The sequence below is a fragment of the Acinetobacter sp. CY79 genome, assembly GCF_059515845.1.
The window spans coordinates 1-57,671 of sequence record NZ_JCAKMY010000010.1; the positions used below are offsets into that span (position 1 = coordinate 1).

At 39.5% G+C, this 57,671-nt stretch carries 46 protein-coding genes, 1 tRNA gene, 1 pseudogene and 1 riboswitch (1 of these 49 running past the window's edge); of the genes and pseudogenes, 19 read left to right on the plus strand and 29 right to left on the minus strand.

Annotation, left to right across the window (positions count from 1 at the left end; all coding sequences use genetic code 11):
- Positions 1-206: 206 nt before the first annotated feature.
- From AC5YCE_RS05230 to AC5YCE_RS05240, 3 genes and pseudogenes are all read left to right on the plus strand, one after another.
- Positions 207-967: pseudogene (locus AC5YCE_RS05230) on the plus strand (IS5 family transposase); the annotation flags it as partial.
- Between the two features lie 374 nt (positions 968-1,341).
- Positions 1,342-1,515 (plus strand): hypothetical protein, encoded by a 174-nt coding sequence (locus AC5YCE_RS05235; protein ID WP_496171311.1) that lies wholly within the window; start codon positions 1,342-1,344, stop codon positions 1,513-1,515.
- A gap of 248 nt (positions 1,516-1,763) precedes the next feature.
- Positions 1,764-1,839 (plus strand) — tRNA-Thr (locus tag AC5YCE_RS05240).
- 177 nt (positions 1,840-2,016) lie between these two features.
- Here the strand turns inward: AC5YCE_RS05240 and AC5YCE_RS05245 are convergent.
- From AC5YCE_RS05245 to AC5YCE_RS05255, 3 genes are all read right to left on the minus strand, one after another.
- Positions 2,017-2,874, minus strand: coding sequence for an SAM-dependent methyltransferase (locus AC5YCE_RS05245; protein WP_496171312.1), 858 nt, complete (start codon positions 2,872-2,874; stop codon positions 2,017-2,019).
- Positions 2,875-2,921: 47 nt separating this feature from the next.
- Entirely contained in the window at positions 2,922-4,220 is a 1,299-nt protein-coding gene (locus AC5YCE_RS05250; protein ID WP_496171313.1) for an FAD-dependent oxidoreductase, read from the minus strand.
- A 701-nt stretch (positions 4,221-4,921) separates the two neighbouring features.
- Positions 4,922-5,791, minus strand: coding sequence for a pirin family protein (locus AC5YCE_RS05255; protein WP_496171314.1), 870 nt, complete (start codon positions 5,789-5,791; stop codon positions 4,922-4,924).
- Positions 5,792-6,108: 317 nt separating this feature from the next.
- On the opposite strand from AC5YCE_RS05255, the gene ycaC reads away from it, so the two are divergent.
- Together ycaC and AC5YCE_RS05265 are read left to right on the plus strand one after the other, a co-directional pair.
- Positions 6,109-6,735, plus strand: a complete 627-nt coding sequence (gene ycaC, locus AC5YCE_RS05260) for an isochorismate family cysteine hydrolase YcaC (protein WP_496171315.1) — start codon at positions 6,109-6,111, stop codon at positions 6,733-6,735.
- Between the two features lie 96 nt (positions 6,736-6,831).
- Positions 6,832-7,755: a LysR substrate-binding domain-containing protein gene (locus tag AC5YCE_RS05265; protein WP_496171316.1), complete on the plus strand. Its 924-nt coding sequence runs from the start codon at positions 6,832-6,834 to the stop codon at positions 7,753-7,755.
- A 127-nt stretch (positions 7,756-7,882) separates the two neighbouring features.
- On the opposite strand, the gene ahpC is transcribed toward AC5YCE_RS05265, so the two are convergent.
- From ahpC to AC5YCE_RS05285, 4 genes are all read right to left on the minus strand, one after another.
- Complete coding sequence (gene ahpC, locus AC5YCE_RS05270; RefSeq protein ID WP_496171317.1) at positions 7,883-8,446, minus strand: alkyl hydroperoxide reductase subunit C; 564 nt, start codon at positions 8,444-8,446, stop codon at positions 7,883-7,885.
- 275 nt (positions 8,447-8,721) lie between these two features.
- Entirely contained in the window at positions 8,722-9,312 is a 591-nt protein-coding gene (gene ssb / locus AC5YCE_RS05275) for a single-stranded DNA-binding protein (protein ID WP_496171318.1), read from the minus strand.
- 52 nt (positions 9,313-9,364) lie between these two features.
- Complete coding sequence (locus tag AC5YCE_RS05280; RefSeq protein ID WP_496171319.1) at positions 9,365-10,729, minus strand: MFS transporter; 1,365 nt, start codon at positions 10,727-10,729, stop codon at positions 9,365-9,367.
- Between the two features lie 187 nt (positions 10,730-10,916).
- Positions 10,917-12,002: a DUF475 domain-containing protein gene (locus tag AC5YCE_RS05285; protein ID WP_496127086.1), complete on the minus strand. Its 1,086-nt coding sequence runs from the start codon at positions 12,000-12,002 to the stop codon at positions 10,917-10,919.
- A gap of 217 nt (positions 12,003-12,219) precedes the next feature.
- Here AC5YCE_RS05285 and tenA point away from each other — a divergent pair, with 217 nt between their 5' ends.
- The 4 genes from tenA to AC5YCE_RS05305 all read left to right on the plus strand — a co-directional run bounded on the left by tenA (position 12,220) and on the right by AC5YCE_RS05305 (position 17,350).
- Positions 12,220-12,888: a thiaminase II gene (gene tenA / locus AC5YCE_RS05290; RefSeq protein ID WP_496171320.1), complete on the plus strand. Its 669-nt coding sequence runs from the start codon at positions 12,220-12,222 to the stop codon at positions 12,886-12,888.
- Between the two features lie 327 nt (positions 12,889-13,215).
- Positions 13,216-13,590, plus strand: coding sequence for a hypothetical protein (locus tag AC5YCE_RS05295; protein WP_496127088.1), 375 nt, complete (start codon positions 13,216-13,218; stop codon positions 13,588-13,590).
- A gap of 289 nt (positions 13,591-13,879) precedes the next feature.
- The gene (uvrA, locus tag AC5YCE_RS05300; RefSeq protein ID WP_496171321.1) at positions 13,880-16,711 is read left to right on the plus strand and encodes an excinuclease ABC subunit UvrA; all 2,832 of its coding nucleotides are present in this window, start codon (positions 13,880-13,882) and stop codon (positions 16,709-16,711) included.
- Between the two features lie 126 nt (positions 16,712-16,837).
- Positions 16,838-17,350, plus strand: a complete 513-nt coding sequence (locus AC5YCE_RS05305) for a hypothetical protein (RefSeq protein WP_496171322.1) — start codon at positions 16,838-16,840, stop codon at positions 17,348-17,350.
- A gap of 230 nt (positions 17,351-17,580) precedes the next feature.
- On the opposite strand, the gene AC5YCE_RS05310 is transcribed toward AC5YCE_RS05305, so the two are convergent.
- Both AC5YCE_RS05310 and blaOXA read right to left on the minus strand, forming a co-directional pair.
- On the minus strand, positions 17,581-19,293 hold the full coding sequence (locus AC5YCE_RS05310) for a GGDEF domain-containing protein (RefSeq protein ID WP_496125410.1): 1,713 nt from the start codon (positions 19,291-19,293) through the stop codon (positions 17,581-17,583).
- A 549-nt stretch (positions 19,294-19,842) separates the two neighbouring features.
- On the minus strand, positions 19,843-20,694 hold the full coding sequence (blaOXA, locus tag AC5YCE_RS05315) for a class D beta-lactamase (RefSeq protein WP_496125411.1): 852 nt from the start codon (positions 20,692-20,694) through the stop codon (positions 19,843-19,845).
- A 920-nt stretch (positions 20,695-21,614) separates the two neighbouring features.
- Here blaOXA and omp33-36 point away from each other — a divergent pair.
- On the plus strand, positions 21,615-22,487 hold the full coding sequence (gene omp33-36 / locus AC5YCE_RS05320; protein ID WP_496125412.1) for a porin Omp33-36: 873 nt from the start codon (positions 21,615-21,617) through the stop codon (positions 22,485-22,487).
- Positions 22,488-22,560: 73 nt separating this feature from the next.
- Here the strand turns inward: omp33-36 and AC5YCE_RS05325 are convergent, their stop codons facing one another.
- The 3 genes from AC5YCE_RS05325 to AC5YCE_RS05335 form a co-directional block, all read right to left on the minus strand.
- The gene (locus AC5YCE_RS05325) at positions 22,561-23,250 is read right to left on the minus strand and encodes an ion channel (RefSeq protein WP_496125413.1); all 690 of its coding nucleotides are present in this window, start codon (positions 23,248-23,250) and stop codon (positions 22,561-22,563) included.
- Between the two features lie 213 nt (positions 23,251-23,463).
- On the minus strand, positions 23,464-25,179 hold the full coding sequence (locus AC5YCE_RS05330; protein WP_496125487.1) for a cation acetate symporter: 1,716 nt from the start codon (positions 25,177-25,179) through the stop codon (positions 23,464-23,466).
- 2 nt (positions 25,180-25,181) lie between these two features.
- The gene (locus AC5YCE_RS05335) at positions 25,182-25,514 is read right to left on the minus strand and encodes a DUF485 domain-containing protein (RefSeq protein ID WP_496171323.1); all 333 of its coding nucleotides are present in this window, start codon (positions 25,512-25,514) and stop codon (positions 25,182-25,184) included.
- 180 nt (positions 25,515-25,694) lie between these two features.
- Between AC5YCE_RS05335 and AC5YCE_RS05340 the strand changes: the two genes are divergently transcribed.
- Positions 25,695-29,186: a hybrid sensor histidine kinase/response regulator gene (locus AC5YCE_RS05340; RefSeq protein ID WP_496125415.1), complete on the plus strand. Its 3,492-nt coding sequence runs from the start codon at positions 25,695-25,697 to the stop codon at positions 29,184-29,186.
- A 529-nt stretch (positions 29,187-29,715) separates the two neighbouring features.
- Positions 29,716-30,483, plus strand: coding sequence for a hypothetical protein (locus AC5YCE_RS05345; RefSeq protein ID WP_496125416.1), 768 nt, complete (start codon positions 29,716-29,718; stop codon positions 30,481-30,483).
- A gap of 111 nt (positions 30,484-30,594) precedes the next feature.
- On the opposite strand, the gene AC5YCE_RS05350 is transcribed toward AC5YCE_RS05345, so the two are convergent.
- Positions 30,595-31,245, minus strand: coding sequence for a response regulator (locus AC5YCE_RS05350; protein WP_496125417.1), 651 nt, complete (start codon positions 31,243-31,245; stop codon positions 30,595-30,597).
- 378 nt (positions 31,246-31,623) lie between these two features.
- Here AC5YCE_RS05350 and msuE point away from each other — a divergent pair, with 378 nt between their 5' ends.
- The 4 genes from msuE (at position 31,624) to AC5YCE_RS05370 (ending at position 35,721) form a co-directional block, all read left to right on the plus strand.
- Positions 31,624-32,352 (plus strand): FMN reductase, encoded by a 729-nt coding sequence (gene msuE / locus AC5YCE_RS05355; RefSeq protein WP_496171324.1) that lies wholly within the window; start codon positions 31,624-31,626, stop codon positions 32,350-32,352.
- 37 nt (positions 32,353-32,389) lie between these two features.
- Complete coding sequence (gene sfnG / locus AC5YCE_RS05360) at positions 32,390-33,499, plus strand: dimethylsulfone monooxygenase SfnG (RefSeq protein WP_496125419.1); 1,110 nt, start codon at positions 32,390-32,392, stop codon at positions 33,497-33,499.
- 223 nt (positions 33,500-33,722) lie between these two features.
- Positions 33,723-34,952, plus strand: coding sequence for an MFS transporter (locus AC5YCE_RS05365; protein WP_496171325.1), 1,230 nt, complete (start codon positions 33,723-33,725; stop codon positions 34,950-34,952).
- A 148-nt stretch (positions 34,953-35,100) separates the two neighbouring features.
- Complete coding sequence (locus AC5YCE_RS05370) at positions 35,101-35,721, plus strand: riboflavin synthase subunit alpha (protein WP_496171326.1); 621 nt, start codon at positions 35,101-35,103, stop codon at positions 35,719-35,721.
- A gap of 71 nt (positions 35,722-35,792) precedes the next feature.
- On the opposite strand, the gene AC5YCE_RS05375 is transcribed toward AC5YCE_RS05370, so the two are convergent.
- Positions 35,793-36,974, minus strand: a complete 1,182-nt coding sequence (locus AC5YCE_RS05375) for an acyl-CoA dehydrogenase family protein (RefSeq protein ID WP_496171327.1) — start codon at positions 36,972-36,974, stop codon at positions 35,793-35,795.
- A 144-nt stretch (positions 36,975-37,118) separates the two neighbouring features.
- Entirely contained in the window at positions 37,119-39,062 is a 1,944-nt protein-coding gene (gene acs, locus AC5YCE_RS05380) for an acetate--CoA ligase (protein WP_496171328.1), read from the minus strand.
- A gap of 549 nt (positions 39,063-39,611) precedes the next feature.
- Here acs and AC5YCE_RS05385 point away from each other — a divergent pair.
- On the plus strand, positions 39,612-40,604 hold the full coding sequence (locus AC5YCE_RS05385) for a mechanosensitive ion channel family protein (protein WP_496171329.1): 993 nt from the start codon (positions 39,612-39,614) through the stop codon (positions 40,602-40,604).
- Here the strand turns inward: AC5YCE_RS05385 and AC5YCE_RS05390 are convergent.
- The 5 genes from AC5YCE_RS05390 to prfB all read right to left on the minus strand — a co-directional run bounded on the left by AC5YCE_RS05390 (position 40,601) and on the right by prfB (position 45,486).
- Positions 40,601-41,308, minus strand: coding sequence for a 16S rRNA (uracil(1498)-N(3))-methyltransferase (locus tag AC5YCE_RS05390; protein WP_496125426.1), 708 nt, complete (start codon positions 41,306-41,308; stop codon positions 40,601-40,603). The two genes, AC5YCE_RS05385 and AC5YCE_RS05390, sit on opposite strands and share 4 nt — an antisense overlap.
- A gap of 8 nt (positions 41,309-41,316) precedes the next feature.
- A complete protein-coding gene (locus tag AC5YCE_RS05395; RefSeq protein ID WP_496171330.1) occupies positions 41,317-42,597 on the minus strand; it encodes a 3-deoxy-D-manno-octulosonic acid transferase in 1,281 nt (426 codons plus the stop codon).
- 113 nt (positions 42,598-42,710) lie between these two features.
- Positions 42,711-43,772 carry an alkene reductase gene (locus tag AC5YCE_RS05400; protein WP_496171331.1) on the minus strand — a complete coding sequence of 354 codons (1,062 nt, stop codon included), beginning with the start codon at positions 43,770-43,772 and terminating at the stop codon, positions 42,711-42,713.
- A 42-nt stretch (positions 43,773-43,814) separates the two neighbouring features.
- Positions 43,815-44,117 carry an ArsR/SmtB family transcription factor gene (locus tag AC5YCE_RS05405; RefSeq protein WP_496125429.1) on the minus strand — a complete coding sequence of 101 codons (303 nt, stop codon included), beginning with the start codon at positions 44,115-44,117 and terminating at the stop codon, positions 43,815-43,817.
- Between the two features lie 273 nt (positions 44,118-44,390).
- A protein-coding gene (gene prfB / locus AC5YCE_RS05410) for a peptide chain release factor 2 (RefSeq protein WP_496171332.1) occupies positions 44,391-45,486 on the minus strand; the annotation gives its coding sequence in 2 pieces (ribosomal slippage) (positions 44,391-45,413 and positions 45,415-45,486; 1,095 coding nt in all).
- Between the two features lie 453 nt (positions 45,487-45,939).
- Here prfB and AC5YCE_RS05415 point away from each other — a divergent pair.
- The gene (locus AC5YCE_RS05415) at positions 45,940-46,728 is read left to right on the plus strand and encodes a putative porin (RefSeq protein WP_496125431.1); all 789 of its coding nucleotides are present in this window, start codon (positions 45,940-45,942) and stop codon (positions 46,726-46,728) included.
- Between the two features lie 170 nt (positions 46,729-46,898).
- Entirely contained in the window at positions 46,899-47,648 is a 750-nt protein-coding gene (locus AC5YCE_RS05420; RefSeq protein ID WP_496125432.1) for a putative porin, read from the plus strand.
- Between the two features lie 45 nt (positions 47,649-47,693).
- Here AC5YCE_RS05420 and recJ read toward each other — a convergent pair whose 3' ends face one another.
- The 9 genes from recJ to AC5YCE_RS05465 all read right to left on the minus strand — a co-directional run.
- Complete coding sequence (recJ, locus tag AC5YCE_RS05425; RefSeq protein ID WP_496171333.1) at positions 47,694-49,397, minus strand: single-stranded-DNA-specific exonuclease RecJ; 1,704 nt, start codon at positions 49,395-49,397, stop codon at positions 47,694-47,696.
- Positions 49,398-50,054 carry a pyridoxamine 5'-phosphate oxidase gene (gene pdxH, locus AC5YCE_RS05430; protein ID WP_496171334.1) on the minus strand — a complete coding sequence of 219 codons (657 nt, stop codon included), beginning with the start codon at positions 50,052-50,054 and terminating at the stop codon, positions 49,398-49,400.
- 13 nt (positions 50,055-50,067) lie between these two features.
- Complete coding sequence (gene glmM / locus AC5YCE_RS05435; protein WP_496171335.1) at positions 50,068-51,399, minus strand: phosphoglucosamine mutase; 1,332 nt, start codon at positions 51,397-51,399, stop codon at positions 50,068-50,070.
- Between the two features lie 161 nt (positions 51,400-51,560).
- Complete coding sequence (gene guaB / locus AC5YCE_RS05440) at positions 51,561-53,027, minus strand: IMP dehydrogenase (RefSeq protein WP_496171336.1); 1,467 nt, start codon at positions 53,025-53,027, stop codon at positions 51,561-51,563.
- Between the two features lie 136 nt (positions 53,028-53,163).
- Complete coding sequence (locus AC5YCE_RS05445) at positions 53,164-53,442, minus strand: hypothetical protein (protein ID WP_496171337.1); 279 nt, start codon at positions 53,440-53,442, stop codon at positions 53,164-53,166.
- Positions 53,426-53,791: a YkgJ family cysteine cluster protein gene (locus AC5YCE_RS05450; protein WP_496171338.1), complete on the minus strand. Its 366-nt coding sequence runs from the start codon at positions 53,789-53,791 to the stop codon at positions 53,426-53,428. The genes AC5YCE_RS05445 and AC5YCE_RS05450 overlap by 17 nt, the downstream gene beginning before the upstream one ends.
- 134 nt (positions 53,792-53,925) lie before the next feature.
- Positions 53,926-54,723, minus strand: a complete 798-nt coding sequence (locus tag AC5YCE_RS05455; protein ID WP_496125438.1) for an oxygen-binding di-iron domain-containing protein — start codon at positions 54,721-54,723, stop codon at positions 53,926-53,928.
- 172 nt (positions 54,724-54,895) lie between these two features.
- Positions 54,896-55,471 (minus strand): TMEM165/GDT1 family protein, encoded by a 576-nt coding sequence (locus AC5YCE_RS05460; protein ID WP_496125439.1) that lies wholly within the window; start codon positions 55,469-55,471, stop codon positions 54,896-54,898.
- A 75-nt stretch (positions 55,472-55,546) separates the two neighbouring features.
- Positions 55,547-55,690, minus strand: a riboswitch (yybP-ykoY riboswitch).
- 85 nt (positions 55,691-55,775) lie between these two features.
- Positions 55,776-57,671, minus strand: the 3' portion of a protein-coding gene (locus tag AC5YCE_RS05465) for a 2-oxo acid dehydrogenase subunit E2 (RefSeq protein ID WP_496171339.1). 75 nt of this gene lie beyond the right edge of the window; only the last 1,896 of its 1,971 coding nucleotides appear in the window; the start codon falls outside the window, past its right edge; it ends in the stop codon at positions 55,776-55,778.

The window sequence follows — 57,671 nt, forward strand, 5'->3', positions numbered from 1 at the left end:
TAATATAAATTGAATTATCTTTCCTTATCTTGAACATAAAATTAACGGTAGTGCATGAATATGACGTGATAAAAATAATAAGTTATTGATATTAAAATATATAAATGAATTATTACACGTTGGTTTTTAGCACTACTATATGTTTTTGGCATGATCCTAAATCTTAGTGTTTTTTCTATTGTAGCTCATATTGGATTTTTAGCTATAGAAGGCAAAAGCATATTGATATTGCGATTAGCTATCAAAAAAGTCGTGATGGACTTCCTTGCGCAGTACACTGCGTATCACGGACTCTACTGGTTTGAAGTTTCTAGGTGAAGGCGAATGGAAGTGTAAGAAACATGGGCCTGAATATCGTCGCCAGTGGCGTAAACTTCATATTGCTATAGATGCTGAAACCCTTCAAGTATGTGCTGTACAACTCACCACAAATAATGTCAGTGATTCACAAGTACTCGAAGATTTACTTGCTCAAATTCCACTGGATGAGCAGAGTCATTCAGTCTATACAGATGGTGCTTATGACACAAAGCACTGCCGACAAGTCATTTTAAATCGAGATGCACATGCGACCATTCCACCAAGAAAGAATCCAAAACCATGGAAAGATCAGCAAGCGAGGTCTATAGCCAGATGTGAGTTGTACACTACATTTCAAAAATAAATATTTTTATATTTATCAATGAAATATTATTTACAACATTGTAGTGTAAGGAGTAGCTTTGGCTATATAGAGCGGAATGAGTTATTGAAAACAGTCAAACGGTTAGGAAGATCCCTTTGGAAAAAGTGGTCTGGTTATCATCGTCGAAGTTGGGTGGAAACCAAGATGCATTGCATCAAATTATTGGGCGATACATTAATATCAAAGAGTTTCCCTAGTCAGGTGAACGAGATTCATGCAGGCGTAGCAGTACTCAACAGATTTACAGAATTAGGTCGCCCTCATACCCAAGTTGTCACTTAAATTTGGCTCACTTAGGTTAGCTCTGCCTTTCAAGCCCTTGTGCAACACAGCCATTGAATCTTATTTAAAATCGAAAGCATCGAGTAAACTCTCCATACCATCAGCCCAGATACATTTAAACCACAATTGGCACTCTAATGCTTAAGATTGCATTAATTTAGGCTAAACAATGATCCATTTTTTTAAGATTTCATACATAATATGGTGATTTTTATTAATATAAATGAACAGTATAAATTTTAATAAAATTAATAATTATCAATATCTTAAAAAGTAAATGTAATTTTATCTCTCTATTTGTTTATTTTTTGTTTACAACACAAATCAACTTCTGCAATAATAATGCATACCAAGTCACATTAAGAGTATTTAGCGTGAATAAATTACCTTTATTAGCATCTGTAATTATGATGACATTGACCTCTGCTACATTTGCAGGAACTCAAGTGAAATACGAAACACATTATACGATTGAGAAATCAACACAAGTTGAGCATTTAAAAATTTCTCAACCCAATATGGATCGTGTCGAATTTGAAAATGCTTAATAGATTGAAAGTCATTTTATTTTAAGTACAACCAAGAACAATAAATATCGATGATTCAACCAAATACAAGAGTCGATATAAAACAATTAAATAGAATAAAAAAGTTTTTTTGAGTAATCGCTAACCAAAAAGATGCAACAAAGTACAATTGAGCGAATGAATAATAACAATAAATAAGAAAGTGAATTAAGTGATCGTTTTTTGGCTTGCGTTTTGTCAGAAATTCGCTATTATTCACACACAACGTTGCCGGCATAGCTCAGTTGGTAGAGCAACTGACTTGTAATCAGTAGGTCCACAGTTCGAATCCGTGTGCCGGCACCATTTTAAACTTAGCCTCGCTTTTTAGTGAGGCTTTGTTGTTTCTACAGCTCTAATTTTTAAAGTACTGCAAAAAATATTTAATAACAATAATCCCTGAATCCACTTCAATAGTTCATAAGCTCATTCATAAAATAGATTTTGTACTTCTATCTTTTTCTACACTTCTATCCTTTAAAATTAATCGCATTTTGTTGCACTAATCTGAACGTAGTCCACCCATCCATCTTTATAAAGTTTTTGACACAGTTTGGCAGTCATTTCAATTTTAAAACGATCTAAATGCCCTTTTTGTATGTTGAATGATTCAGATAATTGACGTTGTTGAATGTAATCTGCAAACCCTTTCAATACCCATTGACTCATATTTTCGATTTGAATGTTTTCAAAGCCCTGCTCTGTTAAAGCTTTTTCAATACCTTGATGATCCATCAGGTCTGATAAATTGACATCCGCACATTTAAGTAAAGCTTTCAGTTTTAATTTTTGAAATACCGAAATGCTCTGAAATTTTTCAGACAGCATTAAGCTATGAAAGCCTATTCGTGCTTTTGAATTTAAAACGCCACTTACCGACTTTAAGAATGAATTTAAATTACAGTGATATGCTGCATCTATACATAAAACCACATCAAATTTAAATTCAAAATGATTGGCTTTTAAATTTAAAAACGAACCCTGTTGGATACGTTGAAGTTGAATACCTTGAATTTGTTTTAATTTTTGTTGAATGTTATCCACACATACAGCTTGTAGTTCGACTGCTTCGATGTGTTGAACGCTGAAATGCGCATGCCACAGTATAAAACTCGCACCTTTTCCACAGCCTAAATCTAGGATTTTATCGTTTGAATTTAAATGAACGGCTGTCGCCAAGTGTAATGCCAGCTGGCGACAGGCTTGTGGATAAGAATCATCAGGATGATTCCAATACCCTAAATTACTCCAAGCAAATTCATGATGATCCCCCAACATCGCTGCATTAATTGCATACTTATGTTGAGTTTGTTTAGATCGATTTACTCGAAGCCATTTCATATTCATTACCCCAGTGAATTAACCATTGAGTCACAACAATGAATTGTTTAATAACCCAGCTCTGGTGCAACCTCAACTGTAGGTTTTAATCCAACAAACGGCAATGGTGCATTGAAAATTTCACCAATATGCATTGCTGAAGTCACGGCAGATTCTAAAATAGGCAAGCCATCGCAAGACCAAGAACCACAGTAAAATACTTTACGATCTTTATCTTTATGACGCTGTTGTAATTCACGATTAAGATTTAAGGTATTGGTATCGACCACTGCACGTGTCAAAGTCACCTTGGAAATCACTTTCTTAGGATCAATATCGATCACAGGATTCCATGTTTGGAATACAGGTGATTTACCTACTAAGCTTGGTTCAATCGAGTTCAACCACACAGAGAAATGCTGTTTGGTAAATTTACGGTCCATCATATAACTGAGGACTGACCAATCTTTACGGCGTACAGGCATCACGATTGGATCAGTATGAATCACTAATTCACCAGTAACGAATTTGAACTGTTTCAGAAGTTCAATATCTTGTGCAAATTGCGCTTTATTTAAAAACTCTTCAATCTTAGGTGTTGGTGTTGCAACGACGACGCGATCGAAACTTGCTGAGTCTCCATGCGCTGTTTCCACATAAACCTCATCACCACGTTCTTCAACTAAGGTAATCGGTGTATTACAACGAAGTTCAATCCCTTCAATCAGTTTTTCAACCAAGGCAGGCGTACCCCCTTGGATACGTAATAATGCATCACCGTCAGTCAATTGTCCCAAAAAAACCAATAATGGTTTTGCAGGCCACTCACCAATCGTTTTTGCATCACAGGTACAGATGGTATAAAGCACCGGCATCACAGCGCCATTCCAAAATACTTCTTCAATGTGATTTTGTGCCACAAACTCAGCAAGCGTGATATTTTGATTGTCTGATTTAAAAAATTGCTTAATGGCTGTTTTTAACTGCAACATGCCCTTCACCAAACGCCAACCGTACTGCTTTAGGCCTTTCTGGTTGTTGATAATCGGGAAATTACCAATACGTGTTCTTGATGTCGTCAGCCACGTTTCTATTTTGTCTTCAAACAACCAGCTACATGACATATAAGTACGAACAGGGAAAGTTTTAATCCCTAAATGGGCAGCTAAGCTTAAGGTGTTTTCCCAAAGCTTTGGATTCATGACACGTAAAGGTGAATCAATATTGCCACCTTCATAGTTTAAGCTATAGCTATCCATTCCACGGCCTGGGAGGGCTTCGAAAATAGTAATTTGATGTCCTGCATCTTTTAGAATTCTTGCAGTAGCGAGTCCCGCCATGCCACTTCCGATCACTGCGATCTTCAAAATGATTATCCGAGAGTTGAAAATTTTAAATATTATGCGTGAAGCCAATTCAAAATACGGTATTAAAAACTTCCAGATTTTCACTTTTAATTGATTAAAAATTAATCAAATTTACCTTTGTTAAAATTATTGTTGCTTTTTTAAACAAAACTAACTCTATAAAATATATAATTTTTTTATTAAAGATAAAAACTCTTTAAAAACAAAATAGATATTTTCACCAAAAACTAAAAAATGCAGTTTACAAGCCGAATCTAATCCATTATCATAAGCCCATAAAATGAGAACCATGTCACATTACTATAAAAATAACAGCGTGATAGAGGAAAAAATAAATAGAAATTACAGCGTAAGGACCTCCGTTATGTGGGATGGAGGTCCTTTATTTTTTTCTCATTTTTTGTCATGCCGCCAATCTATCTCTTGAATTGAGCTTATGATCAACATTAAAAATTTTTAGCAGCCACTCATATTTTAATATTGGCTGTAAATACCAAATCTTTTTTGAAGCATATCCATACAGCAAGGTTTTTTACTATTTTGTATTGAACGCTTTAGAATATTTATCCTGACATATAGTGACTTGACTAAATTATTTGATTGGCTTATCCCATTAAATATGAAATAGAAAGGCGGATCGAAATCCACCTTTTATCAATTTAGACATTAAATATAGACATATCCAACTCACCAATCCTAATTTATGCAGGGATTTGGCCAAATTTTCCTGCATTGAAATCATGGAAAGCTTGCACGATTTCATCTTTGGTATTCATCACAAATGGACCATGTCCTTGAATTGGCTCATTCAATGGCAAACCTGTTAATACTAAGAATTTAGCATCTTGAGTCGCTTCAAGTTGAATGGTTGGCTCATTGTCGCGGGCAAACATAACAATAGAACTATCCATCACCTTCTGTGTACCATTGAGTAGCATTTCACCCTCAAGCACAACCACCAATGTGTTGTGATCTACAGGAACATGGATATGCTCAACAAAACCTGCTTTGAGTGCGCCATCCCAAACATTTATTGGACTGTATGTACTTGCTGGACCTGTTTGATCAGCATGGCTACCTGCGATCACTCGAATGTGACCTGCATCATCCGCAAATTTCACAACAGGAATATCTTTCGATTCAATCCCCTGATAACTAGGTGCCGACATTTTATCTTTAGCGGGTAAATTCACCCAAAGCTGGACCATTTCAAATAGACCACCACGCTCCGCAAATTCAGGTGAATGAAACTCCTCATGCACGATACCAGATGCTGCAGTCATCCATTGCACATCACCTGTTTTAATCGTTCCACCGCCACCCGACGAGTCTTTATGCGTGACTTCACCTTGATAAGCAATGGTGACCGTTTCGAAACCACGATGTGGATGTGAACCCACACCATGCTGAGCAGTGGTCGGATTAAAGTGATAAGGGGCAGCATAATCTAACAATAAAAAAGGACTAATTGCCTGACCTAAACGGTCATAAGAAAATAGATTTTTCACTGGAAAGCCATCGCCAACCCAATGCATGTGTTGATTGCGGTATACACCAATAATTCTTTTCATCTCAAACTCCTATCTCTAGGACTAAACATGCAATGATTTTAGAATTTAAGTTCAGCATAAAAAAGGCTTATCTCAACATACAGCTTCTCAACAGTAAGACAATCTTCATTTTAGATAGATTGACTCGATGATTTCCCTATCAAGTTTATCAGCTTAACTAGATTGTCATATTTATAAGATTATTCTTCTCAGAATGTGTACTATTTTGAATCATGCTTAGCCATTAACATGAATCTCACATCGACATTGAAGCATGTTTTTTAACACTTAAATTCGCTTGATGACGTTCAAATTTACTTTGAGAGAGGAATAACAAAATGGGTAAACCTTACGTTCGTTTAGATAAAGACAATGCAGCAGTACTTTTGGTAGATCACCAAACAGGTCTACTTTCTTTGGTTCGTGATATTGATCCAGATAAATTTAAAAACAACGTTCTAGCACTTGCAGCGGCAGCTAAATATTTCAACTTACCAACAATCTTAACGACAAGCTTTGAAGACGGTCCAAATGGTCCATTGGTTCCTGAGCTTAAGGACATGTTCCCAAATGCACCCTACATTGCACGTCCAGGTCAAATCAATGCTTGGGATAACGAAGACTTCGTTAAAGCCGTTAAAGCAACAGGCAAAAAACAATTGATCATTGCGGGTGTAGTCACTGAGGTTTGTGTTGCATTCCCGACACTGTCTGCACTAGCAGAAGATTTCGACGTATTCGTAATTACTGATGCTTCTGGTACATTCAATGCATTAACACGTGATTCAGCTTGGGATCGTATGTCACAAGCTGGCGCTCAGTTGATGACTTGGTTCGGTGCATCTTGTGAATTACACCGCGATTGGCGTAATGATATCGAAGGTTTAGGTGCTTTATTTGGTCAGCATATTCCTGACTATAGCAACCTGATCCAAAGCTATCTCAAAAACACTGAAAAAAAATAATCTCATCTGTTTTTAAAAGGCGGCCTTGTAGGTCGCTTTTTTATTTTCCTATAAATGATATGATCAACTACAAATTAAGCCCTTTAGAGGTCATATATGCATTCTTTTGATGATTATTACTACTTCTATTTGGTGGTTAAATATGGTGGTTTTAGCGCTGCCAGTGATATTAGCAACATCACCAAATCTAAACTGAGTCGCCGTATTCTTGATCTTGAAGCGAAGTTTAATGTCACACTCATTCAACGTTCAACTCGACATTTTAAAGTGACTCCATTAGGTCAAGAGTTCTATGCAGAATGTAGCAAAATCATCGAACAGGCAGATCAAGCTCAAAATATACTACTTAAACAAAAAAATGAGCCTAAAGGTCTGATTAAACTCAGTTGTCCACCTGTCATGATGGAACATCAGATTCGCCCACTGTTGAATCAATTTCTAAAGGATCATCCACAGGTCGATGTCGAAATGGAGCTGACCAGTCGCCGTGTCGATGTTTTACATGATGATATTGATTTGGCGATTCGCACCAATTTTGGCGTCAATGAAGACTCAAGTATCATTGTGCGGGACGTGATTAAAACCACGCATTGTCTTGTGATCAGTCCAGAATTATTACAAGGTCGAACCATTGAACATGTGACTCAAATCAATGATTTTCCAACCATTGTTTTAGGTACACAAAAAACCCAGTATCACTGGCATTTGCATAATTTAGAACATCAAGATGAAATTAAAATTCTGCTCGAGCCTCGAATCAAAAGTAATGATCTAGCAGGTGTTTATTATGCGGTATTGGATGGCTTAGGCATTGCCGATCTGCCGTATTTAACCGTGAAGGCAGATATTGAAGCTGGTCGACTCATTCACTTACTGCCTGAATGGTGCTCTAATTTAGGCACAGTTCAATTGGTCTATGCTTCACGCAAAGGGCAACGTTTAGTGATGGAAAAACTGATTGAGCATTTAATTGAAGGTGTCCGTAGTTATGCACCAACGCATGAAGGCTATTTAATTTAGACAAGTCATGATTTAAATCTTATCAAAGATATAGCGATTAAAAAAACCCAGAACATTGTTCTGGGTTTTTCATTTCATTCAAAAATGATGCGATTAAATCAGATTGTTTAGCTTAAGGGTTAATCGCTTAGATTTTACCCACCAAATCAATTGAAGGAGCTAAAGTTGCTTCGCCTTCTTTCCATTTTGCAGGACATACTTCACCTGGGTGTGCATACACGTATTGGGCTGCTTTCACTTTACGAAGTAATTCAGAAGCATCACGACCAATACCACCAGCATTAATTTCAACGATTTGGATTTTACCTTCTGGATCAATCACAAATGTACCACGATCTGCCATACCGTCCGCTTCGATTAGAACTTCGAAGTTTTTAGCTAAAGTCCACGTTGGATCACCAATCATTGGGTATTGGATTTTACCAATCACGTCTGACGTATCGTGCCAAGCTTTATGGGTAAAGTGAGTATCTGTAGATACGCCATAGATCTCTACACCTAATTTTTGAAATTCAGCATAGTTATCCGCTAAATCACCTAACTCAGTCGGACATACAAATGTAAAATCTGCTGGATAGAAGAATACAACTGACCATTTACCTTTAAACTGTTGCTCTGAAACTTCAACGAAATCACCATTGTGGTAAGCAGTTGCATTAAAAGGTTTGATTTCAGTATTGATTAAACTCATGTGCTATTCCTCTGTTTCGTTCTAGGGAGTGCTTATCTGTGAAGCTAGAATACGAAAATAAATAACATCGGTAAAACAGGAGTTTTTTATAAAAGTGATCGCTTTTTTAGATTTAGTAATTCTATTAAATTTAATGTTGTCATCGAATTCTTAAATAAAATCTTTGCTTCAATATTGATAAAATGCAAAAAGCCTCTGTATTTACAGAGGCTTTAGATGATGATTTACCCGTTTAAAGGCGACTCACCACAGTAAAACTATGTCTTTAGAATGTGTCAGAATGGTAAGTCATCATCTAGATCTGCTGGCGCAGTTGCCATTGGCTTCGCAGGTTGTTGCTGAGATTTAGGTGATTGGAAACCTTGGTTCACATTGTTGCCATAGCCACCTTGAGGTACTGGGGTGTTGTTATAACCACCGCCCTGTTGACCACCGTAACCACCTTGATTCGATTGGTTATTATTGCTGGCATTATTGTTAAAGCGTGGTTGTTGATAACCACCTTCACCTTGGTTGTCGCTTTGTTGACGATTATTCGAATCAAGCATTTGCATTTGTTCGCCACGAATTTCTGTGGTGTAACGCTCTTGACCGCTTTGATCTGTCCATTGACGTGTACGCAATGAACCTTCGATATAAACTTTCGAACCTTTACGTAAATATTGCTGAGCAATTTCACCTAAACGGTTATGCAATACAATACGGTGCCATTCAGTTTGTTCTTTACGTTCACCGCTGGTTTTATCCGTCCAAGATTCACTTGTTGCGATTGAAAACTGAGTCAATGATCCACCATTTTGAAACGTTTTAGTTTCTGGATCTTTACCTAATGTACCAACTAAGATTACTTTATTTACGCCGCGCATTTGCTGTTATCTTCCTATGTCGATTCTATGTTTTACTTTATAAGAGTTGTCATTAAATGGCTACCTCTTTACCCAACAAGAGCGTTAAATCGTGTCGCGCTGCATCATCTATAAGCAATTTATCGACTTTAATATATGCAACTTGCTGCTCGGACATCACCACGACCTCTTCAATACCACGAATTGCCAATAATTGAGAAGTCCATTCATCCGTTTGTTTATGGTCTGGCAAACTAAAAATAACAGAAGATAAATAGCGTGGTTGAGACAAGCCAAAACTAATCAATAACCAGATAATCGCAATCCCCGTCAGAATGCTCCAACCGAGCGACGTATTGTTTAAAACCAGGAGTTGACCACCCAAAATACCACCACAGAATGCCCCTAAAAATTGTCCACTGGCATTGACTCCCATCGCTGTCGCTTTGGATTGAATCGGCGCTGCTTTGGATAACCAAGAAGGGAGTAACGCTTCCATCACGTTAAAGGCAATAAAGAATAACCCCAAGCCCAACAACAAGATATATTTGGATTCAAATCCAAAAATCATCACCAATAAGCCAGCGATAATGCCTGCAATGGCGGTCAAGAATATGCCCCGCATTTTGCGATATTTTTCAGCCAAAATAATGCTTGGAAAAGCAAAGAATAGACTGATCACCAGCAATGGTAAATACACCCAACCATGACTGGATAATGGAATATCTGCAAAGTTAATCAGCTGTGAAGGCACATAAATAAACATTGCAGTAAGCAGTAAATGCAGGGTAAATACCGAGACATGGAGTCGATTCAAATCCTTCATTTTCAAGACTTGTTTCAACTGTGTGAGATAGCCTTGTTGGAAGTTCTTATGGTGTCGTGTGGTTTTCGGCACCATAAACACCATACCAATCGCCAACAATCCCATCAGCGTGGTCACCCAAAACAATCCTGAAATGCCCATCACACCCGTTAACCAAGGCCCTAAACTAAACGCAATCACAAAGGATACGCCAATACTCATGCCCATGGTTGCCATGGCTTTCATGCGGTTTTCTTCGCGGGTGACATCAGCAAGTAGTGCCATCACTACCGCAGAAACTGCTCCACCCCCTGCGATGGCACGTCCAATAATCACGCCATAAATGGTTTCAGACATCGCTGCAATTGCACCACCCAAAGCGAATAACAATAATCCTAAAATGATTAAGGGCTTTCGACTAAAACGGTCGGCAATAAGGCTAAATGGAATCTGTAACAGCGCTTGGGTTAGACCATAGACCCCGACGGCCAAACCAATCAAAGCCGGGGTTGCATATTGATATGACTGCCCTGCAACTGAAAATACAGGTACGATCATGAACAGGCCCAACATTCGCAGTGCAAATATACTGCTCAATGCAAAAGTGGAACGGCGTTCTAAGGCATTCATCATATCTATAGCTTTCTAATCAAGGGCGAAGTTTGATGGTCTCATCATGGCATAAAGTGACTATATAAAGTCATGATCTAAAGAACACATCTGAAAATAAATAAGGGTGCAATTGCTTGCACCCTTATTTTAATCTAAATCTGCTGGAATTATTAACTCCATACAAATTTAATATTGAACCTAGCCTTGTCTAGCTAAGCTTAGCTTGTCTTTTCTTGTATTGGATCGAAGCAATAATCGCCCAAACAATGAAGGCAACACCGATCAAACCTGTCACCACTTCTGGCACATGTAGACCTGTACCACTTGCAATCATGATGAATGCAAGCGCACCAATCGCATAGTGAGCACCATGTTCAAGGTAGATATACGCATCCAATGTGCCTTTTTCCACCAAGTAGATCGTGATTGAACGTACAAAGATCGCACCAATCGCAAGACCCAACATGATCACAACCACATCAGAAGTAATCGCAAATGCACCAATTACACCATCAAAACTGAATGATGCATCAAGGACTTCAAGGTATAAGAAACCACCGATACCTGCTTTTACGACCCCTGCTGGCACACCATTGCTATCATGAGTGACAGCATTTCCATGCTCATCAATTTCAGGCTCGCCACCCAGTAAATGACTGAGAACTTGAACACCGATGTAAATCACGATACCCCAAATACCCGCCATCGTTACCACAAGGCGTTTTGCTTCATCCACATTTGCAGCCATGATAAGTAGCGCAACTAATGCGATGAATACTGAAAGTGCTGGAACACTCGCAAGATTTGCTAAACGACGTTCAATGAACTTGAACCAATGCGTATCTTTACCCTCATCCAAGAAGAAGTTTAAGAACACCATCAATAAGAATGCACCACCAAAAGCAGCAATTTCAGGATGATGATTCATTAAACGTGCTGAATATTCTTTTGGATCATTCAATGCCAGTTGGATGACTTCAACAAAGCCCATATCTGCGGTAACAGCAACGATGACAATAGGGAAAATCAAACGCATACCAAATACAGCAACCACGATACCCACGGTCAAAAAGAGCATTTTCCAAAAATGATCCCAATGACGCAGAACAGATGCATTCACAACAGCATTGTCAAATGATAACGAAATTTCCATTACAGCAAGAATGGCGGTAATCGTCAGTACCGTAAACATGGTCTTTAAACCTGCTTCTGGCCCATGGGTATAGCCCCAATAAGCAGACAAGGCAAGACACACGATCGTGAATACGATAGAGAAACCAAAATGTTTCCACATGAGAATTTGACCTTTAAGAATTGAAATTGACTAAAATTAAAACGCAATAAATCTATGTATTGTTTTATGGCGCAATTATGACCCTTTTTTGATTTCAAAACCAAAAAATCTTCGTATTGTTTTTGAATAGAAAAAATCTCTAAATTGAATTTATTTCTCTTCGTCGAGGACTGTTGCTATAGTTTTTCTCTTCAATGCACTTTATCTAGGATCAAGGATGAGTTTTTCTCAAGACGTTTGGCAACGTAATCTTTCTCTCTACCAAAAAACCTTAGCTCTTCCTTTTAACCAAGAGCTTGCCCAAGGCACTTTAAACACAGCTGCGTTTTGCCACTACGTCATTCAAGATGCACATTATTTACTGGCGTATGGTCGTGCACTTGCAGTCTGTTCTGCAAAAGCTTTCGATGCTGATGCAGTGATTCAATTTAGCCAAGGCGCTAAAGAAGCAATTATCGTTGAGCGTGAATTACATAATGGCTTTATGCATGAATTTGGCATTACCAAAGCTGATTTTGAAAATACGCCTTTAACTGCAGCTTGCCATCATTACACTTCTTTTTTAACCGCTACAGCTTGGTCTGAAAGTTATCCTGTGGTTTTGGCTTCACTGCTCCCGTGTTATTGGATTTATGCCGAAGTCGGCAAAGATATCGTTTCAAAATCAGTTCCCAACAATCCATTTCAAGCATGGATCGATACTTATTCTGGCGAACATTTTAATGAAGAAGTGCGTAAAGTCTTAGCCATCATTGATGCAGTTGCCGAAACTGCCGATGCTGAGACGATTGAAAAAATGCATCAGGCTTATACCAAAGGTGCTGAACTCGAATATTTATTTTGGGATAGCGCTTACCATCAACGACAATGGCTCAGCTTGGACTAACAGGATTGGATTAACAAAATAAAGAGATGCACTAAAATAAAGTGATTAATAAAACCTTGAGCTGAGATGCTTAAACAACACATGTGGCTAAGTAGAGCAGTCCTGCTTAGCCTTTTTTAAGTCTCATCAATCGACTGAGCCTAATTCGATATATAAATCTTTTAGAACGATTTCCTATACTTCCATCATTTGCCCTTCATCATTTTTTCATCCACTTCAATCCTTAAAAAAATAAGGCTAGACAGATAAAGAAAAATCCAACACAATTAATGATAACGATTATCATTATCGAATAATTAGATTTTTAATCATTAGTGAGGGCTTCTCATGCAACAACATACTTTAGGAACAGAGGCGATTCGTGCTTATTTTACGTTGCAATGCTGTTGGTTGAATAATGAAGAAATTTATTTAGAGAAAGGATGTTCGCATTGTGGCTCGGCTGCCACCTATTTACTTTATTTTACCCACCGACATATCCAAAAATTGATGTTGGATTTCATTGCCAAATTTCCATGCCTAACCTCACCCAAGGTCGAGTTTTATACCATCCCGCATTTTGAAAAAGAATATAACGACTTCTTACAAATCCTCGAAAAAGAAGTGAATTTCTATGCGCGTCAACATCATGACATTCCACGGCATTATGCATTTGAACAGATTGATTCTATTTTTGAGCGTAGCCATTTACATGCGTGCTAAGCAGTGAATCGAATGAGTCATGAATCACACACTTAAACGACAATCATTTTTCTACTTTTATAATTCTTATATATTTCCATTTACAGCCTAAAATTCTATTCAACACCCTTACGAACGCATCTGAGCAGAATACAAAATTGATTCTGCTTGATGCATTTATCAGCTTGAAAGATGACTTTTTGAAATGTGCCGACATCATTTGTCGTTTTATTTTATTAAAAACCTACTTGAACAAAATTAAATCGTTATCATATATAACCTTCAATTTGCATAACATCGAGATGTTTTTATGAGCCAAAGTCATATCCGTATTCGAGGCGCACGTACCCATAACTTAAAAAATGTGTCACTCGATATTCCACGCGATAAGTTCGTGGTGATTACGGGACTTTCAGGTTCAGGTAAATCATCTCTAGCTTTTGATACCTTATATGCTGAAGGTCAACGTCGCTATGTGGAATCTTTATCTGCTTATGCACGTCAATTCTTATCACAAATGGAAAAACCTGAAGTCGATTCAATTGAAGGTCTAAGCCCTGCGATTGCGATTGAACAAAAATCAACGAGTCATAACCCACGCTCTACTGTGGGTACAATTACCGAAATTTACGATTATCTTCGTCTGCTATATGCACGTGTCGGTACACCCTACTGTCCTGAACATGACCTGCCGATGGTCGCTCAAACTGTTTCGGAAATGGTCGATGCAGTCAAAGCCTTAGATGAAGGCACAGCATTAATGCTTCTTGCACCTGTGGTTCGTGATCGTAAAGGTGAATACACCAATCTATTTGAACAGCTGCAAGGTCAAGGTTTTGTTCGCGCACGTGTTGATGGTGAAATCATTGAAATTGATTCACCACCTGAACTGGATAAAAAGAAAAAACACACCATCGAAGTCGTTGTAGATCGTTTTAAAGTCCGCGATGATTTGGGTAACCGTATTGCTGAATCCTTTGAAACGGCACTTCGTTTAGGTGGTGACATCGCAATTTTGGCATGGATGAATGACGAACAGCCTGAACGTACATTCTCAGCAAAACATTCTTGCCCGCAATGTGACCGTGCTGTGGCTGAACTTGAACCTCGTTTATTCTCATTTAACAATCCATTCGGCGCATGCCCTGTCTGTGATGGTTTAGGTACACGCAGTCACTTTAGTGCGGATAAACTGATACCTTCTCAAGATGTTTCTTTAAGCCAAGGTGCAATTCGTGGTTGGGATCGTCAGCGTCCTTACTATTACACCATGATTCAAAAAGTCGCGGGTCATTATGGTTTTTCGCTGGATACGCCTTGGAATGAACTTGATGCGGATACCAAAAAGAAATTCCTTTATGGTACAGGTAAAGAAAAAATTGACCTGAGTTATATCGATGAACGTGGTCGTAAACATTCTCGAGTTCAAGCTTTTGAAGGAGTCTTGCCTCATTTAGAGCGACGCTACCGTGAAACAGAGTCGAACTATGTCCGTGAAGACTTAGCACAGTATTTATCTAATGCCGCATGTGATGCTTGTGATGGTTCACGTCTGAATGAAATTTCGCGTAATGTGAAAATCTTAGATAAAACTATCGCTCAGATTACCAAAATGTCGATTGGTGATGCTGAAGCCTATTATCAAGATTTGCAACTTGAAGGTGCTAAGGGCGAAATTGGCGACAAGATTTTTAAAGAAATTCGTGAACGTTTACATTTCTTAGTTTCTGTCGGTTTGAATTATTTAAGTCTATCTCGTTCGGCTGAAACGCTGTCAGGTGGTGAAGCTCAGCGTATTCGTTTGGCTTCGCAAATTGGCGCAGGTCTTATGGGCGTGATGTACGTACTCGATGAACCATCAATTGGTTTGCATCAACGTGATAATGACCGCCTGCTTGAAACTTTGGTTCGTTTACGTGACCTAGGCAATACGGTCCTTGTGGTTGAGCATGATGAAGATGCTATTCGTGCTGCCGACCATATTATTGATATTGGTCCTGGTGCAGGTGTACATGGTGGACATGTCATCGCGGAAGGCACTTATGAAGAAATTTTGGCCAATAAAGAATCCCTCACAGGACAGTATTTATCAGGAAAACTCAAAATCGAAGTGCCGAAAGTCCGTACACCATCACCTAAACCTGATGAAAAAATCAAGCTCATGGGTGCTGCGGGTCATAACTTAAAGAATGTCGATTTAACCATTCCTTTAGGTGTAATGACTTGTGTAACAGGTGTATCAGGTTCGGGTAAATCAACCTTGATTAACCGTACTCTATTACCTTTAGCTGCGACTCAGTTGAATGGTGCAACCACTTTAACCGCGGAAAAATTTGATTCGATTGATGGCTTACAATTCCTCGATAAAGTCGTCGATATTGACCAAAGTCCAATTGGTCGTACACCGCGCTCAAACCCTGCAACCTATACAGGCTTATTCACCCCGATTCGTGAACTCTTTGCTCAAACGCCTGAAGCGAAAGCACGTGGTTATGCGGCAGGTCGTTTCTCGTTTAACGTGAAAGGTGGTCGCTGTGAAGCCTGTGAAGGTGACGGTATGATCAAGGTTGCGATGCATTTCTTACCTGATATGTATGTGCCTTGTGATTCGTGTCATGGCAAGCGTTATAACCGTGAAACTTTGGAAGTAGGCTTTAAGGGTAAAAACATTTCTGATGTATTGGAAATGACCGTTGAAGATGCGATGCATTTCTTTGATGCCATTCCTGTGATTCACCGCCGTTTAGAAACTTTAACTCAAGTGGGTCTAGGCTATATCCGTTTAGGTCAGTCAGCGACGACGCTTTCAGGTGGTGAAGCGCAACGTGTGAAATTGGCTCGTGAACTTGCGAAGCGTGATACAGGTAAGACTTTATATGTGTTGGATGAACCAACGACAGGTCTGCATTTCCATGATATTGCGAAGTTACTCGACATCTTGCATGAGCTTCGTAATAAAGGGAATACCATCGTGGTGATTGAGCATAATTTGGATGTGATCAAAACCGCCGATTGGGTGATTGATCTGGGTCCTGAAGGGGGGTCAGGTGGTGGGATGATTATTGCTGAAGGCACGCCTGAAGAAGTAGTAAAAGTCAAAGCATCACATACAGGTAAGTTCTTAAAGGCGATGTTGAAATAAAAATCTCCCCTAGCTCCTCTTTAAAAAGAGAGGAATTCCCTCCTTTGAAAAGGAGGGTTAGGGAGGATTTAAAATACTGAATTTATATGATAAAACGGTGATCCATTCACCGTTTTTTTTATTGTTATGACTTTATTAGAGATAATTGATACAGCCGTAAAAATTGGTTTAGGCGCGCTAATTACAGGGGCTATTACCTACCTTATTCAAAAAGTGAATATTTCAGCTGCAACAGCTAAAGAAAATCTACAATTTAACAGAACCTTATTAACCAATATTTCGGTTGATATTGAAGAAATCACTCATACCGTTTTAAAAATGTGGGCTATTTTTGAATTTGAAACTAAAAAAGTTCAAATGGATAAAGATAAAATATCCGAACGCCTAGAACCAATTAGAAATACGCTCTTCAGAGATTTTCATTTACTTAGTAAAAGTGAAGGTTTGCTTCTTCTAAATGGCTATAACGAACAGCAAGAAAAACTAAGAAGTTATGGTGAAATTTTAGGAAGATTTAATTCTTATACAGTATTCAGAAATGGTGTAGTCAACTCCATCAATACAACTGAATTCAAATCCCAAATACTACAAGCCAGAAAGGATCTATATGAAAGTTTAAATAAAGTAATCCCTAAATAACCCGAATCCTGCTTAAGGAAATGAGATCATTCATCTTGAGGCTTATCCATCATTTTGAGCATAAAAAAGTCTATGCTTTGGTCTGATAACACTAAAAACTAATCATAAAATTACATTTAGCTTATGATTTTAAAGAAAAATCCTTATCCGCGATTCGGGTAAAATAGTTTTTATCTACTACATCAAATTTATTGTAACTGGAGACCGTAAAAAGTGATTTAAAATTTTAATCAACCCTCTACTACATTCTTCCCTCTCGCCTTCGCCTTAAACAAGGAACGATCTGCTTGAGCCAACAACTCCATCCAACTCTCTGCGCCTACAGCCACGCCAATACTCACCGAAACTGAAATTTTCAAATCTGAATCAGGTACAGTTAAATCCAACTTCGATACCGCATCACGAATTTTTTCAGCGCTTCTTAAAGTTTGCTCCATATTCATTTCATGAAGCACGATTAAGAACTCATCCCCACCAAAACGAATAATCAAATCAGAACCACGAACATTGTTCTTTAAACATTGAGCGACGGAAACAATCACTTGATCCCCAAAGATATGTCCATGTTGATCATTCACTTGTTTAAAATTATCAATATCGACAATGATCAGACACAACTGTTGAAAATGTTGCGGTTGGTGATCCGCTATTTTTAAATAATCATCCAAAGCCAAACGATTCAAAACACCCGTCAAATTATCTGTATTGGCAATACTTTTTAGCTCAAACTCAAAGGCATCACGTTGCTTCAACATATACTGCAACTTATGCAAAGCATCATATAAAGAATAAGCTTGGTGATGCTCATGCTCGACCTGACCTCCATTCTCTGGCGTATGAGAAAAAGACAACTCTACAATCATATTACGTGCTTCGATCAACGGTGCAAAAACCTTACGCTGAGCATAAATCATCGTAAATATGGCAAAAAATAAAGAAATAAGTGAAACACTGGTGGTAATTAAAAATACATTCTTTGCAGCATTCAGTTCTGCTTGAGCCACTTCAACACTGTGATCGAGCAAATATTTTTGAAAATCGATCACTGTCAAGAACTTACCTGAGATCGCAGTCGTCAATTCAGTGCCTTCTAGAGAATAAGGACGACCAGATTCACTCTCTTGAATCAATCTCAAAACAATCGGAATACCCAAATCGATAAATTCAGATTTTACATTTTGATGAAGTTGGGTGAATTCTTCAGTTTTATGCTTTTCAGGTTGAATGGTTTGAACCAAGTCCCAAAGATATTTGACCTGTTTTTCAGTCTGAAGTGCTCTAGCAATATTTTCACTTGGAATCGGTTGCTTAAACGTGACATGCGCCATGACATTTGAAGCAAGACGCCCTGCCTGATCACGCAAATCAGCCAAAATCAGAATTAAACTATAATAATCTGCGATGCCCGTATCCTTACTTTCAGCTTGTTTAACCATATTTTTTAATACGATATAACTGCTGTCCCAAGCATTAAACATGTACACAACTGCATCATCAAGTTTGGTTGCCGAACGTTGATCTATCGGTGTATGAATATACGCATCGACATACTCACGCCCCGCTTCTAAATGATATATGAGGTCATCATGCAATTTACCTGTAAGTGAATCAAATCCGGAGCGATGTAAAATATTAAACGTCTCTTTAATTTGTTGATCTACACCCTCACGGTAGGTTTGCAAGTTAGCTACATTCTGGCTGAGCTGTTCGGGCGTGCTCGACATGGCCATATTGGCAGGACCACGCTCACGTGAAATTCGATTAACTAGATCTGCAACCGCTTTTAAGCTTTCAATTTCAATGAGTGCTTGGCGAGCTTTATTGTAATGTTGATATTGACTGACAATGAGTGGGATAGAGATAGATAATAAAGACATGACAATAATCAGAACGGATATAAACAGACGTTTACTGATCTGTTCAGAATGTAGTTTCGCACTCATTCTCGCCCCATCAATGTTGTTAAAATATTAAATTATCTAAATTGCATATTTATTATGCATGGCTTTTACTTTAAGCCAAATGAAGTATGAAATCTATGTGTTTAAAATAATTAAAATCAGATAGCATTGTTAAACATGAAATAAATCTCAAAATAATGTGACAAACATCACAATATAATAAATAGTTAGTATTATTATTTCAATCTAGCGAGAACTTTTAAAACCCCTTATGTTTATAATTTATCCGAATCTTTAAATTAAAATCAATTATTTATTTATAATTCGAGTCAATAATCGAAAATTTAGATTATTTAGATCCTTTTTAACCATTTCCTTTTTTGCATGATTTTTCCCATAATAAACCCATAGAGAGAACAAAGACACATTCTTGTTTAAGCAATCAGTTTATTCCTCGGATGTTTCTCCCACATTTACGAACATCCTTTCAGCCCAACCATACCCCAATCGGTTGGGTTTTTTTTATTTGTAATTTCTTAACACTTTGTCGTGTTCAGCACGATCTCTAAAATAATATTCTTAAAAAGATCATTATCTTAGATAGTGAAATAATCCCAATTTATCCAAAACATCTAGAGTCAGCGCTTTGCGTTGTCCTACATCAGCATTTTGCTGCATTTCCATATTCAATGAAAAGGCTGTTACGTTTCCATCTGCTTGCTCAACCCATCCAGTAAACCAACCGACCTGAGGTTCAACATCCATTCCCCAACCACTTTTCGCATAAAGCGTGTTTAGACCTCTTTTCTCAATCAAAAGCATACTTTTAACATCGTGTTGAACTTTTTGTTGAAAAGCCAACCGTTCAGTGGCTAATTGATAGATAAATTTTGCTTCTTGTTCTGGCGTAATTTTCAACGGTCCAACTAACCAAAAATTATCGACCTGATGACCGATCTGCTTGTTTCCAAACCCAATTCTTTTGATTTCCTGTTGCATCAAGCTCAAGCCTATTCGTCTTGCAACGGTTTGATAGACAGGTACAGCCGAAGCTTGCATTGCATCTGCCAAAGTTAAATCCTTTTCCCAAGCTTTAAAGCTTCTTGGTTCTCCATCCCACTTAAATATTTCATTCACAGAGGTTTTACGGTGTTCCAAAGCAATCAACGCGTTTAACACTTTGAAAGTAGAAGCTGGGATATATGGTGTCTGGCCCCGTTCTAACGCATTACCATAATGTTCTAAATGAGTTCCATCAAAAGTGACAAAAGTACCTTTTACCTCTGCTTCATTGAATAATTTTTGAATGTTGGTTTTTTTAATTTGGTCTGTTTGTAATTTTGAGCTTTTTATACTCAAGTCAACTAATTGCTTTTGCTCAGAATTAAACGTACAAGCAGACAGTGCTAAGCTGAAACATAGGACACATATCGTCGTTTTCATGGCTTATTTGACTAGGTCGGTTATCTAAATGACCTTCAGTATGCCATATCTCTATTTAACATCCATTCCATACAAAAAATTTGGAAAAATAATATTTACCCATGCAATATCTTAGTGCATAATGCACCCCATTAGGGCGGGTTTAGTTTTATTCCTCAGCAGATTGATTGAATTCCCCTCGAGTTTTGGCGAAAAAACCTAATTTTGAATAAAAATTAGGTTTTTTTTTGCTTATAATTTTTAAAAATCAGTTTTTTTGCACCAAAATGAATCAATAAATCGTTTAAAAGTTTTAAGTTATTCAGCCTATGCACCTCTAGCATTAGGGTATATAGAAAATCGGATAAAAAAAAGCCCAACCTTGGGGAAAGTTGGGCATATAAAACTGTATAGCTGGTCCAAAACATAAATGAATCTTTCGATTTCATCACTGCTTTGTGAATAAATTTATTATGTGAAAAATCGTCTAATTTGTAAAGCCGATTAATTTAGTATGATTTGATAAGAATAACACTTATTGAATATTATGATACATAGTTTACATTTTAAAAATTTAAATGTTCGCATTTTAATCACAATACCTTCTTAGATTATCAAAAGATGCTCTAAATCTGAACACAAAGGAAGAAACAGCTTAATCATTAAACAAAAATAATAATGTCTTATAGAAAATAAGTTTGATTGTTATTTTATTTTATTATTAATCAACTGTATTAAAGTGGGAATATAAAAAATAAACTATTGTTATATAAAACATATTTACGATCTAATCTAATCATAAAGATTTTCCATTGATTTAAAATCAAACTTCGTTGGTTGTTAAATATGCAAACCCTTTTATAATATGATTCATTTTAGTTATAAATTGTTACAATAGCGCGCATTTTGCACATATTATATCAAGACTATTGGTAATCATTATGAAAAAACTCAGTTTAGCCACTGCTTTATTATTAGCCATGACTGGTGCTCAAGCGTACCAATTTGAAGTACAAGGTCAGTCTGAGTTCATCGACAATACTGCTGATGCTCAAGATTTTTCAGGTGCTGTACAAGGTACTTACTACTTTAAAAATGTTGATGCGACTAAAGGTCCTTTAGCTGAAGCTGCTTTCGTAAACCAAGCATCAAATGTTGCTTTGGCTTACAACTATGGCGAAAACAAATTTGCTGGCGAACGTACTGTAAACCACGTATATGGCGCAAAAGCTGAAGCATATATCCCAACTTCAGTTGTTCCTGCTTACGTAAGCGCTGCTTATAGCCACACCATTCAAGACAACAAAACTGGTTTAGCTGATGATCAAGGCGATCGTTATGCATTAGAATTGGGTGCTGTTGTTGTACCTAATTTCTTGGTTGCTGTTGGTTACACTAGCGTTGCTGACCAAACTTCTTTTGATGCTTTCAACATCGTATCAAATGGTGTTGCTAAAGCAGCGATTGAATCTGCAACAATTGCAGACAAGAAAGACGCAATCACTGCACGCACTAAATACGTAGGTGCAATCGATGGTACAAATATGTCTATCGGTTTCGAAACTGGTTTAGTTTATGGTCGTGACACTGCTTACAACCTTAAAACTGATCTTTTTGTAACTCCTGCTTTAAGCATGGGTGTTTCTTATGCTGAAACAAGTGCTGACATCGCGAACGATAAAGCATGGGGCGCTAACGTAAACTACTTCGTTACTCCAGCAATCGCTGTTGGCGCAACTTATGTAAATTCAAATGCGGTAGGCGACAACACTGATACTCAAACTGTTGGCGTAAATGCGAAATTCCGTTTCTAATTTAATTTAGAAGTTGAATCAAAAAAGGACGCTATTTGCGTCCTTTTTTATGGCTTAGATATTCCGATCAAGATCATTCATCTTTTTTGTTTTTCGGCAAATGTGCAATGTATTGTAAAGCAATCAGCCTAGAAACAATTAAGGCGAGGTACATCACCCCACCAAACATTTGAAGCATAGCCAAAATACGTGCTGCTGGACTCAAGGGAATCAAGTCAGACAAGCCTGTTGCCGATTGCAAACTAAAGCTAAGAAACAATAAATCCAACCAAGATTGCAAACCAGCCACATTAGGATTGAGAAAACTATTGGGAATTAAAATTTGGCAAATGTTATATAAAAATGCAAAGCCCCATGCGATCAGAGTAAAGACTGCACCTGCTGCGAACAGCTCATCTTTGGTCAAATAGCGGTCTTCAAACATGTAACGTAATAACCCAAATGCAGCAATAAAATAAGCAATCGCCTCACAAGCAAGTCCGATGACAAGAATATAAGGATGATGAGCCCCGATCAGAATAAGTAAAGAAAAAATCAGTGCTCCACCAACAAACGTAAGACCTAGAATCGTAAATACAGGGGTCTGACGAATCACTTTAGCAATAATCAATAGCACTAATACACCCAGTGCCCAAGTCACTGCACGATAAGTCATACTTTCATTGGTCAGTAATGAAAGAAGTAAAATGACGAATTGAAGGAATAGTAACCAAGCTGAAGGAAGTAAGCGAAATCCTTTCCAAAATTCAACCAATACTTGCATAGATCATATCCAGAATATTTTTATTTTAAGATGGTCGTAAACACTATTTGAAAATAATTTATAAAATTAGAAATGAGCATATCCTGTGTTCTAATCATTCAGCAAACTAAATTCGTCATTAGATTTGTATCTGTATAAACGAAGATTTTATATACTGGCTTACAATAAAAAACCTCCCGAAGGAGGTTGTTGAATGGTTTATCTTTTCACATTTTAGTGATCTGATGCACCCGAGATACCAATACCGGTTTGTGAGCGAACGAACTGTGCATCGAATGCTTTACGTTCAGCTTGAGCCTGTGCTGAATTATCAGTCACAGAGAACAACCAGCAACAGAAGAATGCTAAAGGCATCGCGAATAATGCAGGGCCATTGTATGGGTTAATTGGTGTATCAGAAATACCGAGTGTATCTACCCAAACTGCTTTAGATAAGATAATCAACGTTACGGCTAATACCAAACCAACCACACCACCAGCGACCGCACCACGCGTTGTTAAACCTTTCCAGAACATTGAAAGTACAAGTACTGGGAAGTTTGCACATGCCGCTACAGAGAACGCTAAACCCACCATGAAAGCAACGTTTTGTTTTTCGAAAACGATACCTAAAATCATCGCAAAAATAGCAAGACCTAAAGTCGCAATTTTAGACATACGGAGTTCAGATTCAGGCGTTGTTTGACCTTTCTTAAATACGTTCGCATATAAGTCATGTGAAATTGCTGAAGCACCTGATAATGTCAAACCAGCAACCACTGCAAGAATCGTTGCGAATGCTACAGCAGAAATGAAGCCCATGAACAGATCGCCACCCAGTGCTTCTGATAAATGCACCGCAGCCATGTTGTTACCACCCACAAGTTCTAGCTTGCCAGTCACCGCCATTTTCGCAATATCAAGGAATTGTGGGTTGTTCGATACGTAAAGGATCGCACCAAAACCAATGATGAACGTTAATAAGTAGAAGTAACCAATAAAACCTGTCGCAACAACCACTGATTTACGTGCTTCTTTCGCATCTTTAACTGTGAAGAAACGCATCAAAATATGTGGAAGACCCGCTGTACCAAACATCAAGGCTAAGCCGAGAGAAATCGCATCAATTGGATTGGCAGCCAACTTTCCTGGCCCCATAATCGCGCCAGCTTGATCCAGCGTTACATCATGTACTTTAGAGAATACACCGATTGATTGGTTAAACATTTCTGAGAAGCTAAAACCAACACCTTTCATCACCATAAATGCCATGAAAGTTGCGCCAGACAATAGCATGACCGCTTTAATGATCTGTACCCATGTTGTTGCCAACATACCACCGAACATCACATAAGCCATCATCAATAGACCAACGATCACTACTGCAATATTGTAGTTCAAGCCAAATAAAAGTTTAATTAACTGCCCTGCACCGACCATTTGAGCGATCAAATAGAATGCCACGACTACCAATGAACTCACTGCTGCCAAAGTACGTACTGGCTTTTCAGCTAAACGGAAAGACACGACATCCGATAAGTTAAATTTACCCAAGTTACGTAAACGTTCAGCAATCAAGAACAATACAATTGGCCAACCCACCATAAATCCAAGTGAATACAGCAAGCCATCAAAGCCTGACATAAACACCATTGCGGAAATACCGAGGAACGATGCTGCTGACATATAGTCACCGGCAATCGCCAACCCATTTTGGAAACCTGAGATACCACCACCTGCTGTATAGAAGTCATTGGTATTGGTGGTTTGTTTTGCTGCCCATTTGGTAATAAACAGTGTTGCACCAACGAAAATCATAAACATGATAATCGCAGGCCAGTTTGTCGCTTGTTGCTCAGCGGCACCTAAATCTGGGCCAGCCATTGCAATGCTAGAACCGAGTAATGTGGTAGCAGCAACAGCTTGAGATTTGAATGAATTCCATTTCATCATCAGTGTGGTCCTTTTTCATGAGTGATCGCTTCAACTTCACGCATTGCATCTTGATTGAGCTGATCTAGTTTGTTGTTGGCAATATATGAATACACACCACACAAAATAAACGACAACACAATAATGCCTAGACCCAGTGGAATACCCCAAGTCGTTACGCCACCACTCACTGAACTCAATAGAAATTCTTTGTTGTACCCAACGAGTAACATAAAGCCAACATAAACAAACAACATGATCGCGGTAAGCGTCCAACTCAGCGTACTTTTTTTCGCAACCATTTCTTTGAATTTAGGATTTTGTAGAATCTGTTCTACCTGTCTCTCATCCATAATATTTTCTCCGTTTACCATCATCTAATGGCGGTTTTTTAATCTTTTTATTTCATGATGCAAATTAACAATTTTTAATACAACTCGTAACTTAGACTTTGGTCTTTTAAATTCGATCAATTTGAACGCGGAAGTTCACGAATACGGTATTATGTCCTCAGAATTTAATGTGTGTGTCATATGAACAGCTGGTTGATCATTGGGGTGCTCGCCCTTTATATCCTCATACTCTTTGTTTGCGCCTTTTTTGGTGAAAAACATGCCAGTCGACTGAGTCCGCGCGGTCGTATGCTGTTATTTAGCCTGACATTAGGGGTGTACTGCTCATCATGGACATTTTACGGCGCAACGGGCGCAGCTGTTCGTGAAGGCATTATTTTCCTCCCTATTTATCTTGGACCTTTACTCTTTGTCGGTCTAGGCTATGACATTTGGCGTCGTCTTGGGCGTGTGCGGCAGCATCATGCCATTTCATCGATTGCGGATTTTGTTGCTGCGCGTTATGGCAAAAGTGGCCCTTTGGCTTCAATAGTCACCATCCTTGCAGTCATTGCCATTATTCCGTATTTGGCCCTACAACTTCGTGCAATTGCATTGAGTGCATCCGTGATGTTGGAGCAAAATGCAGGCGTCATGAGTACCACGACTAACGGTGTTTTAGCACTGACAGGTGTACTTGCGATTTTAGCCATGATGTTTGGCACACGTCAGATTGCCAATACCGAACAGCACGGTGGGCTCATGCTGGCTGTGGCATTTGAATCCTTTGTGAAATTATTTGCACTCATTTGCGTTGCATTATTCTTCTTATTGGATTCACCTGAAAATATTATTCAGGTCTCTAAAGATGTCACTAAAACCTTCCATGAGGTTCAGCTGTTTGGTGTCCCTGATACATTTTGGATTCAAACGCTACTTGCTGGTTTAGCGATTATTTGTTTACCGCGTCAGTTTCACGTTGCGGTGGTTGAACTGCGTGATGAAAAACATATTCGTGGCGCGCGTCGCTGGTTTGCAGCCTATTTAATTTTGACGCTGTTAGCGATTATTCCAATTGCGAGTTGGGCTTTACACGCGGCACCAGAATATTTAGCTATTCCAGATGTTGCTGTACTGTCTTTACCTTTAAGTTATAACCAAGATTGGTTGACGCTTTTAGCTTTTCTGGGTGGTTTTTCTGCGTCAACAGGGATGCTGTTGGTCTCTTCTGTGGCACTGTCGATCATGCTCAGTAATGACTTGATCATGCCTGCACTATGGCGTTTAAATTTATTGTCGAGACACGATAAACGTCTTCCACAGATGCTGAAATTGGTTCGCCGTATTTGTATTTTAGCCGTCATGTTATTGGGCTTCTTATTCTTCCGCTTCTTTAATGATATCGATCAATTGTCTGTTTTTGGACTGTTGGCGTTTAGTGCTGTAGCACAATTTGCGCCAGCATTGATTGGTGGTCTGTATTGGCGTGGGGGAAGTAGACAAGGAGTTTATGCAGGATTAATCACTGGTTTTGCGATGTGGACGTATACCCTGTTGTTCCCGACTATATTGCGTAGCTTACCTGACGATTATTATCAATTTACTTATTCCTTTTTAATGTTTGGTCCATTGGAGATCGACTGGCTCAGACCTGAAGCATTACTTGGTTTTGAGTCTTTCGCACCGCTGACGCATGGAGTCATTTGGTCACTGGGTCTAAATATTATTCTGTATATTTGGATTTCACGCATTTATCGCCCAAGTATTGCAGAACAAATTCAGGCTGAAAGTTTCTTTTATTATGAAACCAAGCCTTTATTGACTCAAAGTACATCTAATGAAATCAGTTATTTACATCATGATGTAGCACGTTTAAAAGTGGGCGATTTGATCGCGCTTGCAAAACGTATTACAGGTGAAGGGCCAACCACTCATGCGTTTAATCAGTTCTGCTTATCCAACAATGTCATTTTAAATGAAAATAGCTCTGCCAATGGTATGTGGTGGCGCTTCACGGAACAATACTTAGCAGGAACGATTGGTGCGGCATCAGCACGGACACTGCTCACCACAGCCATGGTCAATAATGGCTTGGCACTGGGTCAAGTTGCTAATATTCTCGACCAAGCTTCACAATGGCAACGCTTTAATCAAAATCTGATTATGACCATGATCGATCACATGACTCAAGGCGTGAGCGTGGTCGATGAGAATATGTGTTTGGTGGCATGGAATAATCAATATTTGATTTTGTTCGATTATCCAAAAGATTTGGTCTACGTCGGCTGTCCAATTGCAGATCTAATTCGTTATAACGCTGAACGTGGAGAATGTGGACCGGGTTCAATTGAAGAGCATGTGCGTAAGCGTATTCGTTGGATGAAAGTCGGTAGTGCCCATGAATTTGAGCGTATTCGTAAAGATGGTCGCGTGATTCAGATGCGTGGTAATCCAATTGAAGGCGGTGGTTTCGTAACGACTTTTGCAGACATTACGGCATTCCGTGAAAATGAAGCCTTACTTGAAGGTCGTGTACAAGATCGCACCCAACAGCTTGCAGATGCTTTAACAGAACAACAATTGGCGCGTGAACAAGCAGATAAAGCCAACATGTCGAAAAGTCGCTTTATTGCAGCTGCCAGCCACGATTTACTACAGCCGATGCATGCTGCACGCTTATTTAGCACAGCATTAGAACAAAGTGTACAAACTGAAGAAGATCGTAAGACATTACAACAGCTAGATCGTGCCTTACATGGCGCAGAGAGTATGCTCTCTGCCCTGCTTGATATTGCTCGACTTGAAGGGGGTTCAATTCAACCCAAGCGCCAAGCATATCCATTGCATGATTTACTCAGTGATTTAGAATTACAGTTCAAATCCATCGCAGCTCAACGGGGTATCCAGTTTAAAGTGCACGATGTGAAATTTTGGATTGACACTGATCCTCAATGGATTCGACGCATTATTCAAAACTTCGTCAGCAATGCTTTACGCTATACCGCAAAAGGTCGTGTGATCGTGGGCGTACTTCGTTCGGCTGAACGTCCTAATCATATTCGTATCGGTGTATGGGATACAGGTCCCGGGATTGCGGAACAACAACGGATTAAGCTGTTCCAAGAGTTTGAACGTTGTGGACACACCTCACCTTGGGGCGAACAAGGCTTGGGCCTTGGTTTAGCCATCGTACAACGTATGACAAGTCTCTTAGATTATCCTGTATATGTGTATTCTGAGCTCGGACAAGGTTCATGTTTTATGATTGAGGTCCCTGTGGTTGAAGCACCTAAAGTCGTTGCTTCGCCTATACAAGCAGTACCGCTTAAAACCAAAGCCTATAAGATTTTATGTTTAGACAATGATGAAACCATTCTAGAAGGCATGAGTACCTTGCTGACCAAATGGGGTTATCAAGTGTTTAAAGCCACTGAACCAGAACAAGCGCTAGAAATCATTCAAAGTGAAAACATTCAAGTGTGGTTGGTGGATCAACATCTCAACAATGAAAAAATTGGATTAGATTTCATTGTGGAGCATCGTCAAGACAATGTAGCTGTAGCATTAATCACGGCAGACTCTGATCCTGATCTACCGCAACGTTTAAAAGACCTGAATATTGTCATGCTGAAAAAACCATTGAAACCTGCATCTTTAAGATCATGGTTATCTGGTTTAAAAATCTCACCATGATGTGAGCTTTGATGTAGAAATGTTCATGACCATAGACATTGAAATAGACATTGAAATAGCCATCCAAATAGATGTGCCTTAAATATATTTTGATACATTTAGCCCCTGTTTTTCTTCAACAAAAATAGGGGCTTTTTATACGAAATGTGACATTTCTACACATGCATTGACCACATATTTTGACGCTGTGGCAGAAACCATCAATTCAGCTCCTTTAAGCAGTTCGTAAGTTTGCTAAAAGTGACTTTTGATGAGTTTCTATGGCAATTTCGTTCAAAAATCAAACCAAAGACAAATATATATATTTACAATTTAAATAAGTTATTGTTTTTTAATTTATTATTGGAGATAAAAACTCAACATACAACTTTAGTCTTATTCCTATTGCACCATGCATAAATCATAACCGTATTCAATCACTGAGCGATTCAATCGTCCATAGCTTTTTTGGATCCCTACGTTTATCAAACCATCGACTCAAAAATGCTGAATTGAACCAAGCTCAGATTCAATTGAATAAGGAATTGCTATGAATATTTCAGCCGCTGTACCTCATGGAATCAATAGAGCTCAAGAACTACACCGTCAATATGGTGCGAATTCAATTTTACCTGAAATTAACTGGCAAGATCTTTTTCCACATTCTGCTTTGAATCCTGTGCATTTACAGGCTTTAGAACATATTTACCAAAGTGCTGTGCCCCTCGCACTACAGGTCTTTGAAGAACTGAAATTTGATATTTTTAGCCCAGCTGCATTCCATCCACAAGGTTTGGGTCTATTTGATAAGCTAGCGCAAAAAGAATCTCAATTGATTCAAATTTTGGCCGATGATAGTCAATCTCTCAATGAAGAAACGCGTCATCAAATTTGGAGTATGCTGCTTCGCGGTGGTGCTGTCTTGGTGTTTAAAGCATGGTTAGGCAAAATTAAAACGGGTGAAAATAGTTTAGATATGACTCAGTTTGATGAGATCTCAGATTTGCTGTTTATCAAAACACCGCCTGAATCATTAGCAAAAACCTTAAATGTAAACCCTCAAGCGGATTATGATCATATATTCCTCATGTATGGAAATGAAGTATTTCTAGATCGTTTTAATAGTTTAGAAACAGCAGCCCTCTTTGTAGATTTATCCGTTTATGATGCTGCATTTCTAAGCTTAAGAGATGAACGTGTAGCTGATTATCTCAAAGCCAAAGGTTATGTGTCTCAAGACCAAATTGATGATTTACGATGTGCGCTGAATCCATTGGGTTGCCCTGATTTGATGGGCAAACAGGATTGTCTCGCTTAAATTCTAAAAGATTAAATGCCACATTAAAACTATTGCTCCAACAGCAAAAAAGACCTCTTTCGAGGTCTTTTTTTATATCTATATTTTTAATCGTGAATAATGTGATTCACATTAGACGCGTTTTTCTTCAATGTTGAGAGCATTAATTGCCAATACAGCTTGCGTACGATTTTGAACCCCGAGTTTACGGAAAATTGCCGTTACATGCGCTTTAATCGTTGCCTCAGAAACATCTAACTCGTAAGCAATTTGCTTATTTAACAACCCTTCTGCCACCATCATTAAGACACGGAATTGTTGGGGTGTTAGAGACTGAATACGCTCAGCCAACGCTGTTTCATCTGCAGCACGCGGATCGAAGTTTAAATTCGCTGGCAAATTTGGCGGTAACCAAATATCACCTTCAAGTACTTGACGAATCGCTTCACCAATATGGCTCGGATGTGCAGACTTAGGGATATAACCCATTGCGCCATGTGCAATCGCACGCTGAATAATCGACACTTCTTCATGCGCAGAAACAACAATGATCGGTAAAGAAGGATACTGTGCACGCACATGTACGAGTGCAGAGAATCCAGATGCGCCAGGTAAATTTAGATCCAAAAGAACTAAATCGGGCTCAGGCCCTTTTTCTAGTCGTTCATAGAACTCATTAACAGCAGCTGTTTCATGGATTTGGGCTTGCGGTAAACTGTAACGAACTGCTTGAATTAAAGCATGACGAAACAGGGGATGATCATCAACGATTAAAATATTCATAAGCGACGCGAGAGATCTCTAACACAATCTTTATTCTAACTGTGCTATTGCTGTTAAGGATATATAAATATTAACGAATTTTTGGAAAAATTGTAGGTTAATATTTTCAAACATCATATTTAAATATAAATAAACGATTATCAGATAACTACATCTGTTTTAGATATAAAATATATTCTGAAAAAATATTAATTTATAAATTTTAAATATAACAATAATTATCAATTATTTATGTTAAAAAAACAGCAATTAAATCAACCTTATTAGGCATATCTAAAAATCAGATAATTAATCTTATTTTGCTTATTTTACACGATAAACTAAATATTGATTAATGGATGGCAACACAGTTTTTAGACCCTATTTAGGTTTGCCATTATGACTATTTTACAACAAAAACCATTGAATATCGTTGCCGTATCAGGCGGTTTAAATAATCCATCAAAAACCGAAGCTTTGGTTCAGGCGATCCTTGATGAGCTTGGTGAAGCAACGCCAATCAATGTTCATTTTATTAAATTTAGTGAGATTGGCAATTTACTCGGTGGAGCAATTTATCGTAATCAACTACCTCTACGTGTGCAGGACGATTTAGCTGCAGTAGAAGCAGCGGATGCTCTCATCGTAGGAACACCTGTATATCGTGCGTCTTTTACAGGGTTATTTAAACATTTCTTTGACTTTGTTGAACAAACAGCCCTTGTCGATGTGCCTGTACTTTTGGCGGCATCAGGGGGGAGTGATCGTCATGCATTGGTACTTGAACACCAACTTCGTCCATTGTTTAGCTTCTTCCAAGCGCAAACCTTACCGATTGGTGTCTATGCGACAGATCGTGATTTCACGCCTGAATATACCATTCATAGCGAATTCTTACGTGACCGTATTACGCTTGCAATAGCACGTGCCCTCCCAATTTTAGAGTGGGCACCTGCAAAAGGGCAACGTGCAGAAGTGGTGAAAGCCAAGACTCAGCAAGCCAATCAGAATCTAGGGATTAACAAACAAATCGAGCAAGAAGAAGTTCTTCCATCTGCAGCAGTGCCCAGCTTGGATGCAGCAGAATCTCGTTTGTATGCAAAATCGCCTAAATCACAAGTTGCTTAAATTATAAATTTTAGATCAATATTTCTGGAGACTCGTCATGTCACAATTAAAACAAGAAGCGGTCAAATTTGCATACTGGGTGCCAAACGTCAGTGGCGGACTCGTGGTCAGTAATATTGAGCAACGAACTGACTGGAGTTACGACTACAATGTTCGATTGGCGCAAGCAGCGGAAAAAAGTGGTTTTGAATATGCGCTTACGCAAATTCGTTTCACTGCGGGTTATAACGCAGAAAATCAACATGAGTCGGTGAGTTTCAGTCACGGTATTCTGGCAAAAACTGAAAAATTGAAAGTGATCGCAGCGATTCTACCTGGTCCATGGAAGCCTGCTTTGGCCGCTAAACAATTGGCAAGCATCGATCATTTAACCAATGGACGTATTGCCATCAACGTGGTGAGTGGTTGGTTCCGTGGTGAATTTGATGCGATTGGTGAAGAATGGCCTGAGCATGATCAGCGCTATGAACGCTCGGAAGAATTTATTCGCACGCTTAAAGGCGTTTGGACTGAAGACAATTTTAGTTTTGACGGGAAATACTACCAATTCAAAGATTACACTTTATCGCCTAAACCTCTTCAAAAACCTCATATTGAAATTTTCCAAGGCGGTAGCTCACGCGCTGCACGTGATATGGCATCTCGTGTATCTGATTGGTACTTCACCAACGGCAATACTCCTAGTGAACTCAAAAAACAAATTGATGATATTCGTGAAAAAGCCAAAGCAAATCATCATGATGTCAAAATTGGGGTCAATGCTTTCATTATTGCTCGTGACACTGAAGAGGAGGCAAAGCAAGTCCTTCAAGATATCATTGACAGTGCCAATGTAGAAGCAGTCAAAGCCTTTGGTGATGCCACCAAAGAGGCTGGTGCTTCAACCAAAGAAGGCGAAGGCAACTGGGCAAAATCAACCTTTGAGGATCTCGTTCAATATAACGATGGCTTTAAAACCAATCTGATTGGTACCCCTCAGCAAATTGCAGAGCGTATTGTTGAACTTAAATCAGTTGGTGTAGATCTAGTTCTTGGAGGCTTCCTACACTTCATTGAAGAAGTTGAATATTTCGGTGAAAAAGTACTGCCTTTGGTTCGTAAGCTAGAACAAGCTCAATCCAATCCAATCACGGCAAAGTCCGCTTAATGTATATTGAGATACTCTGTTATTTAAGTTTTGACATCAAAAAATAAATTGAGATAAAAATAAGAAAGTCCTGAAGCAGTAGCAAATTTCCCCTGAGGCTCGGCTTAGGGGATTTTTTTCTAAATCTATTTTTTTAAATTTGAATGTATCACCTCATAATGATCTACATTTCATCACCTAGAACACTTTATAATCATTGAGATTATTCAAAAATTGCCAAGCTATGAGTTCTTCTGTCAAGACTGAGGCAATACCCTCAGGCACACACTCGAATACGCCACAGAAAATGGCGATTCATATCGTTTTTGCGATTGCTTTAGCACATTGTCTCAACGATTTGATCCAAGCTTCATTGCCAGCCATCTATCCTTTATTAAAGGAAAATTTTGCCTTAAGTTTTGCTCAAGTTGGACTCATTTCACTGGTCTTTCAAATCACAGCATCATTATTACAACCGTGGGTTGGGTTTTATACAGATAAGCATCCAAAACCTTATTTACTCCCAATTGGCATGAGCGTGACGCTATGTGGGATTGTGTTACTGGCTTTCGCACCAAGCTTTGCTGTACTTCTTTTAGCTGCGGCACTGATTGGTGTCGGTTCTTCAACTTTTCACCCTGAAGCTTCTAGAGTTGCACGTTTGGCTTCAGGCGGTAAATTCGGCACGGCGCAATCAGCTTTCCAAGTCGGTGGAAATAGTGGCTCTGCCATTGGGCCTTTATTGGCTGCAGCGATTATTGTCCCAAGTGGGCAAGCATCGGCTGCATGGTTAATTGTGATTGCCGTATTCGCCATTGTGGTTTTATTTAAAATCAGTCAATGGACAGTGAAAACTACAATTGCTCATCAACAAAAAACATCTACTGTCTCGGCTCAAATTCAACTGCCACGACATCTGTTCATCACAGCATTAACCGTAATTTGCTTTTTGATGTTTGCCAAATTTACATATATTTCAAGCATCAGTAATTACTATACTTTCTATCTCATGGATAAATTTCAATTGTCTCTGCAGCAGTCACAATTGTATTTATTTGCATTTTTGGGTGCTGTCGCTTTAGGTACCTTTGTTGGAGGTCCAATAGGTGATCGCATTGGTCGTAAAGCCGTGATTTGGGTTTCATTCATAGGAATGGCCCCTTTTGCATTGTTGATGCCTTATGCCAATCTTTTGTGGACATGCATCTTTGCCATGCTTGCAGGTTTGATCATGTCATCAGCATTCTCAGCCATGGTGGTGTATGCACAAGAAGCGATGCCCGGTCGTGTAGGCATGGTCTCTGGCATGATGTTTGGTCTGATGTTCGGCATTAGTGGGATTGCAGCGGCAGTTTTAGGTTATGTTGCAGATCATCAAGGTATTGCATGGGTATTTTCATTTACCTCTTATTTGCCTTTGTTAGGTTTACTCACCTTTTTCTTACCGAATTTGCATGATTCATCCAAGGTATAAACAATTAAAGTGAATCGATTCAGCTCTGCCCGATCGCATGTTTCTAACTGACTAGAAAGCAACGAGGATGGTGGCATATACTCAAGGCTATCCATCAAGTGCTTAGCTTTTAATTCATCCTTTTAAGGATTTAAGAAGACTTAAAAATATGTATACAGGTATTGTTCAAGGTTTAGAAAAAATGATCGACGTTCGCCAAGCTGAAGGTTATCGCACTTTGGTGATTTCCAATCAGCATGATTTTTTTCATGATGTGTTTATCGGTGCAAGTGTGGCAATCAATGGAACTTGTTTAACCGCAACGCATATTGATCTAGATGCCAACCAAGCCCATTTTGATGTTTTAGATCTGACCTTAAAATTGACTACGCTTAAAAGTTTAAAAGCAGGTGATGACGTTAATATTGAGCGTTCTGCCAAAGTCGGTATGGAAAATGGTGGTCATAATCTTTATGGACATATCGAAGGCACTGCTTTAGTCAAAGCCGTGACTCGTCATGGCGAAACCATGCATATTGATCTGGAAATTCCAGATGGCAATATCAAATACTTTTTCCTTAAAGGCTTCATTGGATTGAATGGTTGTAGCTTGACGGTCAATCGAGTTGATCGAGCGACCAATCAAATTTCAATCGATCTCATTCCTGAAACATTGCGTTTAACCACGTGGAAAAATGTGCAAGTCGGCGATGAAGTCAATTACGAAATTGATCAAATGACTCGTACGATGGTGGATACGCTGGAAAATATTCATCAGCGTCAAAATTAAAAAATATAGACATAACAAGCCCCAACGTGATCATCGATTAAAATCTGCGGGGCTTTCTTAATCAGATAGGATTATGAATAAAAACTTGGATCAGGCATTTTGCCTGTCAGTACCCATTGCCCTACTTCCTGATATTTATAATCAATCGGATCATGCAAAGTTTGAGTTCTCACATTGCGCCAGAAACGGTCTAAATTCAATTGAGCCGTGGTCGCACGCGCGCCCATGACTTGAAATATATTCTGTGTGATATAGAGCGATGTATTCGTTGCTGCAATTTTTGCTGTAGCAATCGCAATTGAGACTTCACCACGCTGTTCTGCATTTAGACCTTCTCCAACCTCCCAAGCCTTTTGCAACGTCTCAACAGCTTTATTTGCCAATAATCGAACCCCCTCAAGCTGAACATAGAATTCAGCAAAATGCTTTTGGGTAAATGGGTCATTTACTGCATTTTCAGCCAAAGATTTTGACCATGCTTTTTGTGTCTGTACCGTATCACGCGCAACGTCAAATGAACCCTCTGCAACACCTAAAAAGAGATGAACAAAAATCAATTGAGCAATCAAAGGTCTTAAACTCGAATAAGGTGTGCTTAAAGGACCTGGATTTAACAGCAATTCATTTTGATGAATTTTGACCTGTTCAAAATGACTGGTTCCGCTGTCCGTTTGGCGTTGCCCCATATTATTCCAATCACCTAAGAAACTCACGCCATCACGTTGAGTTGGAATCACCCCGATAAGCAATTTATTCTCTTCATTAAACCCTGAACATAACAAAATGTCAGAATCAATTGAGCCCGAACAAAAGCTTTTATCTCCATGAAAGATAAATTCATCTGCTGACACTTGTGTTGCTGTCGTACGACGATCCAATGGGTTTAAGGTATTTCCCCAAAATAAATTGTCTTGCGCTGTCTGCTTGAACCATGAAGCATATTGTGCTTTATGAGCGAAAAGTTGTACGGTAGCAATGAGTAAGTGATGAAAACCATAGACGTGTGCGAGTGAGCTGTCGACTTGGGCAATGGTTTGAATGGTCTTAAAAATCGTCTTCCAATTAGCTCCTTGACCGCCAAACTCTTGAGGAATAGAGAGCCCCAAAAGACCACTTTGACGAATTAAATCACGCTCGGCTTTTGGATTGCCTCCTCGTTTATCTCGCTCTGCTGCGGTGCTTGCAAAAGTTTGAGCAAGTTGCTGTGCGATTTGAATTGGATCTTGCGCAATATTCTTTTGGGGAGCATTCATATTGTTATACCGTATTTCATGTGCAGAAAATATATCAGAATACAATCTTTGGCTTTATCACAATGCTTGCTGTCTATATTCCAATAAATACAAATACCGCTAGTCTATCTAGCGGTATTTAAATAAAGACTGATTTAAAATCAATTAATGCTGTGACTTAACCTCAGCAATTAACTGATCGACCACTTGTGGATCTGCCAAAGTCGACGTATCACCCAAGCTATCTAACTCATCAGCAGCAATCTTTCTTAAGATACGCCGCATGATTTTTCCTGAACGCGTTTTAGGTAAAGCAGGTGCCCAATAAATCGCATCGGGTGTCGCAACAGGGCCCAATACTTTGCGCACCCATTGCACTAACTCTTTGCGCAATTCTTCTGACTCAGGCGTATCTGCTTGCAAGGTGACATAAGCTGCAACGCCCTGCCCTTTAATCTCATGTGGCATACCCACAACCGCTGCTTCTGCAACATGCTCATGAGCCACCAAAGCACTTTCAATCTCTGCTGTCCCTAGACGATGACCAGAAACATTCAGCACATCATCGACACGCCCTGTGATCCAGTAATATCCATCCTTATCTCGTCTTGCCCCATCACCAGTGAAATATGTCCCTGGGTAGGTCGAGAAATATGCTTCAATAAAGCGTTCTGGATCGCCCCAAATGGTTCGCATTTGTCCTGGCCAAGAATCCTTAATCACTAGATTACCTTCAGCTTCCCCTTCAATTTCGTGACCATCAGCATCAACCAACGCAGGTTTCACACCATAAAATGGACGGGTTGCAGACCCCGGTTTAAGTGCTGTCGCCCCTGGCAGCGGGGTAATCATAAAACCGCCCGTTTCAGTCTGCCACCATGTATCCACAATTGGACAGCGGCTTTCACCGACCACCGTGTAGTACCAATTCCATGCCTCAGGGTTAATCGGTTCACCGACAGATCCAAGCAGACGTAAACTACTACGATTACTCTCACGAATAAATGCATCCCCTTCTCGCATCATCGCGCGAATCGCAGTCGGGGCTGTATAGAGGATGGTAACATTGTGTTTATCCACAATATGTCCTGTCCGTGCCCACGTCGGATATTGGGGAATGCCCTCGAACATTAAAGTGGTAGTCCCGTTAGATAAAGGACCATATAACACATAAGAATGTCCTGTAATCCAACCAACATCGGCAGTACACCAAAACACATCATCTTGTTTTAAATCGAATACTTCTCTAAATGTGGTATTTACATAGGTTAAATAGCCACCCGTAGTATGCAACACTCCTTTGGGTTTCCCTGTCGAACCTGAGGTATAGAGAATGAAAAGTGGATCTTCTGCATTCATCGGTTCAGGTAGACAAACATCAGTGACTGTCATGATTTCCATGTGATACCACAGATCACGATTTTCCTTCATCGTGATTGGGTTGCCTGTGCGATGCACCACAATCACATGCTCTACCGAACTTGTACCGTCTAATTCCAATGCTGCATCGACGTTTTCTTTCAATGGAATCGGTTTACCACCACGCATACCACTGTCTGCGGTAATCACCAATTTAGCTTGGCAGTCTTCAATTCGACTCGCCAATGAGTCTGGTGAAAAACCACCAAACACCACACAATGCACTGCGCCGATACGTGTACACGCCAACATTGCAATTGCTGCCTCAGAGACCATCGGCATATATAAAACCACGCGATCTCCTTTGCCTATGCCACGCTTTTTCAAAACATTGGCGAAACGACACACTTCATCGTGTAACTCTTCAAACGAAATAATTTTATGCCGAGATGGATGATCACCTTCCCAAATAATGGCAGGTTTGTGTGGATGTTCTTTTAAATGCCGATCAAGACAATTCGCACTAACATTAAGCTGACCATCGGCAAACCATTCAACTTTGTAATGATCTTTATCAAAGTTGGTGTTCTTGACTTGAGTGAAAGGTTTAATCCAGTCAAGTTTATGTGCCGCTTCAGCCCAAAACTCATCTGGGTTCTCAATTGACTGTCGATAACGTTCGAAATACTGCTCTTCCGTGGTTCGTGCAGTTTTTTTAAATAGCTCTGGTACTGGATAGATTTCATTCATCTTTTTCTTCCTTGATTATGCATCTCATCACGAGAGTTATTGACCTTGGTTGATCATTTTTTATGTTATATCTTGAGTATGACTATACTTTAAAAAATCAAACAATCATGCTTTGGTCGTAGACTACGCATTCATTTTTTTGTAAAAAATTGAAAGAACAACTCCATCAAACCCGATGAACAATATTTAAGACATAATTTTTTAACTATTTGATTCTTAATGATCTAATTAGAGGCACATTGAATGGAATATCATTTTCAATCTTTGAAGATGATTTGAGTTCAATCAATTTTCTTCTGCTGAGCTTATCTAAATTGACCATTTTTATTTTATTGATGCCAATAGATAATCAAAGCATCTCTACTAAAAAATTTTCTATTAAAAGTTAAATACATCTTCGCTAGTATCTTTGCAACGAATTCACACCCAATTGAAACCATTCAAACTGATTCATTTACTTACAATCTGCACAGTTAATACGTTAAAGCTTTTAATTTTTAAGTTTTTTCAGGCAAAATATCATCAAAATCCCTATTTTTCGGAATAACCGTGGCAGAAGAACAATCAACCCTGAGTGCAGTCACTGAAGGTACCACCAATCTGATCCATGAAGCTGGTGAAAAAACCGCTCAAACTGTGATTGCACACACCTCAAAATACAATGATGCATATTCAACTATCGATAAAATCATGGATGGATTCTGGGATCGCCTGCCTTATATTTGCATTGCGATTATTGTTTTTACGATATTTTGGTTAATTTCAAAAGTTTTTAAATTCTTTGTTCGTAAAGCACTTTCTGATCGTTCTTATACCAAGCAAAATTTGGTGCTTGTCCTCAACCGTGTCGGTAGCTCTGCAATCATTTTCTTTGGTTTTTTGATCGCGATGGTGATCGCTATTCCAGGCTTTACTCCAGGTCAATTGATGAGTGCGCTAGGGATTGGTTCCGTTGCGATCGGTTTTGCATTTAAGGATATTTTCCAAAATTTGCTTTCAGGTATTCTAATCTTACTGGGTGAGCCCTTTAAAATTGGCGATGATATTATTGTGGGTGGTATGGAGGGTACTGTTGAAGATATCCAAATTCGTGCAACCTATCTACGCTCACCAGATGGTCGTCGTATCGTCATTCCCAATGCGACTGTTTATACCAGCCCTGTGACTGTAAATACGGCATATCAACGTCGTCGTTGTGAATTTATTGTCGGCATTGGTTATGAAGATGATGTTCAAAAAGCCAAAGAAATCATTCTGCAAATTCTAGATAAGAATCCAACGATTTTAAGCCAACCTGGGTTTAGTGTGAATGTAACTGCTCTGGCTGATTTCTCAGTTAATCTGAAAGTACAGTGGTGGGTGAATACCACTGAAACCTTAACATCAACTTCAATCAGTTTAGTTCAAGAAAGCGTCATTGAAGCCTTTGCAGAACATGAAATTTCAATTCCTTATCCTGTTCAGGAAGTCAAAGTTTATCGTGGCGATGCCTCTCAAGAGGATGAATCTGCACGCGCTAAAGCAACTGAAAAATCAGCTTAAACACATAAGCGTCCTAATACATAGGAAATCACAGTTTCAGTGCGAATAATCCGGTTGCCTAAGCTGAACGCGAGGCAGCCGTTTTTTTCGAGCAGATCAATCTCATAAGGAATAAAACCACCTTCTGGACCGATCAGAATGGTACATGCATGATCAATTGCGAACGGCATTTTTTGCTCAGCATACGGATGTGCCACATAAGCAGGAGATTCTGTAGAGATCATACTTGGTAATACATCTTCAACGAACGGTTTGAATCGTTTATAAATTTCGATTGGTGGGGCAATCGTATCCCCGGCTTGTTCCAAACCCAAAGTCACATACTGATCGAGCTGTTGTAAAAACGGTGATTGCCAATAGCTTTTATCGACACGATAACTGTGCAATAAAATGATTTTTTCAACACCCAAAGTCACGCTATCCATAATCAAACGACGAAGTACTTTAGGTCTGGGCATGGCCACAATTAAGGTGACTGGAAGCTTTGCTGGTACAACTTCTTCATGTAATGGACGAACCTTGATCGCCCGCTCTTCTACAGCAATCACTTCGGTTAAGTAGCGCTTCCCTGCTTTCACTCCAACCTTGAGTGTATCGCCAATTTGAACATTCACATGCATCTTTAAATGTTCGAGTTGACGAGCAGAACTGATTGTCCAAACATCAGCAGTGGTTTGACGCGAATCGATTAAAACAATATTCATAGTAGGCTTTATAAATACTGATCTAAAACTTGAATATGCTTGGCTAATGATCCCGCATTTTTTTGCATAATTTGGTGAGCATTACTCGCCATTTGGATCGCCAAAGATTCATTTTCAGCAAAGTCTAAGAGCATACTTGCCACCTGCTCTGCATCATACCCAACTGCGACAGCATAAGCCTCTACAAATTCATCGACAATACTTTGGAAATTAAAATAATGGGGGCCAATCACTGTCGGTACATTTAAGGCGATGGGTTCTAATATGTTATGTCCGCCCCCTGGCTGATTCAGTGATCCGCCAACAAAACAGGCGTGACTTAAGGCATACCATAGCCACATTTCGCCCATACTGTCTGCCAAATAGACTTGAGTATCGGTTTCAATTGACTGCCCTAAACTACGGCGCTGTACATTTAAATTCAGATCTTGAGCCACTTGATAGACTTCATCAAAGCGTTCTGGGTGACGCGGAACCACGATCAATAACAGTGAAGGATCTTCAATTAAACGACTACTGAGTGCTGTAATTAATTGCTGCTCTTCAGGTGCGTGTGTACTGGCAAGGGTGATAATTGTTCGACCATGGAGCATCCATTCTTCTTTGAGCTGTTGAGCGTGATCAATAAAACTTTGAGGTGCATGGATATCAAACTTAATGCTTCCGACCACCTGACTTAACTCGGCAGGCATACCAAGCGCCTGAAAGCGTTGTGCTGAGGCTTGATCTTGCGCTAAAAGTTGGCTTAAACCATTGAGCATTGGCTGTGTCAAAGACTTAACTTTTGCATAGCCATTGGCAGATTTTTCAGAAAGACGAGCATTGACCAATATTGTCGGGATATTTAATTTTTTAGATTGAGCAATCAAATTTGGCCAAAGTTCTGTTTCCACCAAAACCAACATCTTCGGCTGATATTTTTCAAAGAACTGTGCCACCAAAGATTTTTGATCTGCTGGTAAATATACCGCTTGAAATAGATCGTCATAAGGCGCTTTAAGGAATAATGATTTGGCGCGCGCTTGCCCCGTTTTAGTGGTGTTGGTGACTAAAACTGGATGACCTAATTTCAGATAATGCTCAATCAATGGTTGCGCCGCATTGGTTTCACCCACAGATACCACATGAAACCAAATCGTCTGTGTATTTTTAACAGGCTGAAAAGGTCCGAAACGCTCTAAACATTCCTGTTGGTATGCCTCCGCACTTTGCGCACGTTTTTTTATTTTCCAACGATAAAGAGGTTTTACGATCGCTAAGGCAGCGTTGTACCAAAAAGGAGTAGCCAAACATCACATCTCTAAAAACAGCAGTGGCTAGAATATAACAGAGCCTCGTCAGCTTGTTAACTGACGAGGCTTTTTGACATGTTTTATTTTGCTGTTTTTTATTTTACTGTTTTTTATTTTGCTAGGCTTGGATAATCCGTATACCCTTCCGCAACATCAGTACCAATCATATTTTCAAACTTCAGTTCATTTAATGGCGCATCAGCCACCAAACGCTCAAATAAATCTGGATTGGCAATATAAGCCTTACCAAACGAAACCGCATCTGCTTTGCCTGTAGCCAGTAGATCCAATGCAGAAGAGCGATCTAACTTCATATTGGCAATATAAGGCACGCCATTTGAACGTTCTTTTAGATATTCACTGATGCTATCATCTGCTAGGTATTCACGTGTAAAGAAAAATGCAATATTACGCTTGCCTAATTCTTGCATCACATAACCGAAAGTTTCACGTGGATCATCATCCCCCACGTCATGCTCATCACCACGTGGCGCCAAATGCACCCCTACACGACCTGCGCCCCATACTTCAATCAATACATCGATCACTTCCAATAGGAAACGTGCACGATTTTCAACTGAACCGCCATATTCATCATCACGTAAATTGGTTTTAGTCTGTAAAAATTGATCGATCAAATAACCATTCGCAGCGTGTAATTCAACCCCATCAAAACCTGCAGCTTTAGCACGAATTGCCGCTTGTTTAAATTGTTGAGTAATCGCGTGAATTTCTGAGATGTTTAAAGGGCGTGGCGATACATAATCACGTTTTGGACGAAGTAGACTGACATGACCTGCTTGTTGCACTGAACTTGCTGAAACTGGGGTTTCCCCTTTTAATAAATCAGGATGTGATACGCGCCCCACATGCCATAACTGTGAAACAATCCGTCCATCTTTTGCATGTACGGCATCAGTGACTTTTTTCCAGCCTTCCACTTGAGCATCGGTAAATAAACCAGGCGTCTTTTCATAACCATTGGCTTCTTCAGAAATAACCGTTGCTTCAGCGATGATCAAACCTGCACTGGCACGTTGCGCATAGTATTCAACCATTAACTCAGTAGGAACACGATCAGCAGTCGCACGGCAACGCGTTAAAGGCGCCATTACAACTCGGTTTTTAAGCTTTAATTCACCCAATTGAATTGGAGTTGAAAAGTCAGTCATGGCATCTTCCTTATACAGTTCGGATCATTTGATATATCGCAATCACAAAGATTGTTGTATGTGATCTAAAAATTTCTGAATTTGTGCTTCATCACGTGAGAAATAACACCATTGACCATGCTTGGTTACGGTCACTAAACCTGCTTGTTGCAATACAGATAAATGATTCGACATGGTGGATTGAGAAACTTCAGCAATTTTTTCGATCTGCCCTGCACATACGCCCCGACTGAAATCTCGAGCACAATCATCCTGAGGAATCATGTCTTGAGGATCCTTCAGACATTGTAAAATTTGACGTCTTAGCGGGTTTGATAAGGCTTTGTAAATTGCTTCAGTGTCCATCTCATTTCACTCACATTCATGATAAGCACTTAACACATTCATTATATCGAATATTTTAGATATTAATATCGAATAATCTCGATATTTAAAACAATCTTTGAAATACCAACATCGAACTGACAAGTATTCATTATTCTAGCATTGATCTGATTTGATGATCTAACACTGACTTTTATCAAAATAATACACATGAATATAAAAGGCAGAAATATAAAAAAAGCAGAGATCAATCCCTGCTTCTTTTATATGCAAAATACTCGATATAAGCTTGAATTAAAGACCTTGTTTCAAACTCGCTTCGATGAACTTATCTAAATCACCATCAAGTACTGCACCCGTGTTTGAACTTTCTACACTGGTGCGCAAATCTTTAATACGTGAGTCATCAAGTACGTATGAACGAATCTGACTACCCCAACCAATATCTGATTTGCTATCTTCAAGTGCTTTAGCAGCATCATTACGCTTCTGCATTTCAAGTTCGTACAATTTTGCACGTAATTGTTTCCAGGCATGGTCACGGTTGGCATGTTGTGAACGCTGGTTCTGACACGCCACTACAATACCTGTTGGCGCATGCGTTAAACGTACCGCTGAATCGGTTTTGTTAATGTGCTGACCACCCGCACCAGATGCACGGTAAGTATCCGTACGAACATCCGATGGATTAATATCAATTTCAATATTGTCATCAATTTCTGGTGAAACAAACACCGCTGAAAATGAAGTATGACGGCGGTTACCAGAATCAAATGGTGACTTACGCACTAAACGGTGTACACCTGATTCAGTACGTAACCAACCATAGGCATATTCGCCATCTACACGAATGGTTGCAGATTTAATCCCTGCTACATCACCATCCGATTCTTCCATCACTTCAGCTTTAAAACCATGACGTTCAATCCAACGTAGATACATACGCAATAGCATTGATGCCCAATCTTGAGCCTCTGTGCCCCCTGAACCCGCCTGAATTTCCACATAACATGGGTTCGGATCCATTGGATTACTAAACATACGGCGGAATTCGAGCTTGGCAAGTTCTGCTTCGGCTGAACTTAATTCAGCCTGAACATCTTCAAGTAAGCTTTCATCATCAGCTTCAACAGCGAGATCAAGCATCGCTTGCGCATCTTCTACTTGAGTCGCTAAACCTTCAAGTACATTGAGTACATTTTCAAGTTCACCTTTCTCTTTCGCCATCGCTTGAGCACGGCTTTGATCATTCCAAATTGTGGGATCTTCTAATTCACGTAGGACTTCTTCTAGACGCTCTTTCTTTAGATCGTAGTCAAAGATACCCCCGTAATGTCTGACCACGGTCGTTTAAGTCTTTTATCTGAATAAGGTACGGATTAATTTCCACGTGCGTTGATCCTAAATATGCTGCTTTTAAATTCCGCAATATTCTAACACAGTCCCTAAAAACATGAGAGATTGCTTTTCTACGACAGAAATCACCCCAAAACCTAATATGGACTCGATGTCTTGGACTGGTTTAACTCATATTCATTATATTTTTATTATGAGTGATGTTTTAATAGCAACCATTACATTCATATAAACTTCAAATTTACGTGAAAAAGTGATCTTTATTCATAATAAAACACATGTTTTTACTCAATACGATCATTAATAACACGATCTCACATTTATTTTAAGTTATATAAATCAATAATTTAAATCGTAAATATTACATATAATTACACTATATACATTACTGTTACTTTTACTTGATTGATCCTCCATTATTTTCCCCTACACTGAACTTGTAACAAAAAATGTATTCGAATTTTTATTCCTTATAAGGGGAAGTATCATGAAAAAATTAGCAATCGCTTCTGCATTACTATCAGCTTTGGCTGTAACAGGCACTGCAAATGCATATCAAGCTGAAGTTGGTGCTTCTGCAGGCTACGTTGATCCTGACAATGGGAGTTCAGGTAGCGAATTTGGTGTGAACGGTACATATTACTTCAACCCAGTTCAGACACGTAATGCACCTTTGGCTGAAGCGGCATTCCTTGACCGTGCAAGTAACGTGAGTGCGCATGTTGATTTCGCAGATCGTGGTGAATTGGATGACACAACGTATGGTGCTGGAGTCGAATACTTTGTTCCAAACTCTGATTTTTATGTATCTGGTGGTGTAAGCCAAAATGAACAAGAGCGTACCAATATTTTAGGTCAAAAATATGACTGGGATACCACGTACTATAATGCTGAACTAGGTTACCTTCCTGCACCAGGTCTGTTAATTGCAGCGGGTCTTAAAGGTTACGATAACGATGCTGATGATGGCGTAGATCCAACTTTACGTGCAAAATACGTAACGACTTTAAGCAATGGTAAAGATATCAACCTTGAAGCTGGTGCAGCATTTGGTGATTCGGATGAATATAACCTAGCTGCGGATTATTACATCGACAAAACATTAAGTGTAGGCGCAGACTATCACAATAACGATATTACAGATCGTTCAGAAGTGGGTATCAATGCGCGTAAATTCTTCAACCAGCAAGTAAGTTTAGAAGGTCGTGTTGGTTTTGGTGAACAATACAACAACGACTACAATACTTTTGGTGTTGCTGCTAAATACCGCTTCTAATTCATCTAATTTTTAAAAAACTTATCGAAAGCTCATCTTAGGATGGGCTTTTTTAGTACCTAATCATATAAAGTCAGTTTTAGTGCATTGACTCTTTGTAGTTATTTCATACAATGGACATGAACTGTAACAATACAGTCATAATTTTATAACAAAGAGAGCATTTAAGAATGTTTAAGAAAATTGCACTTGCTACAGCACTTATTGCTAGCCTAGGAACAGCTCATGCTTATCAAGCAGAAGTTGGCGGAACAGTTAATTTAATCGACCCTGATAATGGGGATACTTCTACAGGTTTTGCAATTGATGGGGCTTACTACTTCAACCCAGTTCAAGTTAAAAACCATCCTTTAAATGAAGCAGCATTCTTAGAACGCGCGAGCAATGTAAATGCTGAAGTTTCTTACTATGACTTCGACTGGTACGAAACTACTACATTTGGTGCAGGCGTTGAATACTTTGTACCTAACTCAGATTTCTATGTAGGTGCAAATATTGCTCATTCGAGTGAGGAAGAAGAAGGCTTTGAAGATTACGACGTAACGACTTACGGCGTTGAAGTAGGTTATCTTCCAGCTCCTGGCCTTTTATTGGCGGCAGGTTTGAAAGGTTACGATAATGACTACGACGATGGCGTTGATCCAACAATCCGTGCTAAATATGTTACGCAAGTGGGTTCAAATGACGTAAATCTAGAAGCTTATGCTGGTTTAGGTGATTTAGATGAATTCTCTGTACGTGGTGACTATTACATCGATAAAACTTTGAGTATTGGTGTAGATTATTATGACAATGACCTATATGACGAATTTGGCATTAGCGCTAAAAAATTCTTCAATCAACAAGTGAGTCTTGAAGGTCGTGTAGGTTTTGCTGATGAAGGCAACCTATTCGGTGTTCGTGGTGCTTACCGCTTCTAATCTCATTTAAGTTAGACATAAAAACCGCTCTCATGAGCGGTTTTTTTAATGTTCTAAATGTAAAACCTTAAGCTGTACACTGACCTGACCTTTGTATTCATTTTTATCTAACTCATACACAAGTTTGACTTTTTCCTGATCAGCTTTGAAGTCATATTTATTTAAAGCATTAAATGCAATGGCTTCAATCCATTGACCATTGCCTAAGACTAACTTCAATTTAAGATGAACGTCTTTCAGCCAACGATGTTCCAAAATTTTAAATTCACCTTCGAAAACAGGGTGTGGAAATTTTTGCCCCCAAGGTCCAAGCTGTTCAATTTGATCTACTGTCTCGACAACGAAATCTTCATTGCTCAACTCCCCATCCGTCCAGAGTAATGCTTGGAAAATTTCATCATCAGCTTCAGCAATCAATTGCTCAAAAACCTGTTTAAACTCATCAAAGTGCTCGCGTTTAATGGTGAGCCCAGCTGCTGCTGCATGCCCCCCAAAAAAACTCACTAAATGCGGATGTCGTTCAGCGACTTTTTCAATACTGTCACGAATGTGAATACCATCAATCGATCGAGCTGAACCTTTAATATGAATCCCGTCTTTATCTGGTGCAAACACGATACTTGGGCGATGGAATTGTTCTTTTAAACGTCCAGCAACAATGCCGATGACCCCTTGATGCCAGTGCTCTTCAAACATAATTAAAGCAGCAGGTAAATTTTTCTGGTCTAATTCAAGTTGCTCAATCACAGTGAGTGCTTCTTGCTTCATCTCTGCTTCGACAGATCGACGCTGTAAATTCAGCTCATTCAATTGTCGCGCAAATGCATAAGCTGTCTGCATATCTTCCGCCAGTAAACATTCGATACCAATATTCATGGTATCCATACGCCCTGCCGCATTTATACGTGGTCCGATGACAAATCCTAAATCCTGCGCTTTTAGATCTTTAGGATCACGACCCGCAAGGTCTAAAAGTGCAATAATCCCTGCACGACACTGATTAGATTGAATGCGTTTCACACCTGCATCGACCAATATTCGGTTATTAAAATCCAAACTGGCAACATCTGCATAAGTACCCAGTGCAACCAAATCTAAATAATGGGTCATCTGTGCGAATGATTTGCCCATTTTTTTACGATGACTGGATAAGTTCGCAAGCAAGTAAAATGCAACGCCTACACCTGCTAAAGCTTTGCTTGGAAAATCACAACCCAACTGATTGGGATTTACGACTGCCTCTGCTTTCGGTGTTTCTTTTGTCGTTAAATGATGATCGGTAATAATCACCTGCATCCCATGTGCTTGAGCTTGATTCACTCCCTCATGACTAGAAATACCATTATCGACTGTGATCAATAAATCAGGGGTATAGGTCACAAAGGCTAAATCTGCAATTGCTGGTGTTAAACCGTAACCATATTTAAAACGATCAGGTACAAGGTAATGGACATTTGCACCCATTTCCCTGAGTGCAAGAACCATGAGTGCAGTACTGGTTGCACCATCAGCATCGTAATCACCCACGATGACAATTTTTTGATTCGACTCAATAGCCTGATCAACGATCTGAATGGCCTGCTCTAATCCTTTCATTTGCGGTGCAAGTAAATGCTTCAACTTAAGTTCAAGCTCTAAATCAGATTGCACCCCTCGTCGCGCTAAAATTCGAGCAAGCAAAGGTGACAAACCCTGAAATAATTCAGGGCTCGTTAAAAATGGTCGTTGTTGAATTTGAATATTCGGCATTTAAGGCATCAATCGTTGTAATGTCCATTGATCTTCGATTCTTTCATAACTCAAGCGGTCATGTAAACGGTTTGGACGTCCTTGCCAAAATTCATAATAATCTGGCACTAAACGATAACCTCCCCAAAACTCAGGCTTAGCAAGTTGCGTTTGAGTTGCAACTTCATCATGTAAATTTTGAAATCTTAACTGCAACTCTTCACGACTACCAATCACGCCACTTTGTGGTGTACTGATATGTGCTGCAATCTGGCTGTCTCTCGGACGCTTATGATAATAGTCTGTCGACTCAGCCAAAGAGATTTTCTCTACTCGTCCACTGACACGAATTTGACGCTCAAGCTCAGGCCAGTAAAATAACAGCTCAGCATAAGGATTTTCAGCTAAGTCCAGCCCTTTTTGACTGTCATAATTGGTATAAAAATCATACCCAGCTTCAGTTGCACCACGCAATAGAACCGTTCTCACATGGGGGCGACCTTGTGCATTGGCTGTCGCCAATGACATGGCATAAGGTTCATGCAACTTGATTTCAAGAGAATGATTAAACCAACTTAAAAATTGCTCATGTGGATTTAATGCAGCTTGAGTTTCATGTAACTCATCTTTTTGATAACTTAAACGAAGCTCACTTAAATCTTTAATCAAGTCACTCATTCATCTATCCCTTTTAAGCAGCATTAGCGCGAACTGCATCTGCAAGTGAATGTGCAAGTGCATTTACTTCTTCTAGGTTTTCACCTTCGACCATGACACGAATCACAGGTTCAGTGCCTGATTTACGAATCAACAAACGTCCACGTCCTTTAAGTTGAGCCTCTGCTTTATCAAATTCAGTAACCAATGCTGGTACAGCGTATGGGTCAAACATGGCTTCCAGACGGACATTCACCAATACATTGGGAAGTAGCTTAAATCCATCGACCAGTTCATGGAGTGCTTTTTTCTGTTCAACCATGACCGTTAACACTTGTAGTGCTGCAATGATCGCATCACCTGTGGTGCTCTTGTCTAAAGTGAGAATATGACCTGATGGCTCACCACCTATCACCCAACCCTTTTCCTCTAACCCTTGAAGTACATAGCGATCACCTACTTTTGCACGAAGTAAAGGCACTTCAGCTTTTTCAAGTGCGAGCTCTAACGCCATATTACTCATAAGCGTTCCAACAATACCTGCTGGTTTTTTAGCACTCTGAGTCGCAAGAATATACAGAATATGGTCACCATCAATCAGGTTTCCATCTCTATCGACCAACACTACGCGATCAGCATCGCCATCAAAGGCAACGCCCAAATCTGCACCATGTTCAACCACGGCTTTTTGTAAAAATTCGGGATGAGTTGAACCACAATTTTCATTGATGTTCATTCCCGTCGGTTCATTATGAATCGCAAATACTTTTGCACCTAATTCACGAAAAACCGCAGGGCCAACATTGTAAGCAGCACCATTGGCGCAATCGACCACAATCGTTAAATCATTTAAATCTAAATGATATGGGAAAGTCGATTTACAAAACTCGATATAGCGACCGTTGGCATCTTTGACACGGACACTTTTACCTAAGTTTGCTGGGTCTTCAATGACCATATCTTTTTCAAGTTCAACATTGATTTCATTTTGAAGTTCATCAGCAAGTTTCTTTCCTTCTGAAGAGAAAAATTTAATTCCATTATCAAAATAAGGATTATGCGATGCTGAAATCACAATACCTAAACTGGCATGTAAGGCACGAGTCAAATGCGCAATGGCAGGCGTAGGTAATGGTCCAAGCAAATGGACATACACACCCGCTGCATTCAAGCCCGCCTGTAAAGCTGCCTCTAAAATATAACCCGATAAGCGCGTATCTTTACCTAAAACCACAATCGGCTTGGCTTTCTTTGTTCTTCTTTTTAATACTTTTCCTGCTGCAAACCCAAGTTTGAGTGCAAACTCAGGTGTAATCGGAAGTTCACCAAATTTACCGCGAATACCATCTGTACCAAAATAACTCATTTTTTACCCACTTATTATCCGTGCTTTTTTCGCACTTCGCTTTCATATCCTTACTTTACACTAAATAAAAAAAGCCGTCATAAACTGACGGCTTTTATACAACAAATACTACTAAATTTTGACTAATCTATGAGTCTAATTCAATCACAAAACTGTCGATATTAACCTACGCGATAGTTTGGTGCTTCTTTCGTAATCGTCACATCATGTACATGAGATTCAGACATACCTGCTGCAGTAATTTTAACGAATTTCGCATTTTCACGAAGGTCATTAATGGTTGCTGAACCTGTATAACCCATAGATGAACGTAAACCACCCATCATTTGATGTACGATATTCCCCATTGGGCCTTTGTAAGGTACTCGACCTTCAATGCCTTCAGGTACAAGCTTTTCAGCACCCGCCTTAGAATCTTGGAAATAACGGTCAGCAGAACCTGTAGAACCCGCCATTGCACCCAATGAACCCATACCGCGGTAAGCTTTGTAGTAACGACCTTGGAAGAATTCTACTTCGCCAGGGGCTTCTTCAGTACCCGCCATCAATGAACCGACCATGATGGTACTTGCACCTGCACCAATGGCTTTTGCCATATCGCCAGAGAAGCGAATACCACCATCTGCGATCAATGGAATTTGCTCTTTCAAAGCATTAGCAACGGAATCAATGGCAGACATTTGAGGCATACCAATACCAGCAACGATACGTGTTGTACAAATCGAACCAGGACCAATACCGACTTTAACCGCATCAGCACCTGCATCTAACAACGCAAGAGCGGCATCACCAGTGGCAATGTTACCGCCAATCACTTGTACTTGTGGATAGTTTGCTTTCACCCAACGTACACGCTCAATGACACCCGCGGAGTGACCATGTGCTGTATCTACAACAATCACATCTACACCCGCTTCAACCAATGCTTCAACACGGCTCGGCGTTTCTAGCCCGGTACCGACTGCAGCACCTACACGTAAACGACCTAGATCATCTTTACAACTGTTTGGATAAAGTTCAGCTTTATTGAAATCAGTAACCGTAATCAAACCTTTCAGTTCGTAATGCTCACCAACAACAATCACTTTTTCAATACGATTCTTTTGAAGAAGCGCTTGGATATTTTCTTTTGATTCGTTTTCACGAACTGTTACGAGTCGGTCTTGACCTGTCATGATGTTACTTACAGGTTGTTCAAGATTTGTTTCAAAGCGTGTATCACGACCTGTCACGATACCCACGACTTTGCCGTCCTTCACAACAGGTACACCACTGATGTTATTGGCTTGCGTAATCGCCATCAATTCACGAACAGTTGTTTCTGGTGTTACTGTGATTGGGTCTTTCACCATACCTGCTTCGAATTTCTTCACACGACGTACTTCAGCAGCTTGAGCCAAAATATCCATGTTTTTATGCAAAATACCAATACCGCCATTTTGTGCCATCGCAATTGCCATACGCGATTCAGTCACGGTATCCATTGCAGCTGAAACTAAAGGGATATTAAGTTGAATGCCACGAGTCAGGCGTGTCTTAAGAGAGACATCTTTTGGGAGGACAGTTGAGTAAGCAGGGAGTAATAGGACATCATCGAAGGTTAACGCGTCTTGAACGATGGTCAACATAACAGTCTCGCTGGTAATTTCCGTGAGCCATTATATACAAATTTCTATTCAATTTTCATTTTTTATTCAAGCTTTTTAAGTCATAAAAAATTCAGGATGATTTTTATCAAGAAAGATTTTTCATCTCAAGCGCTGATTATTTAGATGCATAAGTACACGCCATTTCACCTGTTTTAGCATCATAAACAATCAGTTTTAAATCTATAAAACGGTATTGAACATCCCATGTTATACCGCGCTTTTCAATACGCTGACCATCAAATGGATAAGTGTCTGCACATTCAGCATGACCCGGTCCAAAATCACTAATCAACCAATTACTTCGCTCTAAAGCAAACTTACTGGTGGAATAAACATAGTCTAAAACTAAAGCTAAGCCGATTAAAATTCCAAAAACTTTAACAAACTTGGTCATAATCTTCATCATTTACTGGATGAGGTATGTCAATTTCAACCAAAGGAATGAGTCCATGCGCTGAACGCGCCTTCAGACACTGACTGTCTCCCACTTGAACCTCTTTACATGAAGAACTACGTTGCTCGTACATGGTACAACTGACCTGTTGCCCGATTTCACCAGATAACATCACACAGCGTGGATCTTTTTGATTGGTGCCTTTCATACACGAATAAATAGGCGTTAACTCTTCGATCACATTGTCGGGCATACTCTCTCCTTCTGCCCAATAAAATGACACTCTAAAAAAGGCGCAACACGCCCCACAGCTTAAGCACGCATCCTGTGCTGATATTTGAGACAACATATTTTTAAAATTCTCGTGGTCAAAAAAACCTCTTTCATTAAATAACAATAAAAGAGGTTGAAAGTAGATTTTTTACACGATAAATGTTAAAAATTTTTTCTATTTAACTCAATATTTTTTTCAATATTTTTTCATTATTGCGGACAGGAAAAGACGGTTTCATCCATCAGATCAATACCGCATTGTAGATTTTCAATCCAATCTAAAAATTGATTAATCATTTCTTTTCCAACAAAAGGAGATCCATGCTGAGGAACAATCATTTCCACATCCATTTCACGAACCATTTTCACCCATAAACGAATCACTCGATTCGAGCACATATAGCGCTGATGAAAACCTTTCATCTTTGGAATATGCGAATTGAAGTCGACCAATTGATCAGCAGCATCTTCAACCATTGATGCACCCATATCCCCAGAAAACAAAATCTTAGAGATCGGATCATAAAATTGGAAATTCCCCACCGAATGTAGGAAATGCGCAGGCACAGCAATGATTTTGGTTTCACCCAAAGTAATCGCCGCACCTTGGTCTGGTAATTCGATCAAACGATCAAGCCAGTTCCCTTTCATACGATCACTCATAAATGCTGAGTTCAAGTGCGGTAAGAAACGTGCCCAAAGCTTGGATGCCACAACTTTTGCATCGGTATACACTAACCAACGTGGCATAGACGTAATAATGTCTGGATCTTGATGAGATGCCATCACATAATCTAAATTGGTCAATCGTGTGTATTTATTGAGTTCCATGGTGAGGGGCACATACGTTAAATCACCACCTGGATCCAATACTGCAGCACGACCATTATTGATAATCAGAAACTGATTGGCTTGAACCCCCTCACCTTTCACTAAACTGGTAAAGCTGATGCATTTATGTATGCCATCATCATAGAGTACCTGTGATGTTGTGCGGTCAAGAGCCATGTTAATCCCCAAAAATCTTACTTTAAATTGATTTTATTAATACCTGATAACATATAGGGATTTATATAAACTTACAACAAAGACCAATCCAAATTATTTTATATTTTTCAACTTATTGTGACGTATTTTGCAAATAAAACCGAACGAGTTGCTCGGTTTTATTATGTTCAAATTACAATAAATAATGTTGAATCAATGCGCCAGCACCCAATAAAAAGAAGATTGCTGCGCCAATTTTATGAATTAAAGAGATTGGAAGCTTGTCTGCCAATTTATTCCCTATAAATACAGCAGGCGCATTGGCTAACATCATACCCAGCGTTGTACCCGCAGTGACCCAAAAGATGCTGTCAAAACGCGCAGCCAAAGCTACAGTCGCAACCTGAGTCTTATCACCAATTTCAGCCAAGAAAAACAAAACAAAGGTTGCTCCAAAAACGCCGTATTTTTGCCATTTATTGATACTTTCACTTTCATCATCGAGTTGATCGGGAACAAGCATCCATGCTGCCATCGCAATAAAACCGATCGATACAATCCACAAAAGGATTTCAGGACTAAGCACCGTGGTAATCCATTGACCGATTGCAGCAGAAACACCATGGTTGATGATTGTTGCTAAAAGAATAGCAATAAGAATAGGGACTGGTTTTTGATAACGTGCGGCAAGAAGAAGGGCAAGAAGTTGGGTCTTATCGCCCATTTCAGCGAGAGCTACGATAGCTGTAGAGATGAGGAACTCGTACATGATGACTTTCTCTGGCTAGCATTTTCTAAATACCAATGATCTACCTCTCCTGCTAGCCAAATGTGCAGAGGGATAAATCAAAGGTCTTGCCAACAAAAGTAAGCTTTTACAAGCTCATTTGGTTCTTTGCTATGATGACCATGCTCGGTTTAGAGCAAATATGTTGACCATCACCCTTTTAACTTGCGTAAAAGGCGGCTACTCCCCAGTGAAGTGGATCAAGTATAAATCTGTTTGTGGCATTTTTCAAACCCAATAAAAAACCCCGCCTTGGCGAGGTTTTATTGAGTCTAAATGGATCTGATTAGATTAATAAAGTACGAATATCTTTTAGCAACTTCGTCAGCTTATTGGTAAAGCGCGCTGCATCAGCACCATTAATCACACGATGATCGTATGACAATGATAATGGAAGCATTAACTTAGGATCAAAACTTTGACCATTCCAAACCGGTTGCATCGTTGCAGGTGAAATACCTAAAATCGCGACTTGTGGCCAGTTCACCAGTGGCGTAAACGCTGTTCCACCAATCGCACCTAAGCTTGAAATTGTGAAGTTTGCACCTTGAAGATCTTTCGGAGAAAGTTTCTTATCACGTGCTTTTTGGCCCAAAACACCCAATTCAATAGCAATTTCTTTAATTGATTTTTGATCTGGATGACGCAGTACAGGAACGGTTAAACCATCTGGCGTTGCCACTGCAATCCCCATATGGATTTCATTACGCAATAGCACAGATTTCCCATCATCAGCCAAGTGACCAGCAAAATCACGCTCTTCTTTCAACAAATGCGCTACCGCTTTGATGATGAACGCCATAATCGTCAAGCTAATGCCATCTTTCTTGAAGTTAGCTTTAAGATCATTACGCCATGCTTCAAGCTCCGTAATATCTGCAAGATCAAACTGAGTCACTTGCGGGATATAGTTGTTTAAAGACAACTGCGGAATCGACACTTGCTGTAAACGTGTTAATGCTTTTTCTTCAACACCACCAAATGCATCAAAACTTGGAAGTTTTGGTAAACCAGCAGGTGCAGTCACCGATTGAGCAACAGGTGTTGTTTGTGGCGCAGTTAAGCGCATCTTCACATAAGCCACCAAGTCTTCTTTCATGAGACGTTGATGAGGGCCTGATGCTTTCACCTCCGCCAACACCACACCTAACTCACGTGCAAGTTTACGCACTGCAGGACCTGCATAAACATTGGCATTCGCAGCATTTTGTTCTTTGGTCAGCTTACCCGCGTCAGTATTTGCATGATTCGAAGTGACAACTGAAGATTCAACAGGAGTAGAATCTGCTTTAGAAGCATCTACTTTCTTAGTTTCAGCTTGAACAGGTACTTTCTCGACAGCAGCAGTTTGACCCTCAGCTTCAATCGTCACCAAGGCAATGCCTTGTGAAACACTTTGACCAACCTCAACATGAATCGCTTTGATCACGCCTGCAATTGAACTTGGCACCTCAACTGAAGCTTTATCTGATTCAACCACACATAGACTTTGTTGAGCTTCAACCGTATCGCCAACTTTGACCAAGATTTCCGATACTGTTGCTTTATCTACACCCAAATCAGGAACAGTCACTTCTACTGCACCTGATTGTACTGGAGCAGTTGCTTTCTCTGGAGCTGAATTTTGCGTTTGAGCAACAGACGTGTCTTGAGCTTGAGTAGGTTGTTGAACTGGCTGAGTTTCAGCTGCACCTGCAACTTTCACTTTTAAAATAACAACGCCCTCTTTAACGCTATCACCTTCTTTAATTTCAACGCTTTCAACAACTCCCGCAACAGTGCTAGGCACTTCTACGGTTGCTTTATCCGACTCAACCACCACAATACTTTGGTCAACTTCAATTTCATCACCCGCTTTAACGAGGACTTCACCGACCAATGCTTTTTCCACACCAATATCTGGTACTTGAACATCAACCACTTGTGATGTAGATGCAACAGCTTTTGGAGAAGTTTCAACTTTCGCCTCAACAACAGGTGCTGATTTTTCTTCAGCTTTTGGTGCCTCTGCAACAGAGGTAGTCACTTGACCTTCAGCTTCTAGCTCAATCAGCACAGCACCTTCAGCAACGCTGTCACCCAAGCTCACTAAAATACTTTTAACCACGCCCGCAGAAGTGCTTGGCACTTCCACAGATGCTTTGTCAGATTCCAGCAGAACAATACTGTCATCAACGCTAAT

Bases quoted from the DNA above. Each gene is read 5' to 3' on its own strand.
- AC5YCE_RS05265 (WP_496171316.1), top strand. From the start codon at position 6,832: ATGCATTCTTTTGATGATTATTACTACTTCTATTTGGTGGTTAAATAT.
- ssb (WP_496171318.1), bottom strand. From the start codon at position 9,312: ATGCGCGGCGTAAATAAAGTAATCTTAGTTGGTACATTAGGTAAAGAT.
- AC5YCE_RS05245 (WP_496171312.1), bottom strand. From the start codon at position 2,874: ATGAAATGGCTTCGAGTAAATCGATCTAAACAAACTCAACATAAGTAT.
- AC5YCE_RS05400 (WP_496171331.1), bottom strand. From the start codon at position 43,772: ATGACTGACTTTTCAACTCCAATTCAATTGGGTGAATTAAAGCTTAAA.
- pdxH (WP_496171334.1), bottom strand. From the start codon at position 50,054: ATGAGTGACTTGATTAAAGATTTAAGTGAGCTTCGTTTAAGTTATCAA.
- AC5YCE_RS05340 (WP_496125415.1), top strand. From the start codon at position 25,695: ATGAACAGCTGGTTGATCATTGGGGTGCTCGCCCTTTATATCCTCATA.
- AC5YCE_RS05455 (WP_496125438.1), bottom strand. From the start codon at position 54,723: ATGGCTCTTGACCGCACAACATCACAGGTACTCTATGATGATGGCATA.
- msuE (WP_496171324.1), top strand. From the start codon at position 31,624: ATGACTATTTTACAACAAAAACCATTGAATATCGTTGCCGTATCAGGC.
- AC5YCE_RS05445 (WP_496171337.1), bottom strand. From the start codon at position 53,442: ATGACCAAGTTTGTTAAAGTTTTTGGAATTTTAATCGGCTTAGCTTTA.
- recJ (WP_496171333.1), bottom strand. From the start codon at position 49,397: ATGCCGAATATTCAAATTCAACAACGACCATTTTTAACGAGCCCTGAA.
- sfnG (WP_496125419.1), top strand. From the start codon at position 32,390: ATGTCACAATTAAAACAAGAAGCGGTCAAATTTGCATACTGGGTGCCA.
- tenA (WP_496171320.1), top strand. From the start codon at position 12,220: ATGAGTTTTTCTCAAGACGTTTGGCAACGTAATCTTTCTCTCTACCAA.
- AC5YCE_RS05330 (WP_496125487.1), bottom strand. From the start codon at position 25,179: ATGAAATGGAATTCATTCAAATCTCAAGCTGTTGCTGCTACCACATTA.
- ycaC (WP_496171315.1), top strand. From the start codon at position 6,109: ATGGGTAAACCTTACGTTCGTTTAGATAAAGACAATGCAGCAGTACTT.
- guaB (WP_496171336.1), bottom strand. From the start codon at position 53,027: ATGTTGACCATCGTTCAAGACGCGTTAACCTTCGATGATGTCCTATTA.
- acs (WP_496171328.1), bottom strand. From the start codon at position 39,062: ATGAATGAAATCTATCCAGTACCAGAGCTATTTAAAAAAACTGCACGA.
- AC5YCE_RS05295 (WP_496127088.1), top strand. From the start codon at position 13,216: ATGCAACAACATACTTTAGGAACAGAGGCGATTCGTGCTTATTTTACG.
- AC5YCE_RS05450 (WP_496171338.1), bottom strand. From the start codon at position 53,791: ATGTTGTCTCAAATATCAGCACAGGATGCGTGCTTAAGCTGTGGGGCG.
- AC5YCE_RS05375 (WP_496171327.1), bottom strand. From the start codon at position 36,974: ATGAATGCTCCCCAAAAGAATATTGCGCAAGATCCAATTCAAATCGCA.
- AC5YCE_RS05310 (WP_496125410.1), bottom strand. From the start codon at position 19,293: ATGAGTGCGAAACTACATTCTGAACAGATCAGTAAACGTCTGTTTATA.
- AC5YCE_RS05335 (WP_496171323.1), bottom strand. From the start codon at position 25,514: ATGGATGAGAGACAGGTAGAACAGATTCTACAAAATCCTAAATTCAAA.
- glmM (WP_496171335.1), bottom strand. From the start codon at position 51,399: ATGAGTTATTTTGGTACAGATGGTATTCGCGGTAAATTTGGTGAACTT.
- AC5YCE_RS05255 (WP_496171314.1), bottom strand. From the start codon at position 5,791: ATGAAAAGAATTATTGGTGTATACCGCAATCAACACATGCATTGGGTT.
- AC5YCE_RS05405 (WP_496125429.1), bottom strand. From the start codon at position 44,117: ATGGACACTGAAGCAATTTACAAAGCCTTATCAAACCCGCTAAGACGT.
- AC5YCE_RS05345 (WP_496125416.1), top strand. From the start codon at position 29,716: ATGAATATTTCAGCCGCTGTACCTCATGGAATCAATAGAGCTCAAGAA.
- AC5YCE_RS05370 (WP_496171326.1), top strand. From the start codon at position 35,101: ATGTATACAGGTATTGTTCAAGGTTTAGAAAAAATGATCGACGTTCGC.
- AC5YCE_RS05415 (WP_496125431.1), top strand. From the start codon at position 45,940: ATGAAAAAATTAGCAATCGCTTCTGCATTACTATCAGCTTTGGCTGTA.
- uvrA (WP_496171321.1), top strand. From the start codon at position 13,880: ATGAGCCAAAGTCATATCCGTATTCGAGGCGCACGTACCCATAACTTA.
- AC5YCE_RS05350 (WP_496125417.1), bottom strand. From the start codon at position 31,245: ATGAATATTTTAATCGTTGATGATCATCCCCTGTTTCGTCATGCTTTA.
- AC5YCE_RS05390 (WP_496125426.1), bottom strand. From the start codon at position 41,308: ATGAATATTGTTTTAATCGATTCGCGTCAAACCACTGCTGATGTTTGG.
- ahpC (WP_496171317.1), bottom strand. From the start codon at position 8,446: ATGAGTTTAATCAATACTGAAATCAAACCTTTTAATGCAACTGCTTAC.
- AC5YCE_RS05420 (WP_496125432.1), top strand. From the start codon at position 46,899: ATGTTTAAGAAAATTGCACTTGCTACAGCACTTATTGCTAGCCTAGGA.
- AC5YCE_RS05280 (WP_496171319.1), bottom strand. From the start codon at position 10,729: ATGATGAATGCCTTAGAACGCCGTTCCACTTTTGCATTGAGCAGTATA.
- AC5YCE_RS05365 (WP_496171325.1), top strand. From the start codon at position 33,723: ATGAGTTCTTCTGTCAAGACTGAGGCAATACCCTCAGGCACACACTCG.
- AC5YCE_RS05325 (WP_496125413.1), bottom strand. From the start codon at position 23,250: ATGCAAGTATTGGTTGAATTTTGGAAAGGATTTCGCTTACTTCCTTCA.
- AC5YCE_RS05285 (WP_496127086.1), bottom strand. From the start codon at position 12,002: ATGTGGAAACATTTTGGTTTCTCTATCGTATTCACGATCGTGTGTCTT.
- AC5YCE_RS05460 (WP_496125439.1), bottom strand. From the start codon at position 55,471: ATGTACGAGTTCCTCATCTCTACAGCTATCGTAGCTCTCGCTGAAATG.
- omp33-36 (WP_496125412.1), top strand. From the start codon at position 21,615: ATGAAAAAACTCAGTTTAGCCACTGCTTTATTATTAGCCATGACTGGT.
- AC5YCE_RS05305 (WP_496171322.1), top strand. From the start codon at position 16,838: ATGACTTTATTAGAGATAATTGATACAGCCGTAAAAATTGGTTTAGGC.
- blaOXA (WP_496125411.1), bottom strand. From the start codon at position 20,694: ATGAAAACGACGATATGTGTCCTATGTTTCAGCTTAGCACTGTCTGCT.